The sequence below is a fragment of the Photorhabdus namnaonensis genome (assembly GCF_001684335.1).
In the GTDB taxonomy this organism is placed as follows: domain Bacteria; phylum Pseudomonadota; class Gammaproteobacteria; order Enterobacterales; family Enterobacteriaceae; genus Photorhabdus; species Photorhabdus namnaonensis.
In genome coordinates, this window is the sequence record NZ_LOIC01000080.1 from 87,636 (window position 1) to 145,306 (window position 57,671).

Consider the following 57,671-nt stretch of genomic DNA (forward strand, 5'->3'; position numbering starts at 1 on the left):
GTCAGCAGGAAGAACAAGGGGAACTGGCCTTACAGCATTACTGTGATAAGAAGGAATTATCAGTATGAAAATATTGAAGATAACGCTGTCCTTATTATTTCTCTATTTTATTTACTGGGCGTTTGGCGACACCTTTTTTAACTGGTTGTTTCCCTTTTCATCTGTCGGAAAGGGGCCGTTGATTACTGTGTAAGGCGTCGCGCCTTAAGTATCCTGCCAGACCGCTTTGTGCTGTGCAGGCTCAATTGGAAGCTAACTTGATTATCGATAACCAGGAGGATGTATGAACACTTCTATGAACTGGAAACAATGGCTGACTACGCCTAATAAGCCACCTGTTTTCTTTATGATCAATTCACTGGCGGAACCTAACCCGGTGGAGCTCTTTTATCGTAATGACTGGGTAGAGCAGGCTTTTCCGCTATACAGCAATACACCAATGGATCACCTGCTGGCGCAAAGCCCTTGGCTGGTTCAGCCTAAGTCAGGCTGTCTGTCAGTAATCGGTCATCTGCTTGATAGCCATACCCTGAGCGATAACAGTTGGGGTTGGGCTTATCGCAGTGAGGATTTATGGGCGCGACAGCTTAATCATTGGCGTTCACGCCAGCAGGTGATATTACAGGAGAAACAGGTGCTCTTACGCAGTATGGATGCGCGTATCCTCGGTCTGTTATTACCGGCAATGATCGTCAGCGATTGGTCGGCATTTTTGACGCCAGTAAGTGAGCTGATGATCGATATGCTCGAGCCGCAGATTTATTATCGGCCTGAAAATTGTGGTCACGGTGGCAGTGAACAACCCTTTGTCTTGGGCGACCATTTAATCGAGGCTTGGTTACATTCTGATTATGCTTTTCAAGGTCAGGTATTCGCACTTATTAGCGATTTATGGGAAAACCACGGTGAATTGGCTGATAAACTGGATAAGCCAGAAGGGAAATTACAGGAACGGATTATTGATTGGCTGAAATCGCGTTTAGAAAGTGGATGTAATATTAGTCACCTGACCAGTGCAGATTATTTACAGACGCTCGATGAACAATATACGGGCATCATTAGCGATTAATGGTCAATATTTTACGAATTTATAAACCTATCATTATGATGGTGATTTAAAACAAGAAGAAATGTAGTTAGTTTCTTCTTGTGAAATATTAATCAATTTTGGCTGGTGTAAATTATATAATTTATTTAATGTTATATTGAGGTTAATTTAATGGAAATGTTTTGGTAATAAATTGAAATATAAAGTATGAATGATGATAAGATATATTTATATTCAATGAAATGATCTGGGTTTTCATTAAAATCATTATTCCAATACAGTGGTAAATTATATTTATTTTATAAATGTAATGTAATTATTAAATAAATATTAAGAATTAAAATGGTGAAATCCAATGTCAATTAATGCATGTCCTAATGTAAAAGAATGCAAAGTAGAAACATAGTTGTCATGTTCTATGGTTAATATTCTATTTCTGGAATGAAAACAAGAGGGTATGTGATGATATTTTGTTCAAAGCAACTAAAGTATTTTATGGAATCAGCTAAGAAAGAGTCATTCACGTTAGCAGCGGATACGCTTTGCATTACCCCCTCTCCACTTAGCAGGCTCGTATATCAACTGGAGCAGCGTGTAGGTTGCCAATTATTTGAGCGATTACCGGGAAAAACCAAGCTTACGGAAGAGGGCAAGGCATTATATCAGGAGTTGTTGCCATGTTATGAAAGGATTCAGAAAGTTGAGGATAACTGGAATTGTCGTCAAAATTATAAATTATCAAATAGAGACAAACTGGTTATTGGCACAAGTGGAGAATATGTTAATAAGATATCTACAGTCGTAAAAAGAGCGGTGCAACGTTATCATTACCGTGATATTTGTATAATCAACAATTTTCTCATTGATGATTTAATAAGGCAAGACGCGGTATTTTCTTCCTTAATGAAAGGGGATATAACGGTTTATGTAACGACGGAATGTTACCCAGATAATGATGATATCATCAGGATAGATGGTGCTTATCAAATCCTGTCTCTTGCCGTATCTAATGATATTTTAGAACCAGGAAGTCATGCTGATGAAGTAATCTATACTTTTCCTTTGGTTCAGCATAATAGTGCTTTTTTAAAACAGTGCGATAATTTTATGCCATTGAATTATCCGCCTGAATACCCGAATTTAGCGTTACTGACAGTCCCTGATTTTATTAATAGATTGGATTTAATAAAAGCGGGTATCGCGATAAGTTTAATGACCCCCAATGAAATTCGTTACTCTGCTCATATTGATAAAAATATAGCATTTTTGGATTTTGAATCACGACCAGCACCATCGGTAAGGTATTGTGCTTATACTCTCAGAAATAAATATAAAGAGCCATTAAATTCATTAATTTCTGATTTGATATTTTAAATATTATCATAATTATGTGATATTTAATGTTAAAGTAATTTATTAACATTCAATAAAATAACAAGAATAATCAAGCCATGAGATAAATATTCTCTCATGGCTTGTGTATAATTATTTCTGGATAAAGTTTATTTTACTGTTGTATCCTTTTCTATAGGCGTGGCGAATTTCAGAGAAAGTTATTGCTTCGGCATATTCATTCGGGCCTTCTTTCCTTCTTTTTCCTGTTTTCCAAGGTTTGTCTGAATTTAGTTGCTCGATAGTCAATTTTTCACCGTTATATCCAGCCATCACAAATCTGAAATCAGGTGACGCTAATTGTTTTATAAACCAATCCATACCTAATTTACTTGTTTGTCTAAAGAATGCTGTTGCAATAGTATTTTTTAGCCATGATTGATCTGCTGTGGATAAAGTGCTTTCAAGCTCTCCCGCACTTCCTGCGGAAGCGAATTTCGTTAATATATCTCTCTGTCTTTGAATAGTGAAATCGCCGCCATCGCTATTTTTGAAAATAAACGCGTCTAATTTCTGGAATCGTTTTTGGCCGGATAACCCACTGAAAAGTCCTTTTGACGGTAGGAGACTTTTTATTTTACTCTGAATATCTAATTTTCCTTTATTATCTATCATATGCAGACCCCATGATTTGGTATAAGCTTCTTGTTGTTCATAGGCTTCCTGTTTAATTTCAGCAGTGGCTGACTTTTCCTGTATATCCATTGCATCGAGGTATTTAAGTGAGTTGGTTGCTATATTTTGCTTATTTAATCTAGGCGGATTGTCTTCTTTAAGATCTTGAGAAATTCTAAAATAATCAGACAGACTTAATTCACCCATGATACCAAGTCCGGCATTATATTCATCGATGGTAACTGGGTTCTTCTTAGCCGCTAATGCTTTGCCTATTTCTGAACCGCGGTGATGACTGAAACCATATATAACCGTGTGTTTGACATCTTTAATTTCAGGGGCTCTACCATCAGTATCATGATATTTAATTGGATTATTCCTCACCATCCGATATAAATTCAGCCCATCGATTGTTCCTGCCGGATCGGCGCTTAACCATCGTCCTATCCACGGTTGGTAATACCGATAGCCGTAGTAATATAGTCCGGTGGCATCCCGCTCTTTGCCTGAATAACGGATAGTTTTATAACTGGCTTCTGTCTGATTCCTGGCGGCCCATAACGCGGTTCCACCATAGGGATAATACTCTTCTTCACTGATAATTTGTCCTTCGCTATCTAATTCAAGTTGACTGGAACCGATAAGATTATCGTAGCTGTAACGCAATTGATTATTGTCGATATCTTCCGGTTTACCGCTCTCCCAATGTAATACTCGTACCTGTGCTCGGCCCGCTTCTCCTACGGTGATAACTTGCAAATCTTCGGTTGTGGTCGTACTGTTTTGTGTTAAACGAAGTTCTAAGCTCGGCAAATAAGTTATTCTCTGTATTTGAACGTTGTTGCTGGCCCGCTGTTCATTGACTTTTAATATCCGTTTCCCGTCGCCACTATAACGATACCACTCCTGATCATCATTGGCGCTGTTGTCCCGTTTCACCAATGTGACTTGTTGCAGCTCACCGCGAGTATTCCAGTTCAGGTTTTGTCCTGGAATTAAAGTGTTCTGATGTCCGCCTGTATCAAACAAAGCATCTACTTGCGCCGGATCTTCGGTCAATGTGCTGAGTACTGCGCGGTTACTGCGATTTGAAACCGTGATATTGGTGGTGTAGTTGTTTTGCGTAGCCGGTGAACTGTGCTGGATTTTGGTCAGATTGCCGCCACGGTCATAAGTATAAGTACGGGTATAGTTGGTATAGGTGTTGTTATCAGAAGGTAGAGCCGGGGAGGGAAATTGGTGACTTTGTTGACCTATATTCGCCATTTCGCGCCCGGTGGCATTGATAAGCTGATACAGGGAATCGTAGGTATAAGTGTTTTCCGGCACCACTTTCTGATTGTGCCAAAAGCGAGTCGCTTCCGCGTCATTACGGATGCTGATGACATTACCTACCGGGTCATATTCATAGCGTAAGTCTTGCAATACCTTAGCGTCTGACGGACGGCGGGTTTTGATACCGATCAGCCGTTGGGTTTCCGGTTCATAACTGTATTCGGTGATAACACCATTGCCGTGCTCTTCACGTAATTTTTGTCCGGCGGCGGAGTAGGTCAGGGATTTGATAATCACTTGTTCCGTCTGGCCTTTGAGTGTTAGCCAGCTCCCGTTTAGCTGCCCGGCCACATCGTAAGCTAGCCTCTGAATGTTCCCTTTCGCATCGGTCTGAGTCAGTAAAGCGCCGGTGGCATTGAAGGTGCTCAGGGTTGTGTAGATATCTCCGGCCAGCATGTTTTGCCAGACAGTTTCGTTATCACCTGTCCAGTTAGCTTCTTGAGTGTCGATCAATAGTTGGCTGGATTGAGATAAAACAGTACCGGTCAGTGACAAACTTTCTAACCGGGTAACTCCCGCCGTGTCATAGTGGCGCACACACTGGCCGGCAAGGTTATGGTCTTTCTCTGCTTCGGTATTGCCAGCCCAAATCAGGCGTTCGGTGATACGGGATGTTGTTTCCTCTGATGCTTGTTCGGTAATAGACAACAGACGGCCGGGCAGGGAAGAAGTTTCATATTGTCGAGTTTGTATGACACCTGTTGCAGTTACCGTCAGCAACGAACGACCTTCAATATCATTCAGGGTGATAGTGCGACCTGCGTCAATGCTCTCTGTGCGTAGGGGATTACCGGTCAAATCATACTGCCAAAGAAAATTGGGTTTGATCGTACTATTGGTTTGCTTTGCTTCATATAGGCGCGGATCGATGCTTTGACTTAAGTATCCGTGAGCATTGTATTGGTGGTGGGTAATGCGAGTATCGGTATCACCATTTGCGGTGATACGGTGAAAATCAATGTTACGGATTGTCAGACCTCGGTTGTCTTGGACGTTGACTGTAGGGGTCTTTTGATAAAGGTTGGGGTCAATGTTTTTCATGAATTACCTCGTTGTTGGGATGTTGTGTGTAATCTTTTCTGCATATTTAATTTTCCTACCATAGTGTAGTAGATAATTTCCCGGTTTAACTGTTGGAGACAGATGGTTTGTTGTGGCAGTAGAAATGCTTTATTGCTTTCCTCCCTGATCTTGATGATGCGTAATGAGGCGGCGCCAAAGCCAGTTCAATCCGGTACTTCCTGTTGTGCCGAATAGACCTGCAATCGCAAAAGTCATATAGATGCCGCCGCCGCTTTCAAAACTCAGCAGCCCTCCCAATACACCGGTAAAGCAGGAGATGATGAGTTGACAGAATACGTTGATCCAACTCCATTTATATTGTTTGTTTTGCATATCAATGAGGTACCTTACTAATCCGCCCCAGGCCGCAATAAAACCAATGATCAACCAGATAATAAGTTGAGTATCTGACGGTATTATGAGCAACACCTTTCACCTCTATCTATGTTTCCCGCCTGTCAGCCAGGCGGGATTGATCACGTTACATCTTTACCTTCTTCACCTCAGCGGCTGTGTCATTTTCATCTTCATTGACAGTAAACCAGGGAGTGAACAAGGTTCGACGGAACCAACCTTTTGCGGTGATAACCTTGATTTCTCGACCTATGGGATCATAGACATGGGTATCTGCATAAGCTTCTTTTTCCTGCCGGGCACTATCATTGCTGACGTATCGCCAGTCATTGAGAAAATAGGGCTGATAGGTACGTATCGGTTGTCCCTTATTGTCATATTCCGTTCGCCCAGTCACTGCCCAACGATTCTCAGTATGCTGGACATTTATAATCAAAGAACCGTCTTCATTGCGTTGCCAGGCCATACCTGCCTCATGTCGGGCAGCGGCTTGCAGCAAGCGGCCAAAGCCATCACTGAATACCACCTGTTGACGGATCTGTTGCTCAGGATCGTGATCATAACGATCCGTCGTCAATGTCAGGCTGTGAGGAGGTAAACAGGGATTGTCGTTCAACAAGTTAAATTGCTGTTTTTGGCTTTGTACCCAGCGGCGATAAGCCAGTGGGCAGAGGCGTCCATCTTCGGTGATGATTCGGGCGTTATATAACTTTTGCCGGTCTTGCTCTGCCAGTCTATTGAGGGTCTTCTGACTTAATACTGGCATCCAACTTTCTGGTGCGTAGACCTGACACTGTGCTACAGGGAGCGGTTTTTTTAACTCAATAGCGGCATTAACATCGGATGGTGGAGAAAATGATACTTTTTCCGGTGAGGAGTAACCGGTCATCTTGCCGTTTTCAGTTCCCCAAAAGCGCAATGTGATTGGCCGGCCCAATGCATCCAGAGTGATAAGATGCTGATTGTCATTGATATCCGTGAGTTGCACAGGAGTCAGAAAACGCCAGTCATATCTGGCTGAGGTTGTTAGTCCAGCAGCATCCCGGGTTTGTATCACAACGCAATAGCTTGCATCCCAGGTGAGGGCGATTTTACCGGTGAGTTGGGTGTTGCTCTGTTTTTGCGGGCGCCAGAACTGTGCGGCTGTACCGTAATCGGTATAACCGTGATGGGCTACCCAGACTATGTTTTCACCAGTAAGAGGGAATAGGTAATTGGCTTGTCGATATCCAGCTTGCTCCAGCGTCGTTGGTAATTTATCGGACGGGATGCTTCCATTGAACGCCGATAATGTGGACTGATTGAATACCGTTGTCTCGGTAAAGGCAATCAGAGCTTGCCGTGTTGGTGTTTGCAATGGCGCTGCATTTTGTCCGTCGGTATAAACGGTTTGTTGCTGGCCGAGGTATTCACGTGGTTTATCGTCCGCGATCAGGCTATCTTTATCGCTCAGTAGTTCCAGATTTAAACCACCAGCAGGTACATTTTCAGCGTCATAAGTAAAGATATCACTGCGGGTACTATCCGGTAATCCCAACACTCGAACGGTATTGTTGGTCAGATGATGCCAACTGGATTGTTGATAGGTGAGCCGTAATTGGCGTTGTTGGTCATCATAGCTGTTGGCTAACAACTTATCAGGCAATGTATCAGGATACAGATTGATTGCCGGTTGCCGGCGGCGCGGATACTGTACCGAAAGCTGTTTTAGCGGCTGACCAAATAGATCACTGGATAGCGTAATATTTTGACTGCATTGCGGGTCGCCGGCGATACGTTCGTAGTGATAGTTGCGGCTTTCAACTACAGATGACCAAAGTACAGGGTATCGGCTGTCGGTATGCTGTAATCGACGTACCTGTGAACGAAATTCAGTGACAGTATAGGGAACGTGTTTATTGGTACTGTCGTCCAATCCGTACAGTTCACTGCGTAGCAATTGGCCTTTCAACGCGCGGTTGAACCAGTAACGACTGTTATCATCTTCCGGTGTTAACGGGACATCTTTGTTATCTTGCCAAGTGGTAAAGCGCGGTGAGAAACCGGCAAAAGCTTGATCATCACCACGCCAATACTCGGTTGATAATGCGTTATCTATCACCGGCAGTCCGGTGGCGTACCAGTTTTTGGTTAACGCCGGTGGTGTGCGTTCTGGCGCGTTGCCTTGAGCCAGTTGATGGCTGTCTGTCTGCTCTACATAACCAAATCCGCGAAATTCCCGCTCGCATCCATCCCAAGCGCCACGAGCGTAACGCAGTGTTGTGACTAATTTGTTGCCGCTGATTTCATCTTCTGTTTCCGTTTGCCATAGGGTGTGTATCGGAAAGGGTAGATAGCAAACGGGTGTTTGTCCGGCAGCCAGCGCCGCGGCTTTTTCATCCAGCCAGAATTGGGCGGAACTGCGGTAACGTAAGGTGTGATGGGCCCCCATATTGTTGTTCATTTCATTGAGTAACCACGGCTTCATGTTGGTCAGATCGCAGCGCCAGTGATGGGGAGACATATGCGGTACGCTCAGTATCAGGCTGGCGACGCCTAACCCTTGTACATCGGCCACTTGTAATTGACAGGTATGATCAAAACGCAGACCATCCGGGAAGCGCAATGTCACCGGTTCAGCAAAGCCATTGCCGCTTTTGTTCAGGAAGATATCCAGACGGTTGGTGTGAATATAAATCAGATCAGTCGGACCGCTGCCATCCAGATCAGCCAGATAAATTTGAGCTGGATTGAATTCAGCTTCTGGCTGGCTGAATCCCGGTAGGGTAATGGGTTGACCAAAACGTCCGTGCCCCAGATTAGGCCAGCAGGTGACTTTAGTCGCGCTCACTTCAATCAGATGGGCTTGACCTGAACCCAATACATCACTAAACGCCACTAACTTACGCTGATCGGCGCCCGGCACTGGCAGGGTGACATCACCGGATTGCACCACATCTTTCCCTTTGGCGAAACCGTCGCGGGTATTGGCATATAAACGCACACTCTTAGGGCCGATCAGCACCAAATCGGATAGCCCGGCTCCCATTAAATCGGCGAGTTGTGCGCGCGGATGGGTATATTCCACCGGCAGAGCGTTGAGTGGGGTAAAACGTGTCCAACTGCCATCCGGGCGTTGACTATGATATCCCCGTAATCCCAGCCCGGTGATAACCCAATCAAGTTGGCCGTCTCCGTTGATATCTATCAGCGAGGCGTTGTTTTGTAAGGAAGGGATAACCGATAAAGGTTGTATTTTTTCCCAAGTGACGGCATCTGAGCCAATTTCGCCTTGACGCTGCGCGGAACGGTACCACCAGGCGCCTTTATCTTGATATAGCAAGCCGGGTAATCCTTCGCCTTTAAGGTCAACTAGCTGCCAGCGCTGAATGGCATTGAAGTTTGCCAATACATCCATCGATTGCCAGTCAGCGTGATGTCGCGGTGAAAAATCCTGATATGCCAATTCTAATGGCGGCAGGGTGACGGCAGTACCGTTTTGCTCGTGTCCCACTCGACGAACGAATACTAGCGTGCTGGCTATCGCGCTTTCGTCATAATTGAGTATCAGACGTGAAACCAGCGTTGGTCCGTTGTGTTCTGTTATCTTATTATCCAACGCTTGCAGGTGATGGTACATCAATACCTGACGGCATAAGCGGCGGGTACGAATCTCAAAGCCATATTCATAACGGGAAAAACGGTCCTGACGGCAAAGCCAGCTACCTGTAGTCGAAAATGCTGGTGGCGTTTTCAGGTTGTTACTGCGTTCGCCGTAATCAAATACCAGATAGAACAACCAGTCTGCTTGTGATGGGGCGCTGCCATCCAGACCGGGTAATGTTTCGCTGGCTGTACGGTTGCCGTAATACACCATGTGTAAATAAAATTGTGCTGTAGCCTGTGAATGGTGCGTAATTTCATCTGATTCACAACCCGTGTCATCTTCGGCGCGATATTGATAATAAATTTGTTCGCCACGTGGTGATACAGAGGCTTCCAGCAGCCATTGTGCTGTTTGTGTCGTTTGTGTCGTTTGTGTCGTTTGGGACGGGTTGCTAATCCGCGCTTGCGGTGATTTACCCAGTAGATGTACCTGTCCATCTGGGCTATATATCAACCAAAAGTCTGTTTCGCCTTCTGTCTTAGGTTGCCAGTATTCCAACCGGCTGAAATGGCTTTCCAGACGGGAACGGTAATCGGTAACGGTAAAAATTGCATTCAAGTCGGTATTTTTTAAGTAAGGATTTTCTGATATGGGTTCATCACGAGGTTGATCCGCTACCACCAGTACTTCACCTTCTGGCCCCAGAAAGGTATCGGTTTCATCGTAATGGGGAACGCCAAAATGGGTGCGGCGGCGGATAGTCATAACGTTGCAATCCCATCCCAGACCAAATGGGCTGTTACCGGCGCCGCTGTTGTAATTCAGTGTGAGTGCGGGAGCATAACCGCGTCCGGCTGAAATAGGTAAAGGCAGAGACAGAGCAGACATACCATCTGGTCCAGTGGGGGTTAATGCTTCACCCATTCCCGTGATAGCGCCTCCCCCTTTAGGCAATGATAGTTCCGTAATACTAAAATCTTGTGAATTTTGCATGAAAGACTCCTTGCAGGCCCCATTTAGGGGCCTGTTTTAGCACTTAGTTGAAATCGTTATTGGCGAATGGTGTAGCGAATATGCAGAATAATGTCGTTCAGACTCTCCAGCATGGCTTGTTGTTTGCCTTTTTTGTCTTTTTCTTTATCAATTGCGTTCGGGAAGCTTAATGTCAACGTACCTTTATCGATTTCGATTCCTTCAAATGGCAGGAATTTGCCGTCGTTGAAATCCAGTTGAAACTGACCGCTGTCATTCATCCCATGAGAAACCGCCAATGATTTGCAACTTTCAGCCAATCCGGAGGCTTCTCCGCTGTAAGACAGAATTGCCTGTATATCCTGATAAGGTCCTAACAGAGCCGGCAGGGTGACACTGATCTGTTTAATCCGGCGAACGCTACCGACTCCACTGTTTTCTGGGTAATCGTTACGAATTTGTAAGTCAGCTAACGAAACGGATGCTTGCAGAGAGGCTTGGGCGTTTCCTGTACCAAAAATCAGGGTATTACTTCCGCTACCGGCAGTGCCTGATTTATGCTTCACCAATTCCGCAATTTTCTCGGTCAGGGAAAATTGGCCTGTCTCTTTATAGAGATCGGCGAGTGAAGCGGTACGTTCTACCTCCAATACACGTTTATCTTGCCTCAAATAGGCATCTTCCATCTGTGCCAGATTCAGCATTAAGGTTTCACCTGCCAGCAAACCAGCATGGGTTCCTTGCCAGGCGCCCGGTTTGATAAAGCTTGCGTTGGTTTTATTAGTCTCCCAGCGATAGGCCATTTCGGCCATCAAACAACGCGCTACTGTTAAATCATAGAATTGGAAGTAGATGGCGGACAATCGGCCACGCAGCCAGTTGTACAATGCCTGATTGCTGAACTTATGTTGTAGGAACAGCAGTTGTGCCTGAGTTTGTTCCTGTTGGGTTTTCAGGCTGGTTTTCTGCAACACGGCGGCTTGGCGGCGTACTACTAATGATTGAAGCTGAGCGTCAATTTGTTTCAGCTCCGCGTCAGCGTTGTTACGCTGGATTTCCCACTCCTGACGACGCCGACGGTAGGCTTCAGACTGGCTAATTTTATCCGCTTCGGTGTTCATGACACTGGCGGAGAATTCCATGACATTACCTGTGGCTTGGGCGATCGCCCCCCAATGGCTACCGCCATCAGCGAAGCCAAAGATGTTGGGGGCCAGATCAAGTGCCGCGCCCGCCAGATGTGACGCTTGAAGGGCGGTTGAGAGGCCAGCGACGGAAGCACGCAACGCCATCGCCTGTTTTTCGCCCGCGTTGATATCTTCATCGTAGAATTTGCTGTAGCTATCAAAACGCGATTTAGCTCCGGCGCGGGTTTTTTCTAGCACAGTTTTTTCAACATCCAGCTCTTCAATGGTTTTGTCCTGTATGCTGAGATTGGTCAATATCAGTTCCGCCGCCTGATTCTGCAACAGTGTGTTTAATGCTTCCGCATCCTGACGTTCGATAATATTTTGTAATGTGGAGCCGAATTGGGTTAGCTGACTGACCATACTGCGGGCGTTTTCTAGCATATGTGGGAAACGCCACACCGATATAAATGATTCTGACGGAAGGTTGCCGCCACTTTGTGAGCTGGCGACAGCGGCGCGGAGCAACGCTTTTGGATCAGCTGGTGTCGCGAAAATCGGCAAGTGTAAAGGTTGACCATCAATGGAGAGGTTATGGCGCAGGTTATACAGCCGTTGTTCCAGTTTCTGCCAATAGCTCAGCATCACTTCGTTGACCTGTGGCAGGAAAAGATCTGTGTTGCTTCCGCTTGTGGGCTGGCCTTGTCGTAAATCTGCTATTGCTTTGGCATGTGCCTGTTGTTTTTCAAGATCTGCGGCCTCTTCTAGCTCTGGATCACTCCATGTTGAACTGAGAGGTAGATGAGGTTTATCACCCAAGAGATGCAGTGCCTGCATATACCACATTTTAGCTTCGGCGAGAGTGTCCCGCTCCAATTGGCGATAGGCGTAATCTCCCTGTTCGATCAATAGATCAAGGGCGCGCATAAAGGTGGCGACTTTGTAGTGCATCGGATCATGTTGAGCTATGGCATCGGGATCAAATGTATCCAACGGATCATCGTTCCAACTGGTATCCTCTTGTAATGGGCGGACATTCCAGTTGTGGGGATGCTGCTTTTGACCATTGGCAATATGGCCAGATGGGTTCCAGACATATTTCAGCCAACGGTTAGCCTCATCGAAGTTTTGCTCGTGCAGCAAACGTTGAGCGATCAACATCGGGGTGTAGTAGAACAGCTCCCAGAAATAGAGGCTGTTGGCGCCGTTGAAGTCCATTGGTTCCATTGCATCAGGGGAACTTTCTGCTAATTTAGGTTCCTGAATGTTCTGAGTTTCCATGCTCAAAATAGTATTAATCCCGGCGTTGGCTCGACTAATTAATTTACGGGCAAACAGGGTATTAAGGCGAGTACGATAGGCTCCCCATTGCATATATTGTGCCCCGCTTGGATCGCTATGAAGGGATAAGACATTATCAGTCTCCGATTTTTTGATAATACGAATACTGAAATGTTCTTCGCCTAGATTACGTTCTTTCTGACCACTTTCAAATGCATCAGCAGATGCTGTAAAGGTGATATCAATACTTGCTTCATTATTATTATATGTAAGCTTGGAGACATCTATTTCTTCGAGAGCTTTAAATTGATAATACATTTCTTCGAAGTTAGGGGTTGGCTCAATAGGCACATTGTTGTTCTCTCTTGCTATAAATGTTTTTTCTTCGATACCGGTAGCCTTTATTATGACTTTAACGTTAGAAGGCTGAATTTTTGTATTAATAAATATCGGTCCAGAAACATCAGTATCAATACCGCCGTGGTCATCCATATAGAAATATTGTTTAAACGGATCTGCGGTATTAAGAGAATTTGTAATATAACCATCGTTACCATTGCTATTACCACCATTGTTGGCTGTAGATATTTCTCGTGCTGGTTGAGATCCAGAGGAAGGAAGCCATGCTCTTGCAAAGTTAGTGGCACTATCCCGATAAAACAGGAGCCTTCCTTGACTAAGCTGGCTGGTATTTCCTTCATATTGATAAACAGGATAGATAAATTTTTTATTTGATGAATTATTTGGGTTAATACCTAACGTGGTATAAATAATAAATTTATCACCGAGTTTGCCGTATTTTTTCATTAGATTGCACTGATTACGTTGTCGACCCTCATATCCATTATGAATAATTCTTAACTTTGGTGAAATTTGGATTTTTGAACCATTTAGTTGGGGACGGGTAATCAGCACATTCCCACCATACACCATACTCAGGTAGCCTTCTCCCCAATCATAACCGTTATTACTGTTTATTGATGAAGGGATTTCGTAGCTTTCTGCATAGCGGTTATTGACTCTTATAACGCTACTATTTGTAGTATGGGTATCAAGCTGTTTATAGATATTAGTTTTATAATTATCAGGCACCATCTCTTCTTGTGACATATTAGAGGAGATATATAACCCTTGCATGGTAGCCTGTTTATAGTCTGCTTGTTCGGGCCGCTTTTGATAAAATATGACCAGCAATTTATCTTTACCTTGATAACTTGCACAATAGAGCCCTAACATTTTATTCTGTTCTAGATTTAGATCAGATATTTTTTTATCTACATCAAAGGTAATTGGTGTATTCCAAGTACCGTCATAACGAATATGTGCCAATTTCAGTTCGTAATGATAGTTTGCGGTTGTTTTGTCTTCTTGTTTGACAGTTTTTCCTTCTGCTCGATTAGTTGTCTTCTTCTGTTCCAGCCAGGTAATATACAGGCGGGATTGGAAGATTACCGGGCGGATAATATCTTCGTAGGGGTTAATTGGGCAGTCAATTTTGTGCCACTCGCTCCAGGCATTAGCGGAGAATTTACCTTCGCTGAATTTATTGTGATCCACACTACGCCAATAATATTGATTCACTTCTGTTTTACTGTGCCCGATAAAGTAAGTTAATCCTTGGTCATTATTAATGTTGTCATGATAGGCGCTGATAACTTCTAGATTAGCCACCTGTTCGAATGATGTCAGATAAGATTTAAAGGCATCTTCTACGGTATCGATATTTAATTGGCTTTGGCTGATGGATTGCAGTAACGCATCCATCATTTTTGTCTGGCCGATCCGCAGTGTTGGATCGATATAGTTTTCAGGGTAGTAAAGGAGCTTAGTAATACCAGCCCAGGTGCTGTAGCGTTTGTTGTATTTATCCCAGTTAGTGAAGAATGAACGGCTGGTGACACTTGTGTCGATATCCCCCTCCATATTTTTCAATGCGCGGTTAATATACAGTTGGATACTGGCGATAGCTTCAGCAATTTCCGTGGTTTTGATGGTTGAGGAGACTTGGTTATCAATTAGTAAATATTGATACAGATCATCACGGTCTTTAATTACCGTATGTTTTCTTTCTTGTCGATCTTTTTGGTTATGAGAATAAATATAGTATGTACTTAACGCGTCGCTGCGAGATTCATCCAAAGACGCATGTAGGGCATTAGCTTTTTGGGTGTCTAGCCCGGCGGTTAATATCGAAGCGACATTTTCCCATTGGGCATAATTAGTAGAAGATTCTATGTCTAATATTTTCGTCAGTTCAGAAACACCTTGTGGAGAAATGTTCAATTGACGTGAGATGTTAATCCACTGCAATAGGCTGTCGATAGATGGCCAATTGGATAAATTAGTTTTTGCTTGAGTCTTGGCTTGTGACAACAGCTTTTCATTAAGATTTATGGCGTTAGCCAATAGTTCTGCTGTTAATGTTTCTTTTTCAAACTCGGTCAGTACAGAAGAGGCATTTTTACCTAGTGAGTTAATCCAGTCAGCAAAACGCGTTAGTGACATGAGTGTTGATACGTTATGTGCCGTTGTCCCGGTTGTTTTAGTTGCTTTGGTTTTAATAACAAAGTGTTGCGGCTTTGTCACAAACAGACGCAAGGTGCTTTCGCTAAGGCCAGTAGAACGGTAAATCAGTGCTAGTTGTGCTAGACACTGGCAATACTGGACAGCTTGTTGAATTGAGTTATCTGATGCAGTTGTTCCTGTTGGTTCCGATGATTGAGTTCCAAAAGGATTTTGCCGCAACCAGTCCCAGAGTGTGTCTGCCGTCATTTTGTCTGCTTTGCCAGAGTTTAGTTTATCTGCCCAGTTCAGCACGGAGAGAGCAACATTCTCAGACGGTAATTGCAGAGCTGCGGAGATATAATGAGATAGTGTTTTTTTCAGATTCTCCTCAACCTCTTGCAGATTCTTTTTGGCTTTGTTTAAATTTTCTTCCGATTTTGGCTGGCTTTCTTCCGCTTTTTTTAGCTCTTCTTTGGCTTTTAGTATTTTCTTGTCAAAATCTTGCAGACCGTTATATATAGTATCCAGTAAGTTTTGGATTTCTGGTGTCAGGGTTTTGTCATAGTCAGTGGTGGTCATCACAAATAGCTGATATACACTCCACTTCCGTGTACGCAGCCAATTGGTAACGGTATAGAGTTCGTCAATCAGGGTTACCAGATCATTATTATTGATGGTAGATAAGTTGATTTTTTCTTTACCTATAGCAGTCAGTAGAAAATCTAATTCATCAATAGTTAACTGATGGATATCCGCGAGTAATTTTGTTCGATAAAGATGAGAGAGATTCTCTATATTATTAGTTATTATTCCAGTAGTATTGACCGGATTGGTAATCTTTAGTAGTTGGTTTAATGAGGTATCATTGACATTAAAAGCACGTTTAAGTACTGTTTTGCTCCAGCCGTTGATATTGTTTAGGTTTAAATCAATCTTCTGAGTGCCATTGGTAGAAAAATCCTGCCCGCTCAGTTTTGGGGAATTAAATAAACGATCAAACTGGTTTAGATGGCCGTCATTGCTATGTTGGGAAATTGGCGCCTTGCACAGTATTAATGCAGTCTCAGCATCAATACTGTAACGTTGCATATAGCCTTTAACACGTAAAGCTTCTCTTAATACATCTTCGTCTATATCTGGTTCGTCACTAAGGTCAAGGTCTTTAAAGCTTTCAAGGTAATCAGAATCGTCCTTAAAAGGGTTGTCAGAGTCATCCTCTGGAGGTGTTTTTTTAAGGATATCGATGGCAATGCTGTTAAGGATTATTGGTGATAGCTCGGTTACTCGAGATAGATTAATAGCTTTATTGAATTTCAATAGATAGTATTGGGTAATATTGTCTTCCATATTCCACAGGCTATCTATTTGTTTAATCTTTTTACTAAACTGGTTAAGTTCTTTGTCTGTCAGATTATAATAACTTTTCAGGTATTCTGCCCTTGCCATTTGAATAGATTTAATTTCACCAAAATTCTTCTTATAAAGTTTTTTTAGTTCATTAGTGTTATCAGCATTGGTTGCTGGTTTTATCTTTTGCGTCAGAATAGTAAACAGCTCCGGTGAGACAGAGGCATTAATCCCCAGCAAGGAGATTTGATACATCAGTTTGGTGATTGGCGTATCTGTTAATGTACTGGATTGTTCAAACACAGGAGCTTGTAATTGAATAATCTTACGTACACTTTCATAAGCATCGTGATATGGCATTGAGCCAGAAGTGCGGAAAGTTGATAACTTTTCCATCACTTTAACATGGCTGTCCAAATTAGTCTGAGTCTTAATACTGTTCAGTAACATGTTATTAGACAGAGAAAGTGTGGAAATCTCCGTATCCATATTTTTCTGGCTGAGTACCAATGATTTTAGATCTGGGCGGCGCGTATCCAGATGATAAATGGAACTTTCCGCATGTAAATTTCGTGCCTGACGATAAAGTTCAGCCAGATAAGCCGCGGGAGAAAACATGGAGGAAATTGCGCCAGGGGCTGCATATTTGCTGGCGCGATTGCCAAATCGGCTATTATAACCTTGTTGGTCAGTATGAGGTGTTGTCAGGGCAAGATGGACCGCACTTTGTAATTGAGGATTGGCGCGTTTCAGAATACGGGCTTCATGCAGAAGGTTATCCTTTTGCACCTGCTGTGCTTCAAGATATAAGCTCTGGGTCTGTGACCATGAGAGTTTATCCTTCACTTTTTTGCGCAGTTCGTCAAAAGAGAGATGGCAAATATCGGTTAGATTATTAAAACCTGCTCCTAACGCTCGTTTATATTCGGATTTGAGGGTGTTCATGTTTATTCCTTTTAAATGTTGAGTCAATAAAACATTTACGCTGGCCTGAGTATCGTGGAGATAAATAAGGTTATTTATCTCTATCAAAACAAAGACAACACAGGTAACGTCTGATAGCGGTTTGAAATTAGGTTGAAAATAACAGTCAAATGAAAAACACCATTTAACCATCAACTATTTCGTAACGTTATTATTTATTTAAATGGCTGTTGTGATGCAATAACAAAAATTATAATTACATCGCAAGTAATATAATTGATTTACAATAACTAAATGAAATAATTGCCTTTGTTACATATGGCATACTATGAAAAAGAAGAGGGTTGATATTTTATAGTAGGCAATCGGACGCATGAGAAAAGGAAATACCGCTGTTATAACCAGCGCTGGACAGGTTAATAGGGCAGATTTGTATATTCATGAAAGGTTCAGGCCCCGTTTAGGAGCCTGTTTTTACCATTTGATTGAGATAGTTATTGGCGGATGGTGTAGCGAATATGCAGAATAATATCGCTCAATGCTTGCAACATGGCTTGCTGTTTGCTGGTCGCATTCGGGAAATTGAGTGTTAATGTGCCGGTATCGTTAATCGCTATCCCTTCAAACGGCAGGAATTTACCATTGTTGAAATCCAACTGGAATTGACCACTGTCATTAACCCCATGAGAAATTGCCAGTGATTTACAGCTTTCAGCTAATCCGGTTTCATTTCCACTGTAGGCCAAAATGGCTTGTACATCTTGGTATGGCCCTAATAGGGCTGGCAGGGTGACACTGATCTGTTTAATACGTCGAATGTTGCCTACGCCATTGCCTTCTGGGTAGTCGTTATGTAGTGACAGACTTGACAGAGAGATTTTGGCGCTTAGTTGGCCGTTTTCTAATGTAACGGAATGATTGCCAATGGGTTCAGTTGTACTACCTGCTAGCAGGGCAGAGATATGTGTTGTCAAATTAAACGGTTTTTCTGGCAGTGTTCCATAAAGTTGCGTTAGTGAAATAGTACGTTCCACTTCCAGAGCGCGTTGATCCCATCTCAAATAGGCATCCTCCATTTGCGCCAGATTGAGCATCAAGGTTTCACCGGCGAGCAGACCAGCGTGCGTCCCCTGCCAGGCGCCGGGTTTGATAAAGCTTGCCGCGGTATTATGAGTCTCCCAACGATAAGCCATTTCTGCCATCAAACAACGAGCTACAGCCAAATCGTAGAACTGGAAATAAATAGCCGCTAGCCGACCACGTAACCAGTGGTACAACGTTTGATTACTGAATTTACGTTGCAGGAAAGTCAATTGCGCCTGAGTCTGTTCTTGCTGGGTTTTCAGGCTGGTTTTCTGCAACATCGCGGCTTCATGGCGTACTGCCAACGATTGAAGTTGGGCATCGATCTGTTTTATCTCCGCTTCGGCATTATTACGCTGGATTTTCCACTCCTGACGGCGACGGCGATAGGCTTCGGACTGGCTGATTTTATCCGCTTCGGTATTCATAACACTCGCGGAGAATTCCATGACATTACCTGTCGCTTCGGCAATTGCTCCCCAACGGCTGCCGCCATCTGCGAAACCGAAAATATTGGGCGCCAGATCAAGGGCGGCACCTGCCAAACGCGATGCTTGCAAGGCGGTGCTGAGGCCAGCGACAGAGGCATGCAAGGCTATCACCCGGTTTTCACCCGCATTGATATTTTCATCGTATAGCTTTTTGTAGCTGTTAAAGCGTGATTGCGCTCCAGCTTTGGATTTCTCCAGTACGATTTTTTCCGCATCCAGCTCTTCCAGGGTTTTGTCCTGTATGCTGAGATTAGTCAATATCAGTTCTGCCGCTTGATTCTGCAATAGCGTGTTTAAGGCTTCCGCATCCTGACGTTCGATAATATTTTGTAACGTGGAGCCGAACTGTGTTAACTGGCTTACCATACCGCGCGCGTTTTCCAACATCTGTGGGAAACGCCACAGTGACATAAATGACGTTGGTAACTTGCTTCCGCCTTGTGAGCTAGCGACAGCAGCACTGAGTAACGCTTTTGGATCTGCCGGTGTGGCGTAAATAGACAGATACAAGGGCTGGCCGTCAATGGAAAGATTATGGCGTAGGTTATATAGCCGTTGTTCCAGTGTCTGCCAATAGTTTTGCATCACTTCATTGACCTGTGGCAAGAAAAGATCTGTCGGGTTGCTGTGCCGACTAATATCACCTTGTCGCAGGGCGGCCATTGCTTGGCCATGTTCCTCTTGATTCTCGATTTTGGCCGCGTCGTCTAAATTCGGATTACTCCACGCTGAACTAAACGACAAATCAGGTTTATCGCCTAATAGATGCAGTGCTTGCATATACCACATTTTAGCTTCGTTGAGCGTGTCCCGCTCTAACTGACGATAAGCGTAATCTCCACGGTCCAGCAACAGATCAAGGGTACGCATAAAAGTAACGACTTTGTAGTGCATTGGATCATATTGCGCTATCGCATCGGGATCGACCGAATCTAAAGGATCATCATTCCAACGGGTATCTTCCAATAATGGGCGGACGTTCCAGCGGTAGTGCTGAATCTGACCATGCTCAATATAACCGGATGGGTTCCAGACATATTTCAGCCAACGGTTGGCTTCATAGAAGTTTTGCTCGTGTAGTAAACGTTGAGCAATCAGCATCGGGGTATAGTAGAATAGTTCCCAAAAATAGAGGCTGTTAGCACCGCTGAAATCCATTGGTTCCGTGTGCTGATCGATAAGAATGGAAATATCAAGAAACCCCTTATATTTCTTAACGATTGTCTCAATATCATTTATCACGACTTTCTTATTATCAGCATCATTAACCAATATAAATTTCTGGTTAGCCAAATTAAACTTGAATAAGGCTGTTTCCCAGTTTTGTTGATCCTGATAAAACTTATTCTGATATTCTACTGCTATTTCGACGCGTTCTTGTGTATTAGCCCAAGGGATGAAAAGAGTAATGCTCGTTTCGGTATCAGTTAATATTCCCTTGTGATACAAGTTCATCAGTTTGTTGTCATTTCTTATATGAATTTTAAACCAACGTTCGCTGCCATGTACGGTTTGATCATATTTAGGAAGAGTGAGATAAGTAAAAAATCCTTCCCCTAACTGAGATTCTGGCAATTTCTGCGTTTCTATACTTAAAATAGTATCGATTCCGGCCGTGGCGCGATTAATTAATTTACGGGCAAACAGCGTATTAAGGCGGATGCGATAGGCTCCGCACTGCATGTATTGCGCCCCGTTTTTATCATTGTGAACAGTCAGGATATTATCGTCGTTAATCTCATGGGTAACAGGATTCCGGTTATTCACCCTTATGACATTGTTAGTATCAAATTGATTATAGGTGAGTTCATAAATAGTTCTGTGTTGTTCAGGCTCTATATTTTCAAATAACATATTAGAGGAGATATACACTCCTTGCATTAACTCTTGCATTAACTTTTTTATTAATGCTTCTAATCTTTCTTTTTCTAATTTTTCTAATTTTTCTAATTTTTCTTTTAATTTCTTTTCTATTTCTCTAGCTTTTTCTACTGTCAGAAGATCTGTTTCTACCTTTGTTTCTACCTCTGTTTCCTCCCCTTTTTCTGCTATTTCTTTTACTTTTCTTTCTGCTTCTGCTAACACTTTTACTTTTCTCTTATATTCATCCAGTTCATCTTGTTTGCGATAAAACATTACCAGCAACTTATCTTTGTCTTGATGGTTTATACAATAGAATCCTAGTTTTAATGACTCTGGTGACTCTAATAATTCTGAAGTTGCTGGTGGATTTGACATTTTTAAAACAGCAGATACTTTGTCATTGACATCAAATGTTATTGGTGTATTCCAGGTACCATCATAACGAATATGTGCTAATTTTAGTTCATAATAATAATCTTCGATGGTTTTATTATTATCTGCCTGTTTAGCAATTTTCTTCTGCTCCAGCCAGATCAGATACAGGCGAGATTGGAAAATTACCGGACGGATAGTGCTCTGATAGGAATTTATTGGACAGTCAATTTTGTACCACTCACTCCAGGCGTTAGCAGGAAATTTACCGTCATTGAATTTATTGTGATCCACGCTACGCCAATAATATTGATTCACTTCTGTTTTACTGTGTCCGATAAAGTAGGTTAATCCCTGATTGCTATTGATGTCGTCATGATAGGCACTGATGATTTCCAGATTAGCCACCTGTTCGAACGACGTCAGATAAGACATAAAGGCGTTTTCTACTGTATCGGTATTCAATTGGCTCTGGCTGATGGATTGCAACAACGTATCCATCATTTTTGTTCGCCCGATGCGTATCGTCGGATCGATGTAATTTTCTGGGTAGTAAACAAGCTTAGTTATGCTGGCCCAGGTGCTGTAGCGTTTATTGTATTTGTCCCAATCGGTAAAGAATGGTCGGGTGGCAACCTGCGAGACTGAGTTTCCCTCCATGTTTTTCAGTGCCCGGTTAATATATAGCTGGATGCTGGCGATAGCTTCTGCAATCGGGGTAGTTTTGATGGCGGCGGAAACTTGGTTATCAATCAATAAATACTGGTACAGGTCATCACGGTTTTTAATTTCTGCATCTTTATCTTTGTTGGCTATATAGTACGCGCTTAACGCGGCGCTGCGAGATTCATCCAGAAAAGTGTGTAGGGTATCGGTTTTTGGGGTGTCCAGTCCGGCGGTTAATATTGCCGCTACGTTTTCCCATTGGCTATAGTCAAGTGGAGATTCTGCGGTCAGCAATTGAGCCAGAGTGGAAACGTCTTGTGGCGCGATATTCAATTGGAGTGTGATGCTAACCCATTGTCGAATGGTGTCGATAGATGCCCAGTTGGAGAAATTAACTTGTGCTTGAGTGCTGGCTTGCGACAGCAGATTCTCATCAAGATTCATGGCGTCAGCCAACTGTTTTGCTTCTAATGTTCCCTTTTCAAATGCGGTCAGGACAATAGAGGCTTTTTCACCCAGAGAGTTAACCCAGTCAGTAAAACGTGTCAGCTTGATCAGTGATAATGCATTGTGTGTTGATGCTGATCCTGGGGTAAGACCAAAGTGTTGTGGTTTTGTGACAAACAGACGTAAGGTACTTTCGCTAAGGCCAGTGGAACGATAAATCAGTGCCAGTTGTGCCAGGCATTGGCAATATTGGACTGCTTGTTCTTCTGTTACAGCGGTTGATTGCTCTGAATTATGTGAAGCTTGCAACCATTCCCAGAACTTTGTTGCTGTCATTGCACCAGAGCCAGGTTTTAGTTGATCTGCCCAAGTGAGCATATAATAAGCGGTATTTTCAGACGGCAATTGCAGAGCGGCGGCGATGTAAGGCGAGATCTTCAACAGAAGATTTGCCTCGTTTTCACTGTTAAAGCCTTGCAAACCATTGTAGACAGCATCTAGCAGGTTCTGGATTTCCGGCGTCAGGGTTTGGTTATAGTCGTTGGTGGTCATCATAAACAACAGGTACATACTCCACTTCTGTGTACGTAGCCAACTGGTAACGGCATAGAGTTTGTCAATCAGAGCAGCCAGGTTATCATCACTAATCTCAAATAAACTGGTTGATTCTTCACCTATGTTAACCAACAGTAAATTCAGCTCATTAACAGTTAGTTGATGGATATCTGCGAGTAATTTGGCCAGATAGAGATAGGAAATATTAGTTAAATTATTGATTATTTTTCCATTGTCATTGTCAAGATGGGTTATCTTTAGTAATTGATAAAGTGAAATATCATCGACATTAAAAGCCCGTTTAAGTACTTCTTTTTGCCAGCTATCGGCATTATTTGGGCTTAAATCAATCTCTTCATCATCCCAAATATGGAAATCCCGATCATTCAATGGTGGGGTATTAAATAAACGACTAAATTGATCGGGGCTGTGGCGATAGTAATTGTGTGAAATTGGCGCATTGCATAGTATCAATGCAGTTTCAGCGTTAATATTGTAACGCTGCATATAGTATTTAACGCGAAAGATTCTTTCTAATATCTCTGTGTTGATATCGGGGATATCACTCAATTCATCGTATATGGTCGGGTCATATTCTAGGGTGATTTCTACAGGTTGAGATATTTTCTGATAAGTACTGCTAAAGGCAATATCTTTAAGGATTGCTGGTGCCATGTCTGTGGCCCGTGATAGAAGAATAATCTTATTGAGTCTGAGTAAATAATATTGAGCGGGTTGTTGGCTACCATATTCGGAATTCATTTCCTCATGTATTCGTATAATATTTTGTTGGTCAATAAACTGGTTAACTTCTTCATCAGTTAGATTGTAATAACTTTTTAGATATTCTAGCGTTGCTATTAAAGGAGGTTGAATATCGTCAAAGTTTTTTTTATAAAGCCTTTTAATTTCCTCTTCGTCATCTGTGACCTTCTCCGTTAGGATATTAAATAGTTCTGGAGAGATGGAAATATTAATTCCCAGCAGGGAAGCTTGATATGTCAGATTGGCGATTGTTGTTTCTGGGGAGGTATTGAATTGCTCAAATATCGGAGCCTGTAACTGAATAACCTTACGTACATTTTCGTAAGCATCGTGATATGGTATTGAACCAGTAGGGCGAAAGGTTGATAGCGCTTTCATCACATTAGTGTGGCCTTCCAGTCCGGCCTGCGCCTTAATCCCTTCCAGCAACACCTTATTAGATAGAGAAAGTGTAGAAACTTCATCATCCATATTTTGCTGGCTGAGTGTCAGTGATTTTAAATCAGGGCGGCGTTTATCCAGATGGTAAATGGAACTTTCTGCATGTAAATCCCGTGCCTGACGATAAAGTTCAGTCAGATAAGCGGCGGGAGAGAACATAGAAGCAACTGCGCCGGGGGCGACATACTGGCTGGCGCGGCCACCAAATTTACTGTTATAACCTTGCTGATCAGCATGAGGTTCTGTGATGGCGAGATGTACCGCATTTTGTAATTGGGGATTAGCACGTTTGAGGATACTTGCTTCATGCAATCGGTTAGTTTTTTGTTCCTGTTGTGTCATTTCAGGGCGTTCTGGTGTAATTGTGCTCATGTTTATTCCTTTTAACTATTTAATAAATAAAACATTTATGCTGACTTGCACTCATGAATACGTAAAGAGATTCTTAATATTCATTAAAAGAAGGCAGCAAATAGGGTGTCTGATAACGGGTTGAAATAGGCTGAAAATAATGGGTAGATAAAACGGTATCATTCGGACATTAACTATTTCATAACGTTATTATCTATTTTTTCTCTAAATACCTGTGGCAATGCAATAACAAAATTTATAATTACATTAATAATAATTAATTTTGTTAATGATAAATTTATGAAATAATTACAATTGTTTTGAATGGTGTTTTATGGAAAGTAAAGTGATTAATATTTTGTGATGAGCGAAGAGAATAATTATAAAAAACATTATTTCGACTGTTTTTCGGCTGTTTTTAGGTAATTATCAGATGGCATTTAGTGAATTTTTTTCTTTTTGGTTATTATTGTAGTAATTATCGCGACTGTATATTATTCTTAAAAACTATTTTTAGCATGATAATATACCGAATTAATTTTAAAGCGCAGGACTCAAGTTGATTTTAGATATATACAAGAAACCTCCTGTAAAAAAATGAATATTGTGACTGGACTCAATATATAGATAATATTCATATACACATAGTTGTATTTATGTCATTTTGATGTTGAATTTATTTCATGATGGGGTTCTGGAGGGGCGTGATCAATTTAAAGAAAAAACAATATTGTTAAATATGGTTTAGGTGTTGTAAAAACCAATTTATTATTTTAGGTCCTGTTAGACCTGTTTATTTAACTCAGTTATGTTTTTTTAGCAAAAACCTCCGTAAGCCCTTGTATCTTTAAAATTGATTGCAATATGGCCGAAGCGAGTGAATGCAGCCAACAAAGAGGCAACTTGAAAAATAACGGGTATAGTCCTTTTTTGGTTATTACTAAACATACATGAATATGAGATGACAAATGAATACTGATTGGATGAATGAAGAGGTTTCAAACTTATTCGAACAATATGATGATTATTTGGAAGAGAGGCTTGGGTACACGCCGTTGATTGAGGATCTTAAGGAGAGCTTGGGGCAAAACATATCGGTTCTTGATTACGGTTGTGGTGATGGGAAAGTGTCACGTCGGTTAATTGCTGGAGGCATAAAGACGGTAACGGGAGTAGATATCTCACAAACTATGGTGGATAAAGCCTCCAGCAACATCAATCGTGGCAATAGTTCTTATCATCAAATCAAAACGGGTGTCCTTGACTTCAATGATAATACTTTCGACGCAGTTATATGCTGTTATGTGTTCATCGGTAGCAGTAAAAAGTCTGATCTTTTAAAAATCGCCAAGGAAGTTCATCGAACATTAAAACCTGGCGGCATTTTTTACGTATTGGATAATAATCCGGATTCTGCTGGGATTAAATTCAGTTCTTTTATGAGCGGCGATCTAAATAAAAAATACAATGATGGAGAAATTAAACCAGTGTATTTAGATCTGCCAAATGGAACTATTTTTAAGATTTCAGATACGCATTGGCATAAAGATACATATTACAAAATCTTGAGCGAGGCCGGGTTCAAAACTATTGAGCTTTTTGAATACAGTGACGCAGATGCTTTAAAGGATAATGAAGATCTACGATGTTACCCACCTTTCGCCATGTTCAAAGCGACTAAATTCTAGATGCACTATATTCTGACCGATGGAATTCCTTGCTTATGACAAAAATGTCAGTGAGGGATTCCACATGACTAGTTTCGAAGGTGAAAAGTAAGCTGATCTGGGAGAGTTTCACTGAAAAACCGGAACTTAAGTGAGTCCTTTTCTTCCTGCGCCTCTTTTTCATTCACTTACTGTTTCTCGCTTGATTAATTCGCTCATGACAATCTGTTTAAGAAAGCGAATGGTGCCCTGTTTAGTGAAAATTATTGCCGGCAGCCGCTGGGCATATTCAGCTTTTCTCGCCAGATAACAGGGGTCTTCATCGGCGGGAAAGACTCCTATTTCCATTGTGCAGTTAATTGAGGTGACGGCCGGGCACATCTTGCCGCTGTTGGATATTGCCATATTTATTCCTCTCGTTACATGATCTTCTGATGCCCAGGTATCTTGTAAAACTCCCAGCATTCATTGGCGCCGTTATTGATGAGGTTTGTCAGCGGTTTCAGGCCCCATTTTGGGGCCTGTTTTCGAGTTATATTGAGTGGTTATTCAAGAATCGTGTAACGAATATGCAGAATAATATCGTTTAACGTTTGCAACATGGCTTTCTGTTTGCTGGTGGCATTTGGGAAACTTAACGTCAGTGTACCCTTATCATCAACGGTAATCCCTTCAAACGGCAGGAATTTGCCATCGTTGAAATCGAGCTGGAATTGACCGCTGTCATTCATGCCGTGAGAAACTGCCAGCGCTTTACAACCTTTGGCTAACCCGGCGGCATCTCCGCCATAAGACAGAATTGCTTGTACATCCTGATAGGGCCCTAACAGCGCCGGTAGAGAAACACTAATCTGTTTGATACGACGGGTTTTACCAATAGATGTTGGGTAATCGCTACGAATGTTCAGGTTAGATAATGAAATGGACGCTTGTAGTGAGGTTTTGGTATCGGTACCGGTGCCGAATGCCAGCTTATTACTGCCGCTGCCGGCACTGCCTGATCCTTTACCCACTAATTCGGCGATTTTCTCTGCAAGATTGAATTTATCGCTGGATAATCCGGCATAGAATTCGGCTAGAGAAACAGTACGTTCCACTTCTAACGCGCGTTGATCCTGTTTTAAATGGGCATCTTCCATTTGTGCCAGACTCAGCATCAAGGTTTCACCGGTGAGCAGGCCGGAATAGGTTCCTTGCCAGGCTCCGGGTTTAATGAAGTGCGCAGCGGCGTCATTAGTTTCCCAACGATAAGCCAATTCAGCCATTAAACAGCGGGCTACCGCCAGATCGTAGAACTGGAAGTAAATGGCGGCCAGCCGACCACGTAGCCAGTTATATAGCGCTTGGTTGCTGAATTTACGTTGCAGGAAGGCCAGTTGAGCTTGAGTCTGTTCTTGTTGGGTTTTCAGACTGGTTTTCTGCAATATGGCAGCTTCACGGCGCACTGCTAGCGATTTAAGTTGAGCATCGATTTGTTTTATCTCTGCTTCGGCATTATTACGCTGGATTTCCCACTCCTGACGACGACGGCGATAAGTTTCAGATTGACTAATCTTATCCGCTTCGGTGTTCATGACATTAGCGGAAAATTCCATCACATAGCCTGTCGCTTCCGCAATGGCACCCCAACGGCTGCCACCACCGGCGAGGCCAAAAATGTTAGGCACTAAATCAGCCGCCGCTCCGGCTAGACGCGCTGCCTGAACCGCCGTAGTGAGTCCGGCTGCGGTAGCACGCAGCGTCATAGCGCGGTTTTCGCCTGCGTTGATGTTTTCATTGTACAACTTGCTGTAGTTGTCAAAACGTGACTGTGCTCCGGCACGAGCTTTACCCAGTACGACTTTTTCGGCATCCAATTCTTCAATAGTTTTGTCTTGAATGCTCAGGTTGGTCAGTATTAGCTCTGTGGCTTGATTTTGTAGCAGGGCGTTTAATGCCTCAGCATCTTGGCGTTCGATAATATTTTGTAGCGTGGAGCCGAATTGCGTGAGTTGACTGACTGTATTGCGGGCATTTTCCAGCATATGAGGGAAGCGCCATAGCGATATAGACACTTGCGGAAGATTACCGCCGCCCTGAGAATTGGCAACTGCTGCACTGAGTAACGCTTTCGGATCTGCTGGTGTTGCATAGATAGGCAGATTCAATGGTTGACCGTCAATAGAGAGATTATGACGCAAGTTGTACAGACGCTGTGCCAGTGTTTGCCAGTAGTTCATCATAACTTCGTTGACCTGTGGCAGGAAAAGAGCGGTCAGTTTGTTGGCGGTGCGCAATAATAAGGGGGTTGGGGCACCTTGCCTCAGAGCGGCTATTGAGCGGGAGTAGAGTTTTTGCGTGATAATGTCCGCAGCTTTATCCAGACGCGGATTATCCCATGTCGGGCTGAGTGGCAAATAAGGCTTATCACCTAATAGATACAACGCCTGCATATACCACATTTTGGCTTCGTTGAGCGTATCTCGCTCTAGTTGGCGATAGGCGTAATCTCCACGTGCCATCAACAGATCAAGGGTGCGCATAAAAGTTAAGACTTTGTAGTGCATTGGATCATGTTGTGCCACCGCGTCAGGATCGACGGAATTGAGAGGGTCGTTATTCCAACTGGTGTCTTCTAGTAACGGACGAACATTCCAGTGATAATCTTGAATCTGACCATGCACAATATAACCAGCTGGGCTCCAGATGTATTTTAGCCAGCGGTTGGTTTCATCAAAGTTTTGCTCCTGCAATAAGCGTTGGGCAATCAGCATTGGGGTATAGTAGAACAGTTCCCAGAAATAGAGGCTGTTAGCGCCACTGAAGTCCATCGGTTCCATATAATCAACCAGAACAGAAACATCAAAAAAGCCTTTATATTTTTTGACGTTTTTTACCTCCCCTGCTTGCGTCATCGCTGAATCATGATCAGCATCGTTAATTAATATAAACTTCTTTTGAGTTTCATTGAAATAGAAAAAAGCGGGTTCCCAAGGGCCATTATAAAATATTTTCTTATATTCAACAGCGAGTCTGACGCCTTCATGAGTATAAGATCCTTTTTCATAGGGGATAAAGAGAGCCACGTTAGTTTCGGTATCGGTCAGCATTCCCTGATGATATAAATGTGTTGCAGTCTCGCCATTAATGTTTCCTATATGAATTTTAAACCAGCGCTCATTGCCGTGTATGTTTTGATCGTATTTAGGCAGCGTGAAGTTAGCAAAGAAACCTTCTCCCAACCGTGGTTCTTGAATATTTTGAGTTTCCATACTCAGAATAGTATCAATGCCAGTGGTAGCTCGATTAACTAATTGGCGGGCAAACAGGGTGTTCAAGCGAGTGCGATAAACTCCCCATTGCATGTATTGCGCACCATTTTCATTATGGTAAAGCGTTAAGGCTTCATCGGTACTTACCTTGCGGGTGACGGGGATATTAAAACTTTCCCAGCCCAATTTACGGCCGTCCTCAGCGAATGCCGTAAAGGTGACATCAATATTGGCTGAATTATTAATAAAATTCAGACTTGAACCCTCTATTTCAAGGGCATTAAATTGATAATACATTTCTGCGAAGCTGGGAGGCGGTTGAGTGGAAACATCTTTATCTGCTGTAAAGGTTTTTTCCTTGCTACCGGCTTTCACAATTACCTGAACTTTTGCCGGAGAAATTGCTGTGTTGATATCTATTGCCCCTAAAACATCAGTCGCCATTCCCATGTAGTCAATCATGAAGATATATTTCTTAAGATCATCCGGCTTATTCAGAGGATCTGTAATATAGTCATCACCAATGGTTGCATTATCTTTGATCAATGAGCGACCAGCATCCGGTATCCAAGCTTCTACTTTAGAAGAATAATTAGTGCCCCGGTAGAACAGTAGTCTTCCTTTATTAAGGCCGCTGGTGTTTCCACTATATTGATAAGCGGGGTAGAACAGTTGTTTACTTTGTGAGTGATCTGGGTTGACACCCAAATGGGTATAAATAATAAATTTATCGCCCAACTTGCCATATTTTTTCATCAGATTGCATTGATGACGTTGCCGGCCTTCATGCCCATTATGAATGATTTTTAATCTTGGTGAGAGATAGATTCTTAAATCACTTGATGCAGCTTTATAACTAATGGCTGGAATATTTCCACCGAATACCATGCTGAGATAGTAGCTGCCCCAGCCGTAACCTCTGCGTCCGTTGATTGATGATGGGATCTCATAATTCTCTGCATAACGGTTATTGACTCTTCTGATATTATTGGTATCAAACTGTTTATAACTGTTATCCCGATAAGCTTTGCATTGTTCATCGGACATATCTTTGGATGCCATATCGGCAAAGATATATAACCCTTTCATTGTAGCCGTTTTATAGCTATCCAGGGTGTCCTGTTTATGATAGAACATGATTAATAAGGTATCTTCACCTTGATAATTAGCACAATAGAGCCCGGGGGGTTTATATTCCGCCAGTTTTAAATCGGATATTTTTTTATTTACATCAAAAGTGATTGGCGTATTCCAGGTACCGTCATAGCGGATATGTGCCAGTTTTAATTCATAACGATGGTCGGGGGCGGTTTGGTTATTATTTCCTTCTGATTTTACGATCTCTTTTCGTTCCAACCAGATAAGGTACAAACGGGATTTATATATTACTGAACGGATAGTGCTTTGATAGGGATTAATGGGGCAATCAATTTTGCTCCATTCGCTCCAGGCATTGGCAGCGAATTTACCGCCGCTGAATTTGCTGTGATCGACACTGCGCCAATAATATTCACCGGCATCAGTTTCACTGCGCCCGATGAAATAGGTCAACCCTTGGTCGTTATTGATGTTGTCATGATATGCGCTGATCACTTGCAAGTTTGCTACCTGTTCAAACGACGTCAGGTAAGACATAAAGGCGTCTTCTACCGTATCGGTATTCAATTGACTCTGGCTGACGGATTGTAGCAGCGCATTCATCATCTTTGTTTGTCCGATGCGCATGGTCGGATCGATGTAATTTTCTGGGTAGTAAATTAACTGGGAAACACCGGCCCAAGTACTGTATCGTTTGTTGTATTTGTCCCAATCAATGAAGAACTGACGACTAATAACGCCTGAGTCGGCATTTTCTTCCACATTTTCCAACGCCCGGTTGACGTACAGTTGAATACTGGCAATGGCTTCGGCGATTCGCGTGGTTTTTATTGCAGCGGAAACCTGATTATCAATCAACAAATACTGGTACAGGTCATCACGGCTTTTAATTACGGCATCTTTGCTGGCAACTTTACGGATGTAGTAGGCGCTTAACGCGGTACTACGAGCTTCATCCAGAAAAGCGTGCAGAGTATCGGCTTGTTGTGAGTTCAGTCCGGCGGTTAATACCTCCGCGGCGCTTTCCCACTGGGCGTAGGTCGGTGTTTTTTGAATCGATTTAATATAATCCAGTGCGACCAGAGTTGAAACACCGTATGGGGAGATATTCAATTTATGCGCAACGTCAACCCATTGCAGGATAATGTCGATAGAAGTCCAGTAAGAAAAAGCATTTTCTTGAGTGACCTGTTGATGATGTTGTGCCTGAATACTGGCTTGTAATAATAAATTGGCATCAAGATTCATTGCGTCGGCTAATTGCTCTGCCGTCAATACTTTACTTTCAAAGGCTGTGAGTATATTGGAAGCTTTTTCACCCAATGTGTTAACCCAGTCAGCAAAACTTGTCAGCATGATCAATGAAGAGGAGTTATGAGACAGTGTAGCTTCGATCGGGACGTTAAAACTCTCCGGTTTTGTGACAAATAGACGAAAGGAATTTTCGTTGAGACCAGTAGAATGATAAATCAGTCCCAATTGTGCTAGTGCCTGACAATATTGGACGACTTGTTCCTGTGTTACAGAAAGTTCTGGTTGCTCTGAGCCGTGATGTGCTTGTAACCAAGCCCAGAATTTTTCTGCTGTCATTGCTCCATCGCCAGGTTTTAACTTATCTGCCCAAAGGAGAACAGAATGTGCGACATGTTCAGAAGGTAATTTCAGGGTAGCGGCGATATAAGGGGACATAGCATCCAATAGATCTGTTTGCTTTTTGTCAAAACCTTGCAAACCATGATAGACGGTATCCAATAGATTTTGGATTTCTGGTGTCAGGGTTTTATCATAGCTTGTGGTCGTCATGACGAATAGTTGATATACACTCCATTTTCGTGTGCGTAACCAACCGATAACGGTATAAAGTTTATTGATTAAAGTAGCCAGCTTGTCATCATCGATTTGATATAAGCTAGTGGTTCTTTCCCCCATTGCGATTAGCAATAAACCCAATTCATCAATAGTTAATTGATGGATTTCCGCCAGTAATTTCCCCATATATAAGTCGGAAAGATTCTCTATATTATTTTTAATTTTTCCGTCTTTATTATTATGGTTAGTGATCAGGAGAAGGCGATAGAGTGAAATATCATCAGCATCAAACGCGCGTTTAAGAACTGCTTTGTGCCAATTGTTCGCGCTACCTGGATTTAAATTGATTTCCTCTCCTTCAGCCGAAAAATGGTGATCATTTAATGGCGGGGTATTAAATAGACGATCAAATTGGCTGGGTTGATTATTGTATGAATGTTGTGAAATGGATGCGTTACACAGTATCAGAGCAGTTTCAGCATTAATACCGTAACGTTGCATATAGTATTTAACCAGAAAAACTTTTCCTAATACCTTTGCGTTAATGTCTAATTCTTGGTTAACGCTAAGGATAATATTTTCTAGGATCATGGGAGACAGTTCTGTTGCACGGCACAGACGAATAGCTTTATTCAGTTTTAGCAGAAAGATTGCCGGTGAATATGCCTGAATTTGGAATATGGCATGAGAATTGTCGTGTATATTTGAAGAGCTATTTTCTTTATAACGATAACTTAAAAGAGTAAATTTATCTTGGATATCTTGACTGGCTAATTCAAACTCAGGGGAAGAATAATTCGTATTTTCTAACGTTGGGCCATTTATACCTGCGAGATATAAACTCCGTGGCTCACTGAGCCTAATGCTGACTTGTCCAGCTCTTACTTTATAGCTAACATCAACATAAAAACGGTTATTTCTAACAGGATATAAACACATGTAATTAAGATTATGGTAACCTTGACCCGGAGTTCGCGTTATGCGAGTTAATTGTATTTCACCTGAGGTATTAACAGTGATATTAATAAGCTGGTCATTTTTATAAGTAGAATTACCCTCTATTGGTAAGTTATTAAAAAACTGCTCCAATTCTTCATAGGTTAAATTGTAATAGTGTTTTAAAGCGCCCATGCTGAGAAGTTGTTCTGGATCAATATCGCCGAAGTTTTGTTTAAATTTCTCTTCTGCGTTTGCTTCTGTAATCTCTTCCGTCAAAATATTGAATAGTTCTGGCGAGATAGAAGCATTAATTCCTAATAGTGAAGCTTGATGCATTAATCCTGCGATTGCTGGTGAGGCATTGAGTTGTTCAAGTCCTGGATCTTGTAGCTGAATAGCTTTACGCACATTTTCATAAGCATTGTGATAAGGCGTCTCGCCGGAAGGACGGAAAGTGGATAACATTTCCATTACTTTGGCATGACTGTCTAGCCCAGATTGAATTTTTATCCCTTCCAATAACAGCTCATTGGACAGGGAAAGGGTGGAAAGTTCTGCATTCATATTTTGTTGACTGAGGGCCATTGCTTTGAGGTCTGGGCGTCGTGTATCTAGATGATAAACGGAACTGTTTGCGTGTAAATTGCGTGCTTCACGATAGAGCTCGGTCAAATAAGCAGCGGGAGAGAACATGGAGGTAACCGAGCCCGGAGCGGCATATTGGCTGGCACGGCCGCCAAACTCATCATTGTAGCTTCGCAATTCGGCATGAGGGAGGGTAATACCAAGGTGCACTGCATTTTGTAATTGAGGGTTGGCACGTTTAAGAATACGTGCTTCGTACAGTCGATTATCCTTCTGTGCTTGTTGTGCGTCACGGTATAAGTTGTGGGTTTCTGACCAGGAGAGATGGTCGGATACTTGCTGGCGGAATTCGTTGAAAGAGTAGTAACAAATATCTGTCAGGCAATTAAAACCACATTGACTTCTCAATATTTCAGGGAGTTCGGACATTGTTGAGTTCATGTTTGTTCCTTTTAAATATGAGGTAAATGAAACATCCTTAAAAATGGGTAATAAATATAACTTTTGATGGCTAGTTGAGGTGTATTTAGAACTAACAAAATAATAAGTGTCTGTTTAATCTGGTTTCTTAGAAAAAATATGACTCCGCTCGAATAAAAATATTTAAACGAGCGGTATTTCCTCCTTTGGCGAGGTTTTTTTATTTTAGATCAAATCATATTTTTTGTTTTTCCTGCATCATACGGTTCAGCAACGGCACGGTGGCCGCCATAATGATTGAGACGATAAAGGTAGCAATGCCGATTTTGCCGAATACGCTGGTATAGACTGGCAATGTTTGCAATGGGTCCGTAATACCTTTCGGTGCGGCGGTAAGGGCTGCGACATAGCCGCCAAGTAAGGAGGAAGTCGCTTGAGTTAAATACCACATCCCCAGAATAAAACCCATCAGGTACTGAGGAACGAGAGCCGCAATCATTGCCAGGCCCAACGCACTGATCATCAATTCACCGACGCCTTGAAAGAGGTAAACCAGAACAATAAACCAGGCGGAAGTTAAACCTTGTTCATCTGCAAACCACAAACCGGCAGCGGCGGCGGTCAGGAAACCTAAAGAGCATAGGAACATACCAACCGCAAATTTGGCTGGCATCGTCAGGTCCTTACCTTTAGCGCCCCAGTGAGTGTATAGCGCGGCGAGTATCGGGCTGGCGACAACGATCCAGAATGGGTTAAGGGCCTGGAAACTGACTGGGTTGATATTAAAACCAAGCAACTGATGGTGAACGTTGTGGATAGCGAAGAAGTTGAGAGAAGTCGGCATCTGAGCATATAGGATGAAGAACACAATAGCTTGAAGCATCAAAATGAAAGCGACAAACATTTTGTTACGGCTAATTTTATCCTGTTTGAGTGCTTCCCGGAAAAAGATAAACACTACGATGACAGATAGAGTAATCAGCATAATATTGGCTATTTTCACGTTGTGCATCAGCCATGCACAGACGTAAACCATCACAACACTTCCTGCTACGACCAGAAATAGGTTTGTGTAGTTGATTCGTTGATGGTCGGGTTCGGAACCAATATTACGCACGGTATTGCGACAGAAAATATAGACCAACAACGCGATAATCAGACCAATACCACAGATATTGTAGGTAACGGCGTAGCTAAATTTTTCCGCAATAACGGGAGCGAGAGCGAGTGAGAACAGCGAGCCGAGGTTGATTGACATGTAAAATAGCGTAAAAGCCCCATCCAGACGAGGATCTTTGGGGGGATAGCATTTAGACAGCAGGCTGGCTGGATTGGCTTTGAACAGGCCGTTACCAACGGCGATCGTTCCCAATGCGTAGAAAATTAAATTAGGGTGCAGGATAGAAAGGCCAGTCATAAAGTAGCCAATTGCCAGCACAATGGCACCCAACACAATGGTTCGTTTAGTTCCCAGTAAGTGGTCGCCTACATAGCCGCCAATAGAGATCAAACCAAAAACCAACGCGGCAAATGCCCCGAAGGTAATAAACGCTTGTTCTTGGGAAAATCCTAATTTTTGTACAAAATAGACAGTGAGAACCCCTTGTACGCCGTAGTAGCCGAATCGTTCCCAAAGCTCGACGAAGAAAATCATAAAGAACGGCTTGGGTTGTTGTAATAAACCGATGGATATGGGTTTATTCATAGTTAATTGCCTCTGATTGGTTGAAATACACTCGGTAAATGTACAGTGACGTTCAGTGACATGATTTGTCGCTAAAGTGGTTTTCTTATGTACTTTATTCAAGTGATCGAAAGGCAGTAGATTATTATATGGTTAAAATATGTTCCTGGTGGCCGATCACACTAACATAAAGATATTTATATTGAATTTAATAGTATATTCATCAGGTAAATGCTAAAAATGATCAGGGAAAGGGCTGAATAGAGTTGTTGACAAAGGAATGCTATTCAGGCCGTTCAGGGCCTGAATAGTGGAAGAACAATCACTGCCAAGAGGAGAGGCAGTTAAACTGCGGCAGCTTCAATTTCCAACATAACTGGGCGGAAATTACGCTTGAAATAGATAAGGCCGTGGCCTTGTTCGCTTGCCGTGATATGTCTAATCTGAACCAGATACACGTTATGCGTCCCCACTTCTTGGACCTGTTCGATTTCACCTTCAAGGCTCGCGAGGGTGCCGGTTAACACCGGTTGGCCTAATACCCCTGTCTGCCAGATATTCCAGCGAAAACGCTCTTCCATGCTGACTCCGGTCATACCGGCAAAGTGGCGTGCCATCAATTCTTGTTCGTGGTTTAAAATATTTACACACAGGCGGCCATTTTCCTGAAAAACGGTATTCATAGCACTGTTTCGGTTAATGCATACCATCAGCGTGGGTGGCGTATCGGTGATCGAGCATACCGCTGTGGCAGTGATACCACAGCATCCCGCGCGGCCATCGGTGGTGACGATATTCACCGCTGCTGACAGACTCGCCATCGCATCCCTGAAACGCAGGCGATGTTCATTTTCTACAGACATATTGGCCTCCTGCTACCGATTATTTCAGCAGCTTATCTAACTGGTTGATATCGTTATTATTGTATAAGTGTGGTCTACGCCAGCCATGCTGATCATAATCAGCAAGGCAGCGATCAACCATATCCATCATTTTTTTCATATTACCGGAGCCATGAGCATGGCGCAGACATTGCATCCGAATTTCATCCTGGCTACCGGCATAGTTGATTTCGTACAGCTCGTGACGGCCGCCAAATTCACTGCCAATGGCGTCCCACATTAGTTTTAAAATCTTGATACGCTCAACGTGATCGATACCGTTGGAACCCCGAACATACCGGGCCAGATATTTATCAATTTCAGGGTTGTTCATATCACGTACACTAGATGGTAGATAAATTAGGCCACTGGTGACGTTACTTTCAATAATATTCTTAATCTTAGTGTAGGCCATTGGCGCCATAACGCGATAAGTTTGTATTGCCTGAGTATCCGGCATATAAGCGCCGCCTTTCCACGGTTTGGCTTCTGCCCACATCGCGTCGCTCAGTGACCAAAACAGGTTACGCCAGGCAACCACTTCGCCCAAGTTAGCTTGAACTCCCCGGAATTCGATCACTCCGGTACATTCCAGGCTCCTCTGTAGCAGGGCAGTAATAAAATCCAGCTTCACCGCCAGCCGTATACAAGCCTGTAATGGGAACAGGCTGGTGAAACCCGCTTGAATCGCCCAGTTGCGTGCGCGATCGAAATCACGGTAAATCAGGATATTTTCCCAAGGGATAAGTACTTTATCCATTACCAGAATTGCATCGTTTTCATCAAAACGGCTGGATAAAGGATAATCGAATGGGGAACCTGTCGCGCCTGCTACCAATTCATAAGAACCGCGGGAGATCAGTTTCACGCCTTCCGCATCCATTGGCGCGACAAACATCAGGGCGAAATCAGGGTTATCCCCCATGACTTGTGCGGAGCCAAAACCGATAAAGTTATAGTGGGTCAGGGCTGAGTTAGTCGCTACCACTTTTGCGCCGCTGACGATGATACCGGCATCAGTCTCTTTTTCTAGCTTAATATAGACATCACGTGTCTCATCAGCGGGTTTATGACGATCGATTGGTGGATTAACAATAGCATGGTTAAAGTAAACGCCTGTTTCCTGAATACGTTTGTACCAGGTACGGGCATTATCCGCGAATTGACCATAATATTCAGGAAATGCGCCGAGCACATTGCCGAAGGCCGCTTTATAGTCAGGTGAGCGACCCATCCAGCCGTAGGTTTGACGCGACCACTCAGCAATAGCATCACGTTGTTGGCGCAGATCATCCGCACTGGTAGCAAAGCGGAAGAATTTGTGGGTGTACCCGCCATTACCGGTATCGGTATTCCAACACAGGACATCATGAGTTTCCGGGGCATGCAAGGCATCGTACAACTGACCGATTGAAGCAGCAGAATTACGGAATGCGGGATGTGTGGTGACATCTTTTACGCGTTCGCCATAAATATAAATTTCGCGGCCATCTTGAAGGCTTTTCAGGTACTCTTCACCGGTGAAAGGACGTTTTTTGTCGGCGCGAAAATCTTCTGGTTTCATGTCTACCTCACAGTCGTCATAAAAGGCGCCGGTCTTGATATAATATAATCAATATTGGCACGGAAATGTTAATTTAATGTTTGTTTTGTGTTTCTTAATTGAAGCTTTAGAACGGCGTTTCTTGAATAGATTTTCGGAAGGTTCGCTGGTACTTTTCGTTGGGAAGGATGATTTATTATTTAAAGTGTGATCCAAGCGAGATTTTGGTGATTGTTATTTTGAGGTCTGTTTTTTTGCTGGTTTGGTTAATGAAGATGAGCCGGAGATTTCATACCTACAGAGCAACAGTTGTTGACCTGTAGGTATTTTCATTTTAATGGGCTCTTTTTATTCAAGAAGCCATGCCCGATAAGATTGTCTGCGGTTTGAACCTTGAGGTTCAGTAAGTCCACCTAATTGAGTGCGTCTTGGATGGATTCCAGTATTATTTCCTTCGTAGTGGGTGTCTAGATTAGAATACATCAGAGAAAATGTTTGCAAAATCATTTCGCCATTGCGTTCAAAACCGATAACCCCGATATTATTTCGTGTTTGATCAGTGGTTGAAATAAGCCTTGAATATAATTCCCTCCAGTTATCTCCTGATATTTGGGTAGGACCTCTGTTAAATATATGGTAGCTTTCGTGCCATTGGCCTTCCGGTGGAAAGTTTTCGTGTAACCCGGTTATTTGCCCGCTTTGATAATCAAGAATTGTTAATTCAGACGAGTGTTGGGGTTGATTACGTCCGACAACGACCATATGACCGCCACCAGGAGAAAATAAACCATTTTGCTGTTGAGATGGCGGCCGAGTATAAGCAAGACCTGCGAATTGACCGGGTTGCAAACTATTTTTCATAAAATTAAATGCTTCATGCCAGCGTAGCTGTGCATCCGGATGATTGGAGTCTGTTCGAATGGGGTTGGTTCCTGCCGCTCTAAATAAGTTTTCAATCTCAGTCAAATTAGCCGTATCCTGTTGCATAATTTCTGTATCGCGAACAAGTTCATTTGTTGTTGTATTTGTGAGAGCTGAAACTGTGCAGTAATAGCAATTCTGATTGAGGCCATGAGGATTGACTTCTGCAAGTTGCCGTTGTTGTTGAAAACCGTTAAATCCATATGCACTATTGAATCCTAACGGCCTTATTGGCGAATTTAATGCTTGAGCAAAACGTCTAAGACCTTGTTCCCATTCCTCTTCTGTCCATAGACCACGATTATCATAATTGACGATAGGATTATTTTTCACCATTCGATATACATTAAGTCCATCAACTGTTCCAGCCGGATCAGCGCTTAACCACCTACCAACCCACGGCTGATAATAGCGGTAGCCGTAATAATAAAGCCCGGTAGCATCCCGTTCTTTACCTGAGTAACGGAGGATTTTATAGCTGGCTTCTATTTGATTTCTCGCTGCCCATAATGCGGTACCGCCAAATGGATAATACTCTTCCTGACTGATAATTTGTCCTGCGTTATCCAGTTCAAGTTGACTGGAACCAATCAAATTATCATAGCTATAACGAAGCTGATTGTTGTTGATACCGGCTGGTGGCGTAGTTTCCCAGTGTAGAACTCGCACTTGTGCGTGGCCTGCCGCTCCCACGGTAATAGCATGCAGGTCTTCTGATGTAGTGGTCCCATTTTGCGTTGTGCGTAGTTCTAATCCGGGAAGATAAGTCACTCGTTGCTGCTGAGTGCTGTTGCCAGTCTGCTGTTCACTGACTTTTAACCGTCGCATGCCGTCGTTGCCGTAACGATACCATTCCTGATCGCTGGCGCTCTCGCGACTGATTGGCGTTACCTGTTGTAGTTCACCTCGTGTATTCCAACTCAGCTCTTGCCCCGGTAACAATTTTATTTGATGTCCGCCGGCATCAAACAGTGCATCCACCTGTGTTGGGTCTGAGGTTAGCGAACTCAGCACTGCCCGATTACTGCGATGCGAAACGGTAATATCTGTGGTGTAGTTATTTTGGGCGGCGGGCGAACTGTGCCGGATTTGAACCAAATTGCCGCCGCGATCGTAGTTATAGCTGCGAGTATAGTTGGTATATGAGTTGTCATCAGTAGGAAGAGGGATGATTGGCGAAGGAAGTTGGTTGCTTTGCTGGCCGATGTTAGCCATCTCACGTCCTGTCGCACTGATAAGCTGATACAGGGAATCGTAGGTGTAGGTATTTTCAGGGACTATTTTCTGATTGCGCCAGAAGCGGGTGGCTTCTGCATCATTACGGACACTAATAATATTCCCTACAGGATCATGTTCATAGCGTAGATCTTGTAACACCTTGTTATCTGATTGACGGCGAGTGGTGGTACCGATCAATCGTAGAGTTTCCGGTTCATAGCTGTATTCAGTGATAACGCCGTTGCCGTGTTCTTCACGCAATTTCTGGCCTGCGGCGGAATAGGTCAGGGATTTGACAATGACTTGCTCACTTTGGTTTTTCAATGTCAGCCAGCTACCTTGTAATTGTCCTGCCACATTGTAAGCCAGACGCTGCATGTTGCCTTTTGCATCGGTTTGGGTCAGTAAAGCGCCGGTAGCATCAAAGGTGCTTTGTGTCGTGTAAGTTTCGCTATTGAGTTTGGTCTGCCAGCGGGTTTCATCGTGACCTGTCCAGTCTGCTTCCTGACCGTCGGCCAATAACTGACGGGATTGAGATAAGATGTTTTCTGTCAATGACAGGCTTTTCAGTTGAGTCACTCCTGCTGTGTCGTAGTGGCGCACATATTGGCCGGCAAGATTATGATCTTTCTCCGCCTGTGTATTACCAGCCCAAATAAAATGCTCAGTAACGCGGGGAGTCTGTTCTCCGGGGGCTTGTTCACTTACGGACAATAGACGGCCGGGCAGGGTATTGGCTTCATATTGTCGGGTCTGAATGGCGCCGGTTGCGGTTACCATCAACACTTGACGGCCTTCAATATCATTAAGGGCAACGGTACGGCCGGCATCGGCACTTTCTGTCCGCAAAGTATCGCCGGTGAGATTGTATTGCCAGAGGAAGTTGGAGTTTATCGAGCTATCAGCTTGTTTGGCGTCATACAGCCGTGGATCGATGCTTTGGCTCAAGTGTCCTCGGACATCATATTGGTGGCGGGTAATACGAGTATCCGTATCGTCTCCCGCGACAGCGCGGTGAAAGTCGATGTTACGGATGGTTAAACCACGATTATCGTAGACGTTAACGATGGGCGTATGTTGATAAAGTTTTGGGTCAATGTTTTTCATGATTTACCTCTTTGTTATATTTAAGAATTTCTGTCATCACAGCTTTATTTGCATTAAGCTGAATAGGTGTTTTGACATAGATAACAGTGATCATCACTGCTATGGATATGCTAGTTCACCTAAGTTAATAATAGATGCTAAATAGTGATTTAAAATGATTGAAAATATAGAGCGTCTTTTATTTTCTGATCTCCTTACTTTATGTATTGGTAAATTCAGCTTAATTTATACTTGTTTTAAACGTTATTTCCCTCCGGCCAGATCGATAAAATTTCCTGTTACATATGAAGCTTCATCCGACATCAATCAGGCGATAGCCTGTGCAACTTCTTTCGGTTGTCCACCGCGTTTCATTGGTAAGGAATTCTTCACCCGATCAACTCGATTTGGCTCGCCGCCATCGCTATGCATATTGGTATAAATAAATCCGGGGCGAACGGCATTAACTCGAATTCCCTGATCTGCCACTTCCAGAGACAGGCCAATAGTCAAAGTATCGATCGCTCCTTTCGATGCGGCATAATCTATATATTCGTGTGGTGATCCCAGTCGGGATGCTGCGGATGAAACATTGACAATTGATCCACCGTGACCACCATGTCGGAAAGACATTCTTTTAACTGCTTCCCGTGCACAGAGAAAACTGCCTACAACATTGGTAGTAAAAATATCATTTAAGCGATGAGCGGTTAATTGTTCAATCGATGCTTGTGGTTTTAATATCCCGGCGTTATTTACCAAACCGGTGATGCATCCGAGTTCGGCATCGATTCTCTGGAAGAGTTCCACAACTTGTTTCTCATCAGCGATATCGGCCTGAATAGCGATAGCTTTACCACCTATCCTCCGACGGATAATTTCGATGACTTCCAGCGCTTGATCTTGATTGGAGTGGTAACCAATACCAATGTGATGCCCTTTCTCTGCCAGATAAAAAGCGGTTGCTCGACCAATACCACGTGATCCACCGGTAATTAATGTAATTTTTTGCATAATATTCTCATTTAAAGTTCTATATTAAGAAATTAAATATCTAACGGACCGATATTAATAAAGTAAAACTGAATAAAAATCAAATTATTGCATATGGCATGGGAATATTTTCAATGTCTTTATTATTATTTATATAATTTTTTAGTTAAGAATGAAATAATCTATTTGTTATGCTATGGATTAGCATTGAATGACGCCTTTGAAGTATAATATATAATTAATCACCTTCAAAAGCGTTTTTTATTTGAATATCTTATGGATTCAAGGTTGATTTATTTATCCTTTCCATGGTGTTTATTCATATAATTTTGCATTATTTTAGATGATTCATGCAGATGTTCTAATACGGCAGAAATAGTTTCCCATAACTGTGGATTAGCTGAGCCATAATAATGAGTTCTAAAACATCCTCTTATATTTTTAGCGCTAAGGATAAGATTATTAATATTTTTTAATAACATTAGTGGTGCAATATTAAGATAATTCCCTTGCAGCTCATTGAATATTTTTTGAAATGATTCATAATCATTCTTATCAACAGCATTTTTCATCTTATCTATGTACAGCAATTTTTCTCTCATATCCATTATGTTTAACCTCTTTATTTGCTATCACATTAAAAATTACTATGATTAGTCATCTTTATCCAAATATTCTTGTGCTCTTTTGGATACATGATTTAGAAAATCTAATGCGGTAATTTCCCATAAATCAGGATCAAAATCAGAATCAGAATAGACAAGTTTAAACTCTTCTTCTACATTTTTTGAGTTATGGATAAAAGAATCAATTTCTTCTATTAATTCTCTTTTCATCTTGTCATTTGCAGTGTCAAGATAATCATTTATGACATCATCAAGCTCAGGGCCAGATATTATGTCATAGTCTTGATTGAAATAAGCAAACATTAAGCGATTTAGTTCCATTTTCTTCTCCATAAATTTTAATCAAATTTTGGGAATGCTGTTAGTATATAGTATTGTTTACCGTTAAATTCAGAATGCCTTAATTATTCATCTTGTTCAGTATGCTCGTTTAAATAATCTTGTGACTTATTTGACACATGCGTTAGAAATTCAAGTGCTGTCATATTCCATACTTCCGGGAGAACGTCAACATCATGATAATGATAATTAAATGTGTTCTCTACATCTTCAGAAGAGTCAATAAGATCGTTGATTTCTTCTATTAACCCTTTTCTCATTCCTTGAGATGCGTCATTAAGAAAATCATTGATAACATCATCAAGCTCGGGACCTGATATTATATCGAAGTCCTGATTAAAGTAAGCATGCATTAAAATATCTAGAAATGGATATTGTCCGGTCATTTTAATTGTAGCCTTTCATATTATTGCGATCTCCTAGTAACCGAAATCAACAGAATTACTTGAAATATATAAACTATTCTTATTTATTAAACTTCCTTGTTTATTTTTGAATTAAAAATACTGTAATTATTTATTTTTATCTAGATAATCTCGCGCTCTTTTGGATACATAATTTAAAAAGCCAAGCGCTGTGGCAGTGTCCCAAAAATCTGGGTCAAAGTCACTATAGTAGAGAGCATCAAAGTCCTTCTCTATATCTTCTGAGGTGTTAATAAAAGAATCAATCTCTTCTATTAATCTTTTTATCATTTCCTGAGTTGCAACATTAAGAAAGCAGTCTGTAACTTCATCCATAGTTTTTCCATACAATAAGTCATAATCTTGGCAAAAATAAGCGCCTACTAAGATGTCTAAAAATGGATATTGTCCGTTCATTTTAATTTTGGGCCTTTCATATTATTGTGATCTCATGGTAAAGCTAATGGAACTTCTTGAAATATATAAATTATTCTTATTTATTAAACTTCCTTGTTTGTTGTTGCGTGAAAAAATTTTTAGTTACTCGTCTTTATCTATGTAATCTTGTGCTTTTTTTGACACGTGCTCTAAAAATTTAAACGCTGTGAGTCCCCATATGTCAGGAAAAACGTCAGCATCAGAATAGATAAAGTAAAATTCTTTTTCTACATCTTCGGAATTACATATGAACGTGTTAACTTCTTTTATTACTTCTCTTTTCATTCTATTGCTTGTGTTACTAAAAAAATCATCTATGACATCATCAAGCTCAGGTCCAGATATTATTTCATAATCTTGATTGAAATAGGCGTACATTAAATTATCTAGCAGTGGATATTGTCTTTCCATTTTTATTTCCATCAACTTCAATTGAATTTGGGGTATGCTGTTAATATATAATACGGTTGGCCATTGTATTCGGAAGTTAAAAAAACAACTCTGGCTTTATATAATTTTTCTATATTTTGAGATCCTTTAGTGACACCAAAACCAATAGGTGTGTTTGAAATGTAATCAATAGTGAAACTTTTTTCTTTGGGAAGATGCTTCACTAAAGTGATTATGCGTGTTTGATTCTCACTTATAGCTTTTGAAATTACTTTCTCTGCCACCTCTTGACTGTAAAAAGTACTTGCTCGAGATATGTTTACTAGCCTAGCCCTTAACTCCTGTTCCGATAACCCAACATGTTTAGCCAAAGTATGTCCACCTGGTTTTAACCCTGTAGGCGATTCATGTTCAATTAACTTAATTCGGCCTACTCGTACAGAGGCAACTCTGACAGCACCCACCATTGAAGCAAATGACAACGGTACAGCAATATCAACGGTGAGTCCTATTTCAGAAGCGGTATAATCATCAGCACCAAATTCTTTTGCTAATTTTACCGCCTCGCGATAAGTTTCTGTCATGGTTTCTCTGCCAGTAATTACTTGACTGGCAGAAGCATTCATTACGTCAAGACTGTGCGCGCCGATAATAACGCAGGCAGCTTTAGTTAGGGTTGAAGGATCGGGCGCCAGACAAAGAGCGCCGGCGCCAATGAGTTCAACGACTCCTGCCGCTAAACCCGCGCCACCTAATATTCTATTACTCCAGGTCTCTTCCTCGGTAATAGTATTATCTGACAGAATTGCCGCTAGCTGGACCGGAGATAAAACAATGCGTAACCCATTTTCAGATTCTGAATCAACAGGGGTATCAGTTAAATAAGTGGCATTATTCATCGTCAATAAATCCTGTCATCCCAGAAGCTATAAGAACTGGTTGAGCAGGCCAGATTGTTCCACGTGATATTTTTATAAGTGAAACAGATAATCTCTTGTGGTACGCCGGCATTATTATCTCTGGAATGCGGAAGATTGCATTTTATGCTGGAGATAAAGGCATAGCCTAGTCTGATGGAATAATTTTTTTCTAATCCCCCGGTTAGTGATGTTCGATAATTCTCAAACAGGCATTCCAGCTCTTCATTTTCATCGAAGCTTCGCGCCAGTAAAGGCGAAGATTTATCGATGGGTTTTATTACCATAACCGGATGATGGGATACGTGTTGTTCCCTCGTCATTAAATGTTGAAGCGAGTAAATAAAAATTTCATTCTCATGGCCGTGCTGGTAATTATTTCCTATAGAGTTTAAGGAGCCGCAGCCAGCGGAGATCAGTCCCTGTTTTTTGCCTTTCAATGTTAGATAAATGATATTTGACATATTAGTTTCTCCTAAATGAAATTTTTTCGACTCTATTGTAGGGTGTGTATAAAAGTCAACCAAAAATTTATAAATTTGGAATAATTTACATTTGTAAGGGGATAAAATAATAAAACCTGAATACTTATAAGTATGGCGTCAAAGTATTTAAGAGGGAGATTAAAAATCCGGTATCCAGATGGCATGTTTGTAATAATCGAATAGCGGAAGCTGACATTCAGGTAGCTACTCAGTAGCCGCTACCTGAATATCTGAGATTATTTTAGGTACATACTATTAATCTGATGAAAAAACGCCATATCCAGTATCCTAGCAAGGCGAATGTAATGATATTAAGAGAGAGTGATTTGAATCTTTTTTTTACAGTTGCATAAATTAAGGGGGACATAATCAGTAAACATGTTGGAGCAAATACATCACGGTTATCATCTACCAGCTCTCTGTAAACAGTACAGAGATTATCTGTATCCTGACCACCGATATAATGCTCTTCTTCTAAGTATGACATCATATATATAAATAATGCACAAAAGATAGCATAAGTGATATTTAAAACTATGGCTGATTTGCTCATTCTCGAATTCTCATGATTATATGAAGTCTATGACATCAAAAGGTGGGAATCCGAATTCGCCTGTCATATAGTAAGGATTTTGCATATGTTGTGTTTCCTTTTATTAAATTAATTTATTTATACCGGCACTCCGGTTGCCATCATTTATCCTTCACAAAGCTCCAGTGGGTTACAGAGTCTCAGTATATTCAGAATTTTAATTCTTGGAAGAGATTTTGTAATAAAAATGAATCAGTTTAGCACGAATTAATAGCATGAGATTTGCTGAACAAGCAAAATAAAATGCCGGGCTTGATATAATTAGCATGGATATTTATTTTTCGTGAATATTTCTTTCTCGCCAATGACTAGGAGAACAGCCAACTAATCGATTAAAGAAGCGGGCAAAATAGGCTGGATCTTTAAATCCGAGCTGATAAGCAACTTCAAATACCGGGCAATCACTGAATAATAATAGCCGTTTGGCTTCACGCAGTTGACGGTCGAAGATGAGTCGTTTCGGTGGACGGTTGGTGAATCGACGGCACATATCTTTTAATCGCGATTCTGTAATATCTAACTTATGGGCATATTCCGGTACGGAAAGATGATGATGATAATAATTGTCTATTAATTGGTTAAAGCGCTGAAATAATTTAATCTCTCCTCGCACGCCATTAATCGGGTGATCATCAAGAGGAATATTGCGTAATAACAGGGTAAATATAGCTTGTGCCAGGAATGTCAGCGATTGCTCTCGACCAATAAAGTGATTAGATGATTCGCGGGCGATTAACGCCCAATAGTGATTAAAAGCGGCCAGCTCTTCCGGTTTATCGGCGACGGATAAGCAAATAGCCGGAATATCAAGAATATCTTTATTGGCCGGATAGAGCGATTCCAATAACGGTAATATCAGATCTTGCCGTACGGTAAGGACATATCCGTCACTGTCATCTTGAGTGAAAAAAGCGTGAGGAACGGAGGGCGGAGTGAGAATAAACAGCGGTGCTTGTACAGAATAGTGTTGAGCATCCAACTGTAATTCAATATGGCCGGTGATCAAAAAATGAAGTTGGAAGAAACCATCGTGACGATGAGCTTGCATATTACGACCAAAAAATGCCGCCATTCGGCCAAAGGTCTGATAATGCACATCATCGGTGCCTTGGGTTTCATCATAATCCTTGCTGATATCAATATTGGCAATGATAGGCTCAGTCATGATGGTTGTTCCTTTTTATTGAAATTGCCGCGCTGTTCTCTGTCTGGCGTGTTTCATCGGGATCAGACAGATAATGGCTGCGCCAATGACCAGTAACCCGGCAACGAAATAGAGACCGGTATTAAAGCTCCCGGTCTGATCTTTCAACCAGCCGATTAATAACGGGCTGAGTGCTGAACCTATGTTACCTGTAGCGCTAATAACCGCAATGCCGATCGCTCTTGCGCGTAAACTGATAGCTTGATCCGGCGTGGTCCAGAAAACCGCCATCGCGGTAAATGAACCGGTTGAAGCCATAATAATCCCAATCAGTTGAATGACGCTGTGGTGGGTCAATGAGGTCAATATCCAGCCCACGGCGGCGAACAGATAGGGTAGAGCCGTATGCGTTTTACGCTCTTGTAACCGGTCTGAACGACGACTCCAGTACACCATTCCGATGATGGTACAAAACTGAGGAATAGCGGTCAGAATACCGATCATGATGTTACTGCTGCCTTGATTGAAGCTTTGCACAATCTGTGGCGTCCAGATATTAATCGCACTCAGAGTATTAGTTAGGCAGAAGTAGGCCAGGGTATACATCAGCATGATCGGTGCGAAAATCTCACGCCATATACTGTGTTTTTGCATGGCCTGATGAGTTGATGAACTTGCCGGTTGAATCTGAGCGAGCTGGTCGTTATCCATCATCTCTTGTAAGCATTTTTTGTCTTCATCTGTCAGCCACTTAGCACGCTTTGGCGAATCATCAAGATAGAACCAAACGACAACTCCTAGTAGTACAGAAGGAAAACCTTCCAACAGGAATAACCATTGCCAGCCGTGAAGGTTCAGGAGGCCATCCATTTCCAGAATATAACCGGAAGCCAGAGAACCAAACGCCATCGTCACCGGCATTGCCACCATAAACAGCGCATTGGCGCGGGCGCGATAGTAAGCCGGGAACCAGTAAGTCAGATATAACAGGATACCCGGCACGAAACCTGCTTCGGCGATACCGACCAGCATACGCAAGATATACAAACTGGTTGGTCCGGTGGCGAACATGGTGGCAGTGGAGGAGATCCCCCAAAGCACCATGATAGTCGCTATCCAGCGTCGCGCCCCGACAATGCTGAGCATGATATTGCTAGGAATACCGAAAATGACATAAGTGACATAGAACAGCGTTGCCGCCAGACCGAACATGGTTGCGTTCAGTCCAAGATCTTTACCCATTGTCAGACCGGCAAACCCGATATTGATTCGATCCAGAAACGAGAATACAAATAAGACGAATAGGAAAATAATCAGGCGACGGAATAGTTTGTTAATGACGGATTGCTGTTGTGCCTTGAGTTGCTTATGTTGCGCAGCGGTTGATGAATCGCTCATTGTCATTTTCCTTAATTGCTTTTTTATTTGTATTACATGGTCATTGCAAATCAAAAGGTTGTCGGGTAAATCGGTTGTTAATGTGGTATTGGTTGAGATTAATAAACACCGGATGAAGGTGCTGTCGGCAGTTCTTTATCCTTGATAAATCGTGCTGCCAGCGCTTCCGCTGTACGAGCCAGTAAAGTGGTATCAATACCAACAGCAACAAACAGTGCGCCGAGTTTCAGGTAATGCTCGGCGACATTGGGGGCTGACATCAGAATGCCCGGCGCTTTACCCGCTGCTTTGATTTGGCCGATTGCTTGTTCAATCGCCGCTTTCACTTCGGGGTGATGCGGATTATCGGTGAAGCCCATATCGGAACTCAGATCCGCCGGGCCGATAAAGACACCATCCACACCGTCTACTTTGAGGATCTCCGGCAGGTTACGCAGTGCTTCACGGGTTTCTACCTGCACCAGAACGCAGATCTCATCGTTGGCGCGATGGAGATAATCAGGCGTTCTGTTCCAGTGGGAAGCTCTTGCCAAAGCGCTACCCACGCCACGGATACCCTCCGGTGGATAACGGGTTGCGCGAACCGCTTCATAAGCCTGTTCGGCGTTTTGTATCATGGGGATTAATAAAGTTTGGGCGCCGATATCCAGTAGTTGTTTAATGATGACCAGATCATTCCAAGGCGGGCGCACAATGGGATGGCTTGGATAAGGGGCGATGGCTTGCAATTGGCTTAAAATCGTCTGAACATCGTTCGGTGCGTGTTCGCCATCAATAAGTAGCCAGTCGAAACCGGCTCCGGCCACTAATTCAGCACTATAGGGGCTACAAAGCCCCAACCATAGACCGATTTGTGGCTGGCCTGCTTTTAATGCCTGTTTAAATTTATTGGTTAATCGATCCATATTTTTCCTCCTTAAACAAAACGGCAACTGATAGCGCCGATGGGGCCGTAATCCACATGGAAGGTATCCCCTTTATTGGCTGGAACCGGGCGGGTAAACGATCCACTGAGAATGATTTGTCCTGCTTCAAGTTGAACGCCATGTGGCGCCAGTTTGTTTGCCAACCATGCGACACCGTTAGCGGGATGATTAAGTACCGCGGCCGCGACGCCGGATTCTTCAATCACGCCGTTGCGATAGAGCAGGGCGCTGATCCAGCGCAGATCAAATGCATCAGGTTTAATCGGCCGGCCGCCCATAATGACGCCGCCGTTGGCGGCATTGTCAGAAATCGTATCGAATACTTTGCGTGGACGCTTGGTTTCCGGATCGATGTTATGGCAACGGGCATCGATCAGTTCCAACGCGGGAATGATGTAATCGGTCGCATTGTAAACATCGAACAGGGTGCAGTTCGGGCCACGCAAAGGTTTTGCCAGAATAAATGCCAGTTCAACCTCAATACGGGGCACAATAAAGCGATCGCATGGAATATCACTGCCATCAGGAAAAAACATATCGTCCAATAGCGCGCCATAATCCGGCTCGGTGATTTGTGAACTGGCTTGCATCGCTTTTGAGGTCAGGCCAATTTTATGGCCTTTGAGTACCCGACCTTCGGCGATTTTCAACTCCACCCAGTGACGTTGAATAGCATAAGCATCATCGATGGTGATTTCAGGGTAATCCAATGAGATCTGGCGTATTTGTTCACGACTTTTTTCTGCCTGATGCAGACGATGTGCAACCTGTGATACGACTTCTTTCTGTAACATGCGGTTAAACTCCTGTGTCCTCGATGCCGCCAAAGCAGAGGTATTTCACTTCCAGATAATCTTCGATGCCGTAACGTGAACCTTCACGCCCCAGGCCCGATTGTTTAATGCCGCCAAATGGGGCAACTTCATTAGAAATCAAACCTTCATTGATCCCGACCATGCCGCTCTCCAGCGCTTCCGCCACACGGTAGATCCGGCCGATATCGCGGGAATAAAAATAAGCCGCCAGACCAAATTCAGTATCATTCGCTAGATGGATGGCTTCCGCCTCATCACGGAATTTGAAGAGAGGAGCAATAGGTCCGAATGTTTCCTCTTGGGAGATAAGCATGGATTCGTTGACATCAGCCAGTACGGTAGGTTCGAAGAATAGACCGCCCAGAGCGTGTGGTTTACCCCCGGCCAATATGCGTGCGCCACGAGAAACGGCATCGTTGATATGTTCTTCTACTTTATCGACGGCGGCTTGATTGATCAGTGGGCCTTGTTGTGATTTGGCATCGCTGGCCGGGCCGACCTGCAACTTATTGACCGCTTGTGCCAGACGTTCGGCGAAGGCGTCGTAAATGGTTTCCTGAACCAAAATTCGGTTAGCGCAAACACAGGTTTGACCGCTGTTGCGGAATTTGGCTATCAACGCTCCCTGTACAGCGGCGTCAATATCGGCGTCATCAAAAACAATAAATGGCGCATTGCCGCCCAATTCCAGCGATAGCTTTTTCACGGTGTCGGCACTTTGTGCCATTAATAGTTTGCCGATACGGGTTGAGCCAGTAAAAGAGAGTTTGCGAACAATCGGGCTTTGGGTCAAAACACCACCGATGGTTTTTGCATCGACGCCAGCCACCACGTTGAATACCCCGGCGGGAATGCCTGCTTGTTCCGCTAGTGCGGCCAGAGCCAGAGCGGAAAGTGGGGTTTCTGAGGCGGGTTTTAAGATTACTGTGCAGCCCGCAGCCAGCGCAGGGCCAACCTTGCGGGTGATCATCGCATTGGGGAAGTTCCACGGAGTGATCGCCGCCACAACGCCGATAGGTTGTTTGATCGTGACGATCCGTCGGCCTGGCATCGGGCTTGGGATCGTTTCACCGTAGGTGCGTTTACCTTCTTCCGCAAACCATTCGATGAAACTGGCGCCATAAGCAATCTCGCCCATAGCTTCTGCCTGTGACTTCCCTTGCTCCCGGCTCAACAATTCAGCCAGTGCCGGTTGATTTGCCATCATTAACTGAAACCAACGTTGCAAAATCTGGCTGCGTTGTTTGGCTGTCATTGCTCGCCAGGCAGGCAGGGCTTGTTGAGCGGCTGCAATTGCACGTTCTGTTTCAGCCGCACCCATATTACTGACGCGGGCGATAACTTCACCATTTGCCGGGTTAGTCACCTTAAACGTTGCTTGGTTGTCGGCATTAACCCATTGCCCGTTGATATAAGCTTGTTGACGCAGTAATTCTGTATTTACATTATTTGTCATGATTTTTTTCTCCTAAAGACACTTGTGTGAGAGGTTTTCGCTGGTAGAAAGTTACTAGCTGCTGGCATAACCAACACAATCCAGCGCAAACTGCCATCACAAAGGCCATAGCAAAAGGGGTTTCATCTTGTAGTAAAGAGACGGCGACGCTGGCAAACGCTGCCATACCGAATTGTGCGGAAATAGCGAGCGCGCTGGCGCTACCGGCAAGTTGACCTCGATGTTGAAGTAATAAAGAGAGGCTGTTAGTACCAATGGCATTAACCAGCGAGATAAACAGTACGACCAAAATGACGATCACCGTCAGACTTTGCTGATAAAAGATAACCAGTAAAATGCCGAACAGCAATTGAGCACTGGTTTGGATAAATAACAGACGAGAAAGATCGTAGAATTTCAGTAAACGGACATTAAGCAGCACTATTGCCATCATACCTAATGCGTTACAGGCAAACAGTAAGCCGTAGTAATTCGCCGGAACCTGAAAATAATTGATATAGACGAAAGGGGAACCACTGATAAACGCGAACATAGCGGCACAAGTAAATGCCAATGTGCCGATAGTCGCCATAGCTTCACCGTCAGTCAGTAATTTGCCGTAATTTTTAAACGCGGTGATAAGTTTTCCATCGTTACTCTGAGCGGGCAGCGTTTCTGGCAATAAAAATAGTAATAATATTCCGCTGATACAACCGAACAGGCTCAATAGGGTAAATATGGCCTGCCAATTGAAATAGGTTAACAGTAAGCCACCAAGTAATGGGGCGATAAGCGGCGCTATCATGGTCACTAAAGTCATGAGCGATAGCACGCGTGGTAATTCCTGTGGACCATAGATATCACGGGCGATAGCTCTGCCCATGACCACCGCGGCGCCACTGCCGAATGCCTGTAATGCGCGCAGTAAAATCAGGTGTTCAACTTGTGTCACCAAGGTACACAACCCACTGGCAACGACGAATAATGCGATACCGCTAAGTAGCAGCTTTCTTCGCCCTAAATGGTCGCTCAGTGGGCCGTATAACAGCATGCCAATACAGAAACCAGCGAAAAATACGCCTAAGGTATGTTGCATCTGCCCTTGTGTCGCCTGTAATTGCCTTGCCATTTCCGGCAAGGCTGGCAGGTACATATCAATCGACAGAGGCCCGAAGGCCACTAGCGCGCCTAATAAAGGGATTAACCAACGAGGAGGATGCTGATGAAAAGATTTCGGCATCACTACTCCTTACGAAACAAGGCATGGACGTTATTTTGTTTGTAGTTCAATACCGGGTCTAATTCTTCCATTGTAAAAGAGAGAGCAAGGTAACGTTGGGCCATCAGCGAGGCAAAATGTTGTTTGATCAGAGGAAATAGTATCTCACCAACCTGTTGACGGCTTTCAAGGCTGCGTCCTGCGCCGATTTTTAGTGTCATATGGACGAATGCGTAATCATGTTGACCGTCGGCCATTTGCCAGGTATCCAGCCAGATGGCGCGGCTGCGTATGCCTCCTAATGGGAAAATACCGGTATCTGCCAGCGCCTGATTCACTTTGGCGAACAACTCTGGCAGATTGGCTTGTTCACGGATGTTTTCTGTACATTCAGCGTAAAAATGTGGCATAGGTTGCTCCAAATCAGGCGATGGCGGGTTTATTGGTGATGTAATCAGGCAGAGGGAATACAGCGTTGACTTGCCCGGTGCCGGAACTGGCAAACAGTTCAGTCAGAAATTCCACTTTACCGTCATACTTATCCCAACCGAGTAAGCCTAATAACATCACCGTGTCGTGCATATTGCCTTCGCCATAGCAATAATCTGCATATTCCGGCAGCATTTTGCAGAACTCTTTGAATTTGCCCTCTTTCCAGAGCTGAACCACCCGATGATCCATCTGTTCGTCGAATTCTCGGGTATAACTGTTCATGCCCTCTTCGGCACGCTGATCATCAATAAAACGGTGAGAAAGGGAACCGCTGGCGAATACCGCCACGGTGCCGTCATATTTCTCAATCGCTTTCAGAATCGCTTCCCCAAGACGACGACTATCTTCAAAAGCATGAACGGTGCAGAACGCGGAGACAGAGACAACTTTAAAATGTCGGTCACTGTTCATATAACGCATTGGTACCAGCGTGCCGTACTCCAGTTTCAGGCTTGGGATTTCATGCGCTTGAGCACGCACGCCGACATTGCGCGCCTCTTCTGCGATCATTTGTCCCAATTCAGGGTTGCCGTCATATTCGTAACTCATATCCCGGATGAAGTGGGGTAATTCATTACTGGTGTAAATGCCGGAAAAATGGTCGGCGCAATTGATGTGATAGGCACTATTCACCAGCCAGTGCGTATCAAACACAATAATGGTATCGACCCCCATTTCGCGACAACGGCGGCTAATCTCTTTGTGACCATCAATGGCTCCCTGACGGCAACCGTGATGCTTTCCCGGTAATTCAGACAGATACATGGATGGCACATGTGTAATTTTGGCTGCTAACGCTAACTTACCCATAAAATCCTCATTTGATATCAGGACGGCGAACCGGAATTCGCCGTGGTTAACGCTGATGAAACGGTTAGACTCCCCAACGCGGGATATGATGATCCCCCATAGAGATACAGACGTTTTTCATCTCAGCAAACACTTCAAAGCTGTATTCACCGCCTTCACGGCCGGTGCCGGAAGCTTTCACGCCGCCGAATGGTTGACGCAGGTCACGGACGTTCTGGGTGTTGACGAATACCATGCCGGCTTCAATATTACGGGCCAGACGCAATACCTTGCTGACATCTTGCGTCCAGATATAAGAAGCCAGACCGTACTCCACGTCATTTGCCAGGCGCAGACCTTCTGCTTCATCTTTAAATGGCAGCAGGCAGGCGACAGGGCCGAAGATCTCCTCCTGAGCAACTCGCATACGGTTATCAACATCTGCCAAAACCGTTGGGCGTAGGAAATTGCCCTCTTTTAGGTGCGCTGGTAAATCAATCGGTTTATCTGGGCCGCCAGCCAGCAACGTTGCTCCTTCTTCTACTCCCAGACGGATATAATCGGAGACTTTCTTCCAATGCGGTTTGCTAATAAGTGCGCCGATCTGAGTGTTTGGATCTTGTGGATCGCCTACCCGTAAACGATTAGCGCGTTCAGCAAAACGCTTAATAAACTCAGGGTAGATACTTTGCTGAATAAAAATACGTGAACCTGCGGTACAACGTTCACCGTTGATAGAGAAAATGGTGAATAGGGCGGCATCCAGTGCTCGCTCAATATCTGCATCTTCGAAAATCAGAACCGGAGATTTTCCTCCTAGCTCCATTGAATATTTTTTCAGGCCGGCGTTTTTCATAATCTGACGACCGGTTACGGTACCGCCGGTAAACGAAACCGCGCGTACATCGTGATGTTTCACCAGCGCGTCACCGGCGGTAGCGCCATATCCCTGAACCACATTCAGCACACCGGCAGGGATACCGGCTTCCAGGGCCAATTCGCCTAAACGGTTTGCGGTTAATGGGGAAAGTTCTGACATTTTCAGCACCGCGGTGTTACCTAGCGCTAAACAGGGGGCAACTTTCCAGGTGGCGGTCATAAATGGCACGTTCCACGGAGAAATCAGCGCACAAACGCCGACGGGTTGCACCAGCGTATAGTTGAGCATCTTGTCATCAACGGGATAGGTATGGCCGTTCATTTGCTGACAAATTTCAGCAAAGAAGTTGAAGTTGTGAGAAGCGCGTGGAATCAGGACATTTTGTGTTTGATGAATGGGCAGGCCGGTATCTTTGGTCTCCATTGCGGCGATTTCAGGCACATTTTCATCGATCAACTCACCCAAACGGCGCATCAGGCGTGCACGCTCTTTCATCGGCAGATCTGCCCATTTGGGGAATGCTTCCTTGGCGGCGGCGACGGCTTGATCAATCTCCTCTTGACCACCGGCAGCGACTTCAGCCAGTACTTCGCCGGTAGCAGGATTTGTGGTTTCAAAATAGGTTTTACTGCTGATGTTTTTGCCGTTGATCCAATGGTTAATCATAGTCATTACAGGCTCTCCTCATACTCTTGCTGGCTGACAATGCGGTTGACCAGACGCCCAACACCTTCAACTTCAACAATAACTTCATCTCCCGGCACCACATCGGATAATCCTTTTGGCGTACCGGTGGCGATCATGTCTCCCGGTTGCAACGTCATAAAGTCACTTAGATAAGCGATCAAGAATGGAATATTGAAGATCAGATCAGCGGTTGTACCGCGTTGACGCAATTCACCATTAACCCAGGTGCTTAGTGTCAGATTATGTGGATCGGGTACATCTTCTTTATCGACGAACCACGGACCGATGGGAGTCAATGTATCGCGGCTTTTTACCCGGAGATTAGGGCGATAATAATTTTCCAGATAGTCACGGATTGCGTAATCGTTACAGACGGTGTACCCGGCAACGTAATCCATCGCCTGTTCTTTGGTGACTTTGTGGGCGGCTTTGCCGATGACAACAACCAGCTCAGCTTCATAATGCATGTATTCCACATTATCAGGGCGAACGGAAACCTGACGATGACCGGTCAGCGTATTGGCGGCCTTGATAAAAACCAGCGGTTCTTTGGGGGGCTTAAATTCCAGCTCGGTGGCGTGATCAGCATAATTCAAACCGAGGGCGAACAGGGTGCCGTTTGCGGGGGGCAACCATTGGACGGATTCGCCGCTGATTTTGCTGCCATCTGTCAGACAGACATTTTCCTGTTCATCGACAGTAACAATCAAATCGCAACCTTGATAGTGAACTCTTGCGTGTTTCATGCTTTTTCTCCCGCTTGCACAACCTGATTTTCCAGTGATGGGAAACCTGCTGCCCGAATAACAACTTTATCGCCCGATTTGATAGCGACACGTTGGTGTGGCGTTCCAAGCAGGATCACATCCCCCTCTTTGAGAGTTGCGAAATCACTTAACGCTGCGACTAATTCCGTGGCTGAACGCACCAGATCGGCGGTTGACCAGCGATCGACTTCCTGACCATTGATTTCGGTGATGATATCTAACGCATCAATTGATTCAGGATGAGCCATTTG

33 protein-coding genes and 1 pseudogene (1 of these 34 only partly in view) are annotated in these 57,671 nt (G+C 43.3%); 3 read left to right on the forward strand and 31 right to left on the reverse strand.

Annotation, left to right across the window (positions count from 1 at the left end; translation table 11 throughout):
* Positions 1 to 283 precede the first annotated feature (283 nt).
* A complete protein-coding gene (locus Phpb_RS16140; RefSeq protein ID WP_065391229.1) occupies positions 284 to 1,069 on the forward strand; it encodes a DUF4123 domain-containing protein in 786 nt (261 codons plus the stop codon).
* Between the two features lie 441 nt (positions 1,070 to 1,510).
* Positions 1,511 to 2,422 carry a LysR family transcriptional regulator gene (locus Phpb_RS16145; RefSeq protein WP_075489501.1) on the forward strand — a complete coding sequence of 304 codons (912 nt, stop codon included), beginning with the start codon at positions 1,511 to 1,513 and terminating at the stop codon, positions 2,420 to 2,422.
* 111 nt (positions 2,423 to 2,533) lie between these two features.
* Here Phpb_RS16145 and Phpb_RS16150 read toward each other — a convergent pair whose 3' ends face one another.
* From Phpb_RS16150 to Phpb_RS16170, 5 genes are all read right to left on the reverse strand, one after another.
* Positions 2,534 to 5,431, reverse strand: a complete 2,898-nt coding sequence (locus Phpb_RS16150) for an RHS repeat protein (protein ID WP_065391231.1) — start codon at positions 5,429 to 5,431, stop codon at positions 2,534 to 2,536.
* A 129-nt stretch (positions 5,432 to 5,560) separates the two neighbouring features.
* Entirely contained in the window at positions 5,561 to 5,881 is a 321-nt protein-coding gene (locus Phpb_RS16155; RefSeq protein WP_065391232.1) for a phage holin family protein, read from the reverse strand.
* A gap of 52 nt (positions 5,882 to 5,933) precedes the next feature.
* Positions 5,934 to 10,385, reverse strand: a complete 4,452-nt coding sequence (locus Phpb_RS16160) for a SpvB/TcaC N-terminal domain-containing protein (RefSeq protein ID WP_065391233.1) — start codon at positions 10,383 to 10,385, stop codon at positions 5,934 to 5,936.
* 56 nt (positions 10,386 to 10,441) lie between these two features.
* On the reverse strand, positions 10,442 to 17,569 hold the full coding sequence (locus Phpb_RS16165; protein WP_065391234.1) for a Tc toxin subunit A-related protein: 7,128 nt from the start codon (positions 17,567 to 17,569) through the stop codon (positions 10,442 to 10,444).
* 473 nt (positions 17,570 to 18,042) lie between these two features.
* Entirely contained in the window at positions 18,043 to 24,603 is a 6,561-nt protein-coding gene (locus tag Phpb_RS16170) for a Tc toxin subunit A-related protein (RefSeq protein WP_065391235.1), read from the reverse strand.
* Positions 24,604 to 25,550: 947 nt separating this feature from the next.
* On the opposite strand from Phpb_RS16170, the gene Phpb_RS16175 reads away from it, so the two are divergent.
* A complete protein-coding gene (locus tag Phpb_RS16175; protein ID WP_065391236.1) occupies positions 25,551 to 26,270 on the forward strand; it encodes a class I SAM-dependent methyltransferase in 720 nt (239 codons plus the stop codon).
* 159 nt (positions 26,271 to 26,429) lie between these two features.
* On the opposite strand, the gene Phpb_RS16180 is transcribed toward Phpb_RS16175, so the two are convergent.
* The 26 genes and pseudogenes from Phpb_RS16180 to Phpb_RS16305 all read right to left on the reverse strand — a co-directional run.
* Positions 26,430 to 26,654 carry a hypothetical protein gene (locus Phpb_RS16180; protein WP_240492586.1) on the reverse strand — a complete coding sequence of 75 codons (225 nt, stop codon included), beginning with the start codon at positions 26,652 to 26,654 and terminating at the stop codon, positions 26,430 to 26,432.
* A gap of 140 nt (positions 26,655 to 26,794) precedes the next feature.
* On the reverse strand, positions 26,795 to 34,372 hold the full coding sequence (locus Phpb_RS16185) for a Tc toxin subunit A-related protein (RefSeq protein ID WP_065391238.1): 7,578 nt from the start codon (positions 34,370 to 34,372) through the stop codon (positions 26,795 to 26,797).
* Positions 34,373 to 34,586: 214 nt separating this feature from the next.
* Positions 34,587 to 36,056 (reverse strand): dipeptide/tripeptide permease DtpB, encoded by a 1,470-nt coding sequence (dtpB, locus tag Phpb_RS16190; protein WP_065391239.1) that lies wholly within the window; start codon positions 36,054 to 36,056, stop codon positions 34,587 to 34,589.
* A gap of 323 nt (positions 36,057 to 36,379) precedes the next feature.
* Positions 36,380 to 36,898, reverse strand: coding sequence for a 4-hydroxyphenylacetate 3-monooxygenase, reductase component (gene hpaC / locus Phpb_RS16195; protein ID WP_065391240.1), 519 nt, complete (start codon positions 36,896 to 36,898; stop codon positions 36,380 to 36,382).
* Positions 36,899 to 36,917: 19 nt separating this feature from the next.
* Entirely contained in the window at positions 36,918 to 38,480 is a 1,563-nt protein-coding gene (gene hpaB / locus Phpb_RS16200; protein WP_065391241.1) for a 4-hydroxyphenylacetate 3-monooxygenase, oxygenase component, read from the reverse strand.
* 327 nt (positions 38,481 to 38,807) lie between these two features.
* Positions 38,808 to 41,705, reverse strand: coding sequence for an RHS repeat protein (locus Phpb_RS16205; RefSeq protein WP_240492587.1), 2,898 nt, complete (start codon positions 41,703 to 41,705; stop codon positions 38,808 to 38,810).
* Between the two features lie 243 nt (positions 41,706 to 41,948).
* Positions 41,949 to 42,698, reverse strand: a pseudogene (locus Phpb_RS16210) (SDR family oxidoreductase).
* Positions 42,699 to 42,970: 272 nt separating this feature from the next.
* Positions 42,971 to 43,285, reverse strand: coding sequence for a hypothetical protein (locus Phpb_RS16215; RefSeq protein ID WP_065391242.1), 315 nt, complete (start codon positions 43,283 to 43,285; stop codon positions 42,971 to 42,973).
* 45 nt (positions 43,286 to 43,330) lie between these two features.
* Complete coding sequence (locus Phpb_RS16220) at positions 43,331 to 43,624, reverse strand: contact-dependent growth inhibition system immunity protein (RefSeq protein ID WP_082302610.1); 294 nt, start codon at positions 43,622 to 43,624, stop codon at positions 43,331 to 43,333.
* An 83-nt stretch (positions 43,625 to 43,707) separates the two neighbouring features.
* Positions 43,708 to 44,028: a contact-dependent growth inhibition system immunity protein gene (locus Phpb_RS16225; RefSeq protein ID WP_065391244.1), complete on the reverse strand. Its 321-nt coding sequence runs from the start codon at positions 44,026 to 44,028 to the stop codon at positions 43,708 to 43,710.
* A 126-nt stretch (positions 44,029 to 44,154) separates the two neighbouring features.
* Positions 44,155 to 44,463 (reverse strand): contact-dependent growth inhibition system immunity protein, encoded by a 309-nt coding sequence (locus Phpb_RS16230; RefSeq protein WP_040150273.1) that lies wholly within the window; start codon positions 44,461 to 44,463, stop codon positions 44,155 to 44,157.
* Between the two features lie 123 nt (positions 44,464 to 44,586).
* Positions 44,587 to 44,895, reverse strand: coding sequence for a contact-dependent growth inhibition system immunity protein (locus Phpb_RS16235; protein ID WP_065391245.1), 309 nt, complete (start codon positions 44,893 to 44,895; stop codon positions 44,587 to 44,589).
* A gap of 17 nt (positions 44,896 to 44,912) precedes the next feature.
* The gene (locus Phpb_RS16240) at positions 44,913 to 45,773 is read right to left on the reverse strand and encodes an RNase A-like domain-containing protein (RefSeq protein WP_065391246.1); all 861 of its coding nucleotides are present in this window, start codon (positions 45,771 to 45,773) and stop codon (positions 44,913 to 44,915) included.
* A 2-nt stretch (positions 45,774 to 45,775) separates the two neighbouring features.
* A complete protein-coding gene (locus Phpb_RS16245) occupies positions 45,776 to 46,255 on the reverse strand; it encodes an Hcp family type VI secretion system effector (RefSeq protein ID WP_065391247.1) in 480 nt (159 codons plus the stop codon).
* Between the two features lie 262 nt (positions 46,256 to 46,517).
* Positions 46,518 to 46,829 carry a YjeO family protein gene (locus Phpb_RS16250; RefSeq protein WP_046396115.1) on the reverse strand — a complete coding sequence of 104 codons (312 nt, stop codon included), beginning with the start codon at positions 46,827 to 46,829 and terminating at the stop codon, positions 46,518 to 46,520.
* Positions 46,830 to 47,142: 313 nt separating this feature from the next.
* Positions 47,143 to 48,033, reverse strand: coding sequence for a 4-hydroxyphenylacetate catabolism regulatory protein HpaA (gene hpaA, locus Phpb_RS16255; RefSeq protein ID WP_065391248.1), 891 nt, complete (start codon positions 48,031 to 48,033; stop codon positions 47,143 to 47,145).
* Positions 48,034 to 48,048: 15 nt separating this feature from the next.
* The gene (hpaX, locus tag Phpb_RS16260; RefSeq protein ID WP_205634790.1) at positions 48,049 to 49,410 is read right to left on the reverse strand and encodes a 4-hydroxyphenylacetate permease; all 1,362 of its coding nucleotides are present in this window, start codon (positions 49,408 to 49,410) and stop codon (positions 48,049 to 48,051) included.
* 98 nt (positions 49,411 to 49,508) lie between these two features.
* The gene (gene hpaI, locus Phpb_RS16265; RefSeq protein WP_040150282.1) at positions 49,509 to 50,315 is read right to left on the reverse strand and encodes a 4-hydroxy-2-oxoheptanedioate aldolase; all 807 of its coding nucleotides are present in this window, start codon (positions 50,313 to 50,315) and stop codon (positions 49,509 to 49,511) included.
* Positions 50,316 to 50,326: 11 nt separating this feature from the next.
* A complete protein-coding gene (gene hpaH / locus Phpb_RS16270; RefSeq protein ID WP_065391250.1) occupies positions 50,327 to 51,130 on the reverse strand; it encodes a 2-oxo-hept-4-ene-1,7-dioate hydratase in 804 nt (267 codons plus the stop codon).
* 4 nt (positions 51,131 to 51,134) lie between these two features.
* Entirely contained in the window at positions 51,135 to 52,607 is a 1,473-nt protein-coding gene (locus Phpb_RS16275) for an NAD-dependent succinate-semialdehyde dehydrogenase (protein WP_065391251.1), read from the reverse strand.
* Positions 52,597 to 53,826 carry a Bcr/CflA family multidrug efflux MFS transporter gene (locus Phpb_RS16280; protein ID WP_082302611.1) on the reverse strand — a complete coding sequence of 410 codons (1,230 nt, stop codon included), beginning with the start codon at positions 53,824 to 53,826 and terminating at the stop codon, positions 52,597 to 52,599. Before Phpb_RS16280 ends, Phpb_RS16275 begins: the two co-directional genes overlap by 11 nt.
* A gap of 2 nt (positions 53,827 to 53,828) precedes the next feature.
* A complete protein-coding gene (locus Phpb_RS16285) occupies positions 53,829 to 54,215 on the reverse strand; it encodes a 5-carboxymethyl-2-hydroxymuconate Delta-isomerase (protein WP_065391252.1) in 387 nt (128 codons plus the stop codon).
* Between the two features lie 13 nt (positions 54,216 to 54,228).
* A complete protein-coding gene (gene hpaD / locus Phpb_RS16290) occupies positions 54,229 to 55,107 on the reverse strand; it encodes a 3,4-dihydroxyphenylacetate 2,3-dioxygenase (protein ID WP_040150290.1) in 879 nt (292 codons plus the stop codon).
* A gap of 64 nt (positions 55,108 to 55,171) precedes the next feature.
* Positions 55,172 to 56,638, reverse strand: a complete 1,467-nt coding sequence (hpaE, locus tag Phpb_RS16295) for a 5-carboxymethyl-2-hydroxymuconate semialdehyde dehydrogenase (protein ID WP_065391253.1) — start codon at positions 56,636 to 56,638, stop codon at positions 55,172 to 55,174.
* Positions 56,638 to 57,399: a fumarylacetoacetate hydrolase family protein gene (locus Phpb_RS16300; protein WP_065391254.1), complete on the reverse strand. Its 762-nt coding sequence runs from the start codon at positions 57,397 to 57,399 to the stop codon at positions 56,638 to 56,640. The genes hpaE and Phpb_RS16300 overlap by 1 nt, the downstream gene beginning before the upstream one ends.
* On the reverse strand, positions 57,396 to 57,671 hold the 3' portion of the coding sequence (locus Phpb_RS16305; protein ID WP_065391255.1) for a fumarylacetoacetate hydrolase family protein. The gene runs 357 nt beyond the window's last position; only the last 276 of its 633 coding nucleotides appear in the window; its start codon lies beyond the right edge, outside the window — the gene reads right to left on this strand; its stop codon occupies positions 57,396 to 57,398. The genes Phpb_RS16300 and Phpb_RS16305 overlap by 4 nt, the downstream gene beginning before the upstream one ends.

What these genes read in the sequence shown, in the direction of transcription:
- Phpb_RS16250 (WP_046396115.1), bottom strand. Translation starts at nt 46,829, where the DNA reads ATGAGCAAATCAGCCATAGTTTTAAATATCACTTATGCTATCTTTTGT.
- Phpb_RS16140 (WP_065391229.1), top strand. Translation starts at nt 284, where the DNA reads ATGAACACTTCTATGAACTGGAAACAATGGCTGACTACGCCTAATAAG.
- hpaE (WP_065391253.1), bottom strand. Translation starts at nt 56,638, where the DNA reads ATGACTATGATTAACCATTGGATCAACGGCAAAAACATCAGCAGTAAA.
- Phpb_RS16205 (WP_240492587.1), bottom strand. Translation starts at nt 41,705, where the DNA reads ATGAAAAACATTGACCCAAAACTTTATCAACATACGCCCATCGTTAAC.
- Phpb_RS16240 (WP_065391246.1), bottom strand. Translation starts at nt 45,773, where the DNA reads ATGAATAATGCCACTTATTTAACTGATACCCCTGTTGATTCAGAATCT.
- Phpb_RS16185 (WP_065391238.1), bottom strand. Translation starts at nt 34,372, where the DNA reads ATGAACTCAACAATGTCCGAACTCCCTGAAATATTGAGAAGTCAATGT.
- Phpb_RS16165 (WP_065391234.1), bottom strand. Translation starts at nt 17,569, where the DNA reads ATGAACACCCTCAAATCCGAATATAAACGAGCGTTAGGAGCAGGTTTT.
- Phpb_RS16160 (WP_065391233.1), bottom strand. Translation starts at nt 10,385, where the DNA reads ATGCAAAATTCACAAGATTTTAGTATTACGGAACTATCATTGCCTAAA.
- hpaD (WP_040150290.1), bottom strand. Translation starts at nt 55,107, where the DNA reads ATGGGTAAGTTAGCGTTAGCAGCCAAAATTACACATGTGCCATCCATG.
- Phpb_RS16285 (WP_065391252.1), bottom strand. Translation starts at nt 54,215, where the DNA reads ATGCCACATTTTTACGCTGAATGTACAGAAAACATCCGTGAACAAGCC.
- Phpb_RS16275 (WP_065391251.1), bottom strand. Translation starts at nt 52,607, where the DNA reads ATGACAAATAATGTAAATACAGAATTACTGCGTCAACAAGCTTATATC.
- hpaH (WP_065391250.1), bottom strand. Translation starts at nt 51,130, where the DNA reads ATGTTACAGAAAGAAGTCGTATCACAGGTTGCACATCGTCTGCATCAG.
- hpaI (WP_040150282.1), bottom strand. Translation starts at nt 50,315, where the DNA reads ATGGATCGATTAACCAATAAATTTAAACAGGCATTAAAAGCAGGCCAG.
- Phpb_RS16245 (WP_065391247.1), bottom strand. Translation starts at nt 46,255, where the DNA reads ATGTCAAATATCATTTATCTAACATTGAAAGGCAAAAAACAGGGACTG.
- hpaC (WP_065391240.1), bottom strand. Translation starts at nt 36,898, where the DNA reads ATGTCTGTAGAAAATGAACATCGCCTGCGTTTCAGGGATGCGATGGCG.
- Phpb_RS16280 (WP_082302611.1), bottom strand. Translation starts at nt 53,826, where the DNA reads ATGCCGAAATCTTTTCATCAGCATCCTCCTCGTTGGTTAATCCCTTTA.
- hpaX (WP_205634790.1), bottom strand. Translation starts at nt 49,410, where the DNA reads ATGAGCGATTCATCAACCGCTGCGCAACATAAGCAACTCAAGGCACAA.
- Phpb_RS16150 (WP_065391231.1), bottom strand. Translation starts at nt 5,431, where the DNA reads ATGAAAAACATTGACCCCAACCTTTATCAAAAGACCCCTACAGTCAAC.
- dtpB (WP_065391239.1), bottom strand. Translation starts at nt 36,056, where the DNA reads ATGAATAAACCCATATCCATCGGTTTATTACAACAACCCAAGCCGTTC.
- Phpb_RS16170 (WP_065391235.1), bottom strand. Translation starts at nt 24,603, where the DNA reads ATGAGCACAATTACACCAGAACGCCCTGAAATGACACAACAGGAACAA.
- Phpb_RS16215 (WP_065391242.1), bottom strand. Translation starts at nt 43,285, where the DNA reads ATGGATATGAGAGAAAAATTGCTGTACATAGATAAGATGAAAAATGCT.
- Phpb_RS16300 (WP_065391254.1), bottom strand. Translation starts at nt 57,399, where the DNA reads ATGAAACACGCAAGAGTTCACTATCAAGGTTGCGATTTGATTGTTACT.
- Phpb_RS16145 (WP_075489501.1), top strand. Translation starts at nt 1,511, where the DNA reads ATGATATTTTGTTCAAAGCAACTAAAGTATTTTATGGAATCAGCTAAG.
- Phpb_RS16235 (WP_065391245.1), bottom strand. Translation starts at nt 44,895, where the DNA reads ATGGAAAGACAATATCCACTGCTAGATAATTTAATGTACGCCTATTTC.
- Phpb_RS16175 (WP_065391236.1), top strand. Translation starts at nt 25,551, where the DNA reads ATGAATACTGATTGGATGAATGAAGAGGTTTCAAACTTATTCGAACAA.
- Phpb_RS16225 (WP_065391244.1), bottom strand. Translation starts at nt 44,028, where the DNA reads ATGACCGGACAATATCCATTTCTAGATATTTTAATGCATGCTTACTTT.
- hpaA (WP_065391248.1), bottom strand. Translation starts at nt 48,033, where the DNA reads ATGACTGAGCCTATCATTGCCAATATTGATATCAGCAAGGATTATGAT.
- Phpb_RS16220 (WP_082302610.1), bottom strand. Translation starts at nt 43,624, where the DNA reads ATGGAACTAAATCGCTTAATGTTTGCTTATTTCAATCAAGACTATGAC.
- Phpb_RS16180 (WP_240492586.1), bottom strand. Translation starts at nt 26,654, where the DNA reads ATGGCAATATCCAACAGCGGCAAGATGTGCCCGGCCGTCACCTCAATT.
- hpaB (WP_065391241.1), bottom strand. Translation starts at nt 38,480, where the DNA reads ATGAAACCAGAAGATTTTCGCGCCGACAAAAAACGTCCTTTCACCGGT.
- Phpb_RS16230 (WP_040150273.1), bottom strand. Translation starts at nt 44,463, where the DNA reads ATGAACGGACAATATCCATTTTTAGACATCTTAGTAGGCGCTTATTTT.